Below are 54,929 nucleotides of genomic sequence, written 5' to 3'. Positions count from 1 at the left end.
TGGGACGACGCAGGTCGGTGGCGTGTGGGTTTCTGGCTCGCAACCGCGCAGTCAGGTGCCGATCATCAACGCGACGATGAAGGCATGGTGCCAGCAGCAGGGTATCCCGTTCCCGGAACTCTCGCCGACTATCACGATGACCCAAACCAACGGGTCCAACACGGATCGTGTGCCCGTTCCGGCTTACGTCCGCGCTGACAGCACGCACTGGTCTACGCGCGGTGCAGCGGTGATCGGCGGCATCTACGATGCGCTGTTCGCCTCGCTGGGCTGGGCTACGCAGGTGCCAGATAGCACAGCGGCTGGAAACCTGTTCACCAATCCGACGCTGACCGCGTCGGGTGGTGCCGTAGGCAGCGGCTTCGCGGCCGGTTCAACGGCTCCTGCCGGACTCAGCACTGCCCGCAGCGGCACCACGTCGACCGTTTCCAGCGCCAGCATCATTAAGGGCGGCAAGACTTGGCTGGAGTTCACGGTCGATCCGGCCGCGATGGCCGATGGCGTTCAGGAAGCCGTCACCATCACGGTGGCGGTGCCGGCTGTTACTGTGGGCAACTGGTATGCCGGTCGCGCGCGTTTCGAGATCGACGCATTCGACGCCGGTTATGGAACGCCGCAGCCAACTCTATCCACCGGGGCGAACAGCAGCTGGGCGTTGATGGCGATCGATGAAGGCGGGTCCGGTGTGACCGACCCTACCAGCACCCGCATGGGACAGGGGCCGGCTGCGGCCTACGCTGTTGAGGTCGAAGGTATGCCGGTCAAGGCATCGTCTACGTCCCTGTCTTTCCTGATTCGTCTGCCGTCGTGGCGCAAGTCGCCGGGCGGTCAGACCATGAAGGTGCGCGTCACTGACATCGAGGCGCGTCAGGTCACCGATCCGTCACTGCTGATGTACGACGAAACCAACACGACCGCGCCGACGCTCACCAGCTCGGCCACGCTCACAGCACCGGAAGAGCAGGCGTTCTCCACACAGCTGACCGCTTCCAAGCCGGTACGGTGGTCGTTGACCGGCGACGACGCGGGCCTGTTCACCGTCACGACCAATGGTGTGCTGGCACTCACCCCGACGCCGGATTACGAGGCACCGGCAGACGCCAATGGCGACAACGTCTACAGCCTGAACGTCGTCATGACCGACTTCAATCCGAACGTGCCGGCTGTGGTGAAGCCGATGACGCTGACGATCAGCGACATCGCTGACGGCACACTCTACACCTTCAACGGCATTGCCGACGGCACAGACCTAGCTGACGCCTATCCAGGCTGGACGCGCGATGGAGCATCTGGCGGCCTGGTCATCTCGGGCAACGCTCTGAAAAATGCATCTACATCGAACGGAAACGTCGCCTATCTCGCGCCGCAACAGGCCGACAGCGTGGACATGCAAATCCGCTGGCGGGCCACATCGGCATCCGCGACCGTCAAAAAGCTGCTGCGCGCCATAGACAGTGCCAACAGCATCGTAATTGTGGAAAACTCCGGAGCGATGGCCGTTCGGCAGCGTATTGGCGGAACGGAGACGACCCTCGCCACGATCGCAACTACTGGCGTGACGGGGGCAGGCGTGTCAGGCAACGCCGCCCCGAGCGGTGACGGTCTGTGGACCGGGCTGGCAAACAACCGGCGCTACATCGCCGACATCACGGCGGGCGTGCTGCGCGTCTTTCAGGATCAGGCGTTGGTTTGCACCATGGGTGTTTCGGGCCTGTTCGACGGCAACGGGGCACTGGGCACCGGCGGCGCTGCGCTGCCCGCGTCCAAGCGCACGGGCTTGATGACCAACACGTCGAGCGGCTCCGCTAACACCATGGAAGACTTCAACGCCCGTCCTGCGAGCACGATCGCGGCGAAGGTGGCGCTCAAGGCGCTGACCCTCACCAATCAGACGTTGGTGGCGGGACAAGCCTATGCAGGCACGGTCAACAATTACACCGGCTCACCCAACATGACGGTGACCACGGACGCCAGTGGCCTGTTCACCATGGACGGCTTCAACCTGCGCTCCACCGGCCCGCTGGGCGCGAGCGGCACGTCCTACAGCGTGACCGTGACGGAGCCGAACGACAACGCCGCCAATGCGCCACGTTCGACCACCTTCACCATTGTCGTCCCGTAAGGAGTAGCCGCTGATGAAACATGCAATCCGCGCTCTTTGCGCGCTCGTCCTAACCTGCCTCGCCGTGCCAGCGGCCGGACAGGTCGTCACCGTCGCCGCTCCGCTCCCTGACAAGAGCGGCGATGGCCGGGTGACCGTCACCAGCCAGGCCAAGGCCCTCGGCGTCGCCAGGGGCACGGTCCTGACCCGATGCGGTTCGACGCTGGTCTATGTCGGGCCGAAGAGTGTGTGCCCGCCACAGCCGCAGGCGCTGGCCGTGGCTGCCGCGCCGGCTGCTCCCCGGCTGGCGAACCCCGGCACCTTCACCACCACCCGCAACTTCAAGGCGGCGGGTGGCGGCATCGCCAACATGCGCTTTACCGGGCTGGGCACGATCAGCCGGCCGCGTGGTGTGGTCCCCGACCTGACCCTGCGCGACATCCAGGCGGACGGTGCCAGCTTCATCCTGCGCAATTTCGAGGGCAGCGACGCCACCCCGCGCGTGACGATCGCCCGGGTCACCAGCCTGAATGCTGGGCCTGGCGGGTTCTACTTCCGCGGTTCGTCATCGGGCACGATCACCGACGTGCGGATCGAGGCGACCAAGCCGAACACGCAATCGTCGAAGGTCCCGGCCGGGATCGGGTTGGCGGGCAAGAACGCGGACGACAATGGCGGGCCGTGGACGATCAGCCGGTTCTACATTCGCGGCATGCAGTCGACGGACGGCATCTTCAACGGCGACGGGATCGCGACGGAGAAGGGCTATCACGATATCACGATCACGGACGGCTATAGCGGGTGGAACCGGGATGCAGGCTACGACATCAAGAGCGTCCGCACGACGCTGAACCGCGTGGCTGCCGAGGGGAACCGGCGCAACTTCAAGGTCTGGGGCGACAGCGACTGGGGCATGATCACCAGCATCGACCCCTGTCAGCCGGGTCGCGGCGAGTGCGCGCATGTCCAGGTGCAGGGCTCCATCCGCCTCCACGTCGCGCGGCTGATCGCCCGCAGTGGCAACCCCACGCCACTGTTCCAGACAGAGGGCGGTATCCCGACGATCACCGTCGACGCGTGCGACCTGAAGCTGCCGGTCGGGACGCCCCTGCTGAAGGGGAAGGCAGTGCTGCATCTGGGGCCGGGCTGCGCGGCCGAGTGAAGCAATCCCCGCCCACTCGCGGTCAGTGGGCGGGGCGAAAAGACGCCGTTCACCCCCGCAAACGACGGTGCAGCCGCTTCCACTCCACCTCGGTACGCGGGAACGGATCGGCCGGTGTGGGCGGCTCCGGTGTAGCCTTCAGGCGCACTCCCCTGCCCTGACATTCCGCGCACCTCACCCGGTAGCGCAGCGCCTCCAGCTGCGTGTTCCAGCTTCGCAGCAGCGCATAGCGGTTGAGGCGCGCGGCGTCGAAGATGTGCACCCGCCCACACGGGCAGATCAGCTTCACGTTGGCCTTGTGCTTGATCAGGTCCGACAGGCTGTCGAGCCGGGTGTTTGCACCCACGGCTTAGGCCCGCGCGGCGCGGATGAAGATCGCTGCATGGTCGCGGTACTTCTCCTGCCAGAACTCGCCGGCTTCCGCCCATGCCGGGAGGTCCATCACCCGCGTTCCCTCCCACAGCCGCTCTGCCATATGCTCGATCAAGCCGTCTTCGTCGTTGGCGGTGCAGATGCGGCAGCGGCCGTCAGTGCAGTCGGCCATGGGAAGCGGCTTCTACCGCGCTGATCACGTAGGTGAGATACAAGGCCTCGTGCTGGTCGTCGCACTCGGCGAGCAGATCCTCCAGCCAGTCCAAGGCATCGAGGTGGCCGACGTCGGCTATCAGTTCTTGTGCGAGCATGTGCGCTTCGATCTCGCGCTGTTCGTTGGGCCGCGCCATGCTCAGTACGCCAGCCAGTCGACCTCGGCGTCATCCAGCGCCGAGTGCATGTCGCCGTCCGCCTGGAGCGCGACCAGGCGCTTGCGGACCGCGTCAGGGTCGCCGTGCTTTGGAAAGCCGCGATCGGCAGCGGCACCTGCCGCAAGCTGGCCGAGCAGCCCTCCCCTATCCTTTTGTGCGATCAGCCACGCTCCGAACGCGGGCTTGGCTGGTGTGTAGCGGTCCATGTCCATGGCAGGTCCTGTGCGAATCGGGGTCGCCCCGGATGTACCATGTTCCGCGTTTGTTCTTCTAGCTGTCAGCTGCTCCGGGTCGGGAACACGGGGCCACGCACGGTCATCTTGTCGGCCGGGAACGGCTCCTGAAGAGCGATTACGTCATCCGGCGTTCCCGTCAGCCACCTGTCCCAATCCGCCTCGTGCAAGATGGTGATCATGGCTTTGGGGTGGATCGGTGCCACGAGCTCGTTCGGGTCACAGGTGACCATCGTGAACCCCTGCCCCTTCACCGTCATCTGCCAGAAACCAGCGACGGCGAAGATCGGCTGATCCGGGACCGCGAACCACATCTCACCCTTGATCGGCTTGCCCTCGCCCACCTGGTGCTTGTCAGGCGTCCATTCGCAGAACTCGGTGAGCGGCACGAGGCAGCGTTGCGCCGGGTCTGCGGCGAGCGCCTTCCACTGCGGCAGCGTCAGGTTGCGGACGTTGGTCATCGGCCAGGGCGCCTGCCCGCCCAGCACGTCCCATGCCATCACGTCCAGTGTGCGCCGGCCGCGCTCCTCCCGCACCACATAGGCCTTACTCTTCGGGTAGAGCTCGACGGGATCGCTATTCGGCCGCACCACGTCTTGCGCCCAGCTGGCGTTGAAGCGGGTGAACAGCGTCTCGGGTTCGCTGGATAGTCGCGCGCGATTGCACATCAACCGAACCCGAACAGCGCCGCAGTGCCTGTCAGGGCCAATATAGCGAACCAGAAGGCGTCGCGACCAACTGCGTTCCACACGGCCAACATCATTGCACCGACCCCGGGCGGATCAGCTGATCCAGTTTCGCCGCGATCTGGCGAAAGCGCTCCACGCCCGCACTGTCCCCCGCGAGGGCCAAACTCGCCACGCGCGCGGCGATCCATACAGCCGCCCGGTCGCCATGCATCCGGTAGATCGCCAAAGCCTCGGCCCATCGCTCCTGCTCCGGAGTAAACATCATGACCTAGACTATCAGATGAAAACGGGTCAGCAAGCAGGCTGAATCACTTGTTCATTTCTGCATTTCGGCGACATATGAGAGCTTATGACGCTCGCACCTCAGCCCCATTCACAAGTACCGCCAAAACCCCCCGCCATACGTGATCGCGGCATATGGGGCCCGCTGGCAGGCGTGATAGCACCAGTGCTCGGAGCCCTGTCGGGCGCATTATATTCGGCCGGCTTTGTCTACAAGCTTTTACTACTGCGAGCTTTCGGAGTGCCAGAGGGTTTAATTAAAGACAGCCTACAAGACACGCTTGCGCGCGGATACCTAGTGATTGTTTATACAGTCTGCTTACTTGCTATACCTATGCTTGTGATAACATTGCTGCGACGCAGGTGGGCTCAAAGGAGGCACTCTACTCGTCACCACCTTGCAAAAACGGGAGCAACGGGCGTGTCGAGGTTTTACTTTCTTCTAGCCTGCGCTGTTTCAGCGCTGACTTTCGGCATTGGAACTGGCGGCGCGCAAGGCCTTCTAGACTATTACACGGTTGTGCGCAGGGTGTCCGCCGGCTGCGCTTCCGGCTGTAGCGCCTACCATGTCAAGGGACGTCCGCTTATCGTGGGGGTTGCGATCATGGGGGATGCTGACCGAACACTGATCGTTGCCGAGGATGGTGCCTCCATAGTCGCAAACGCAGACCTGCTAAAAGTCGGACAGATGCAAGTTGGCAGATTTCCAATCCGCGGATTGGGCCTAATTCCTTGAAGGTGCTAAGCGTCGACCGGCAAGGTAACGTTAAAAGACGGCATTTGGCGGTGGAGGTATCTGCTTCCAGCGCTGAGCGATCCCTGCGCAAGCAGCCTTGACCTCCTTGAAACGATACACTGAGTTACTCGGTGCAGTGTAACACTGCCCAGCCCACACGTCGATCACTGCGGTCAAGTCGCGGTCGGGATCTATTTCAGCCAACCCCTGTTGAAGCTTGGTTGTGAGGTAACCTACGGCTATTGCGCCCTGCCAACATGCTGTCTCCGGCGGAAGTGCCTTCCCCTTTGAATAGCGGAGAAAGCCCATTCCCATCTTTGCCACGTTCCGTTGGTTGACACGCTTGAAAACCAAATCCGGTGCGCACCGGATTGCAAAGCCCTCGACATGGAGCGGTGGCATGCGGTTGCCAATCAGCACCTCATGCGCCTTCGCTGGGATCGGTGGAAGCGTTTCCAAGTAGCGCTCCAGATAGTCGGCGTTGTTTTCCGCCTTGTCGATCTCAAACTGGCTTCCTTGCAATCCACTCTTCAGGATTTCAATCCGCTGCTTGATATCGTCGGTTGCGCCTGCGCCGCTTGACAGATGGGTGGTGATTGATTCACGGGCGGCGTCGTGCTGGATGGTCGGAGCAATTGGGACATATTTGGCTCTGGTGAGCAGGGTTCGCTTCGCCTGTTCGGACGCCGTCATATAATCCGCGAGCATCCTGATGGACATGCCCGGGTCGACGCGCAAAGAGTGTGTCTTCTTGATCTCGGGCATACGGTATCCTGAAATGGCGGCGCTCTACTTTAGTGGCATGTCCACCACCGGCAAGTGCCTGACCTTAGCTCCAATGACGTCGCGGCGGGCACAAACCCTTGATCCGCCTCCCGTCGATTGGGCAGGCTATTTTCTGTTCGAGTCTTGCGATGACGACAATCGCGTTATCGCACGTGTAGAGGATGACGAAGCTGCCCTGAGCTTGGCGAGCCTTCTAGGAATTCGGTAGATGGGCCGCGCCATATGCGCGTAGCGCCCGGCCTTGGGAACATGGAAGAATAGCTTAAAAACAGGCCCGCTTTTTCATTCCCTCTCCATTGCGAACGGGATGGAAGGCACGGGCTTCGACGCAGCCGCCCAAGCCTCAAAGGCCTCCTTGTCGCCGTTGCAGCAACTCCATTCCGGCTTGCCGCCTCGGTAGGTTGATCGATGGTCCCAGCGCAGCGATGCCGGGCCGTACGCCATGCCTGGGAAGCGGAACGCAACGACGACCTGCCGGGGAGCCAGGCGGCCCATCCTGTTTCGCGTGACGTAGACATGAGGCCGCTGCCAGCGGTCATCGTCCTCGACGATGTCAGCGTCTGGGAAGCGGCGGAGCACGATGGCTTTGAACCGCTCGACCGTGCGATCCCCAATCCTGCGGATTTCCGCCTGTTCAACGCCCCAAGCGGCCTCGCAGATCGCATCGCAGAACACCCGCGTGTGCTGACTTCCCACGACCATAGTCGGTTTCCACCGACGCCAGCGGCGGGCCTCCCGGAGCATGTCCGCAAAGCTGTCGTGACGCCGCTCGCGCCAGCGGTCGCGCAAATCCTCGTCGATCCGGCTCCCGCAGTGGACGCACTCGAAGTGCTAGCCATGCTCAACCATGACAGCGGCGGGAACCGCGCCAGTATCAGCGAAGCGATCCGCCCACGGGGCGCGATTGCAGGTGACGTAGGACAACTCGCCGTCGCCATACTCCGCCGCTCCCGCCTTTCGGGCGACGATCGCATGGCGCGCGAAATAGATCGCTCCGGTGCGCTCGTCATGCTCAAGGACCGTGTACGCCTTCAGCGGCTTCGGAGCGCGGATCTCAGCCATGCTCCACCTCCATGAACAAGGAGGGAACAGCGCCGGCAAGCGGCCGAGAAGGTGCGGAACGGAGTGCGGAACGGGCTGTGGATAACCCGCTAAGTACTGGCTGGGGCGGCAGGATTCGAACCTGCGTATGACGGTACCAAAAACCGTTGCCTTACCGCTTGGCGACGCCCCAACGAGGCACGCGCCTTAGGTCAGGTGCGCGCGCCGGGAAAGCCCTTTCGTTACGCGATAGGTTGCATCCAGCCATCCGGCCCGACGGCAGTGCCGCGCTGGATAGCCACGAGGGCGTCGCGAAGGCGCGTGGTGACAGGACCGGGTACGCCGCCGCCGATCGTGAAGCGGCCTTGCGCCTCTGCCACGGTGCCGATCGGGGTGACCACCGCCGCGGTTCCGCAGGCAAAGGTTTCGGTCAGGCGGCCGCTTTCCGCATCCGCGCGCCATTGATCGATTGCGTATAGTTCTTCGCGCACAGTCAGGCCCATGCCGCGCGCCAGCGTGATCAACGAGTCCCGCGTGATGCCCGGCAGAATCGTACCGGTCAGCGGCGGCGTCTGGATGGACCCATCATCGAACACGAAGAAGATGTTCATCCCGCCGAGTTCCTCCACCCACCGGCGCTCCGCTGCGTCAAGGAACACGACCTGATCGCAGCCCTGGCGGATCGCCTCCGCTTGCGCGACCAGACTGGCGGCATAGTTGCCGCCGCACTTCGCCGCGCCGGTGCCGCCTGCGGCCGCACGGGCGTACTCGCGGGACGCCCAGATCGACACGGCGCGTGCCGGTCCCCTCCAATACGCGCCGACCGACGATGCGATCACCATGTAGAGGTACTCGGCCGACGGCTTGACGCCAAGGAACGCCTCGCTGGCGATCATGAAGGGGCGCAGGTACAGCGATCCACCCTCCACCGTCGGCATCCATTCGCGATCCACCGTCGCCAGCGCACGGCAGGATTCGATGAACAACTCCTCCGGCAGTTCAGGCATGGCCAGCCGCCGCGCGGATTCGCGGAACCGCCTGGCATTCGCGTCGGCACGGAACAGCGCCAGCTTCCCGTCGGGCAGGCGATACGCCTTCAAACCCTCGAAAATCTCCTGCGCATAATGGAGCACGGCGGCCGACGGATCCATCGTCAGCGGTTCGCGCGCGGTGATGCTGGGGTCGTGCCACCCCTGCCCCTCCGACCAGCGCACCACCGCCATGTGATCGGTGAAGACTCGGCCGAAACCCGGATCGATCAACCGTTCCGCACGCTCGACATCCGACACGGCGCGGCTGTTCGGCTGGTGACGAAAGGGGCTGGCGAGGACGTTCAGCATCGTTTTCCCATCTGTGCGGCTTGCGGCGGCGTAGGGCGGATGGCTAAACCGGTCAACATGCCTGCCCTAGCGTCACCCGCCTCCCCCCTGTTCCTGCGCGAGCCCGAAGTGCGCCGCGGAATGGAACTGCTCTACTTCGGCTACAGCCATTATGTGCGATCGGTCGATCAGGACCTGGCCCGTTACGAATTGGGCCGCGCGCATCATCGCGCGATCTACTTCATCGCGCGGCGTCCGGGCCTGACCGTCAGCGAACTGCTCAACCTCCTTGCCATCACGAAGCAGTCGTTGGGCCGCGTGCTGAACGACCTGACCGAACGCGGCTATGTCGAGGCGCGGCCGGGTGAGCGGGATCGGCGACAACGGCTGCTGTTCCTGACCGAAGCCGGCACCCGGATCGAGGTCGAGTTGTTCGAAGCAGGCCGCAAGCGGGTCAGCCATGCCTATGCGAAGGCGGGGCAGAACGCAGTGTCGGGATTCTGGGCCGTTTTGGAGGGCCTGATGTCGGACGAGATCCGTGAACAGTTCGACGCCATGCGGGACTGATGCGCGGTTGGCTTGCAGTGCCCGCGATCTTTCCGGCGAGTTGCAACGGCGCGCCTGACGCTGATGAAAACTAAGCCCGCGCCGCAGCCGCCATTTCGCGATTGCGGTTTTCAGAGGCCTGCAACGTCCGTGTCAGCAACGAGACGAGCGCGGCATCGTTGTCGAGGACGTTCAGGCCGGCACGCGTCGAGCCGCCCGGGCTGGCGACCTGATCGGCCAGAACAGCCGGCGTTTCCGCCGCCTCGGCTGCCAGCAAGCCCGCGCCCTCAACGGTTGCAGTGGCCAGCCGCGCCGATTGGTCGGACGGCAGGCCCAACGCCGTGCCGGCTGCGGCCAATGCTTCGATGAAACGATAGGTGAAGCTCGGGCCGCTGCCGGCCAGCGCGGTGACCAGATCGAACAGACCCTCGCTCTCGATCCATTCCACCAGGCCCAGCGGTTGCATCCATGCCGCAACCCTGCGCGCACGGTCGTCGATTTCGGCCGGGCTGTGCAAAGCCACCACACCCTTGCCAATCGCGACGGGCAGGTTCGGCATCGCGCGTATTACGGTGGCACCGGGCCAGAGCGAAGACAGCGTGGCGCTGTCCACGCCCGCCAGGATCGAGACCAGCAACTCCGCGCGGACCGACGCCAGCCCGGCGGCATGGACCGCGGACAGCTGTTGCGGCTTCATCGCGAGCAACAGGGTCGACACGGTACCAACCGCTGCCGGATCATAGGCGTTGATGACGGCGACCCCGCCCGGGACGGCACGACCGCTCGGACTGATGACGGTCACCTGTGCTGGGTCCAAGCCCTGATCGAGCCAGCGACGCAGCATCGCGCCGCCCATGTTGCCGCATCCCACCATCAGGATGCGGCCGAGATCGGCGAACGGCCCGCTCAAACCCTCAGGCCTCGCCCTGCGTTTCGATCAGTGCCGCCGCCAGCGCTTCCCGAGGCGATTTGCCACCCCACAACACGAACTGGAAAACCGGATAGAAGCGCTCGCACTCGTCGATCGCGCTTTCCACCAGCGTCTCCGCGGCCGACAGAGACAGCGTCGCCTCATCCCCGTCGATCAACGCGGCGTGTCGGTACAACAGGGTCCCGGATGAAGACCATAGCTCGAAATGGCCGACCCAGAGCTGCTCGTTCACCAGGGCAAGCGTCTCGTACATGCCAGCCCGGCGATCATCCGTGACCTTTATGTCTGGCAGGGCGAGGAACTGGAGAACGCCGTCCTCCTCCCGCCACAAGGCGCGCAGCTCGTAACTGGCCCAGCTGCCCTTGACCGTGGCGACGATCTCCTCGTCCCCACGCTCATGCTCCCATCCATGCGCGGCGAAATACGCCTCGAGCATGTCGAGCGGCGCGGAGTCGTCGGTGTCGTGGTCGGCCTGATCAAGCATCGACGGCGCTTATCGCACGAAACGCCGTCGAAGCGAAGGCACCGCACGGTGGGGCGAGATCACAGGTCAGGCGGTCGGGACCGGCGCATCAACCGGCGCGCCGTGGCGTGCCTCGAGCGCTTCGAGCCGGGCGCGCAGCACATCCGCCTCGTCACGGGCGGCGATCGCCATCGCCTTCACCGTTTCGAATTCGTCGCGGCTGACGAAATCCAGGCCGCCGATCCACTCGCGCGCACGGGCACGCATGCCCGCCTCCGCCTCGCGGCCCATGCCGGCGAACGTGCCGGCCGCGCCGTTCATGAGCTTGGCGAGATCGTCGAATACGCGGTTGTCGGACTGCATGGCGGAAAGCCTTGATGAGGATGGATCGTCACAGCATCTGGGACGTATGCGCCGGCCGCGCAAGCCCATCCGCATCCGGGTTCAACTGACCGATCCGCCAGGTCAGCACACCGGAGAAACTGATCCAGACCAGATACGGCACCATCAGCCAGCCTGCCACCGGCCTGATACGGGCGAACAAGATCGTCATGGCGATCGCCAGGACCAGCATCGTGGCGATCACCCACAAGGCGGCCTCTATCCGGTGCGCGCCGAAGAACAACGGCTGCCAGGACAGGTTGACCAGCAGTTGCCCGACAAAGGCCGCGATCGCCAGGCCCCGGCCACGCGCCCCGCGTGCGTGCAGGATCATCGCCAGCGCTACGCCGAGCAACACGTACAACAGGCTCCACGCGACCGGAAACGCCCAGCCCGGCGGGGTTAGCTCCGGTTTCCGAAGCGCAACGTACCAGGGATTATGCTCGCCCGCCGGCACCGAGCGACCGGACGCGAAGCCGAGCAGCAGAACCGCCGGCACCGTCACCGCTGCCCAGCGCAGAAAGGACATTCGCAATTGCCCCCTGGAAGCGATGCCACCCACGCCTGTCTCCCCAACCATCCGGATTGCCGTTCGATGTCGGCCGTCCACCAAGAATCCCGACCGGCGCCTCCTTGGCCTGCCGCCACGCACTGGGCAATCGCTTGCTCAAGCGGGTGGGTTCAATTCCGGGACGCCGCGATCAGATATTCGACATTGCCCTCAGGCCCGGTGATCGGGCTTTCCACGACACCCAGCACCATCCACCCAGCCGTGGTCAACCATGCGGCTACCTCCGCGCATACGCGGTCCCGGACGCCCTGATCGCGGACCACGCCGCCCTTTCCCACTTCCTCGCGCCCCGCCTCGAACTGCGGCTTGATCAACGCCATCAGTCGCGCGTCCGGTGCCGCGAAGGACATCGGCCGCTCCAGCACCTTGTCGAGCGAAATGAAGCTCGCGTCGCAAACGATCAGGTCGATGGGCTCGGGCACGTGTTCGGCGGTCAGGATGCGCGCGCTGGTCTGTTCGTAGACCAGGACCCGCGCGTCCTGGCGAAGCTTCCAGGCAAGCTGGTTGGTGCCGCTGTCGATCGCATAGACGCGGGTTGCGCCGTTTTGCAGCAGCACATCCGTGAATCCGCCGGTCGAGGATCCGACGTCCATCGCGACGACGCCCGTCACGTCCCAGCCGAAATGCGAGAGACCATGCGCCAGCTTGATACCGCCGCGCGACACCCATGGGTGATCGCGTCCGCGCACGTCCAGCACCACGTCGTCCGCCAGTGGCTGACCGGGCTTGTCCACCTTGCGCGTGCCGGCGAACACCAGACCCGCCATGATGAGCGCCTGGGCGCGGGTACGCGACTCCGCCAGCCCCCGATCCACCAGCATCTGATCCGCACGCTGCTTCGCCATCGGCGCGCCTTGCCGGGGCTCGCGCCCTATCGCAAGCCTCCACCATCTGGCCGCCCGCCCGATTGTCCCCTCAGCTGCTGGGGATTACATGGGTGCCGGGACGTGGCCGATCGCGTTTCGCGATTGGCGATGCCCACCCGCAGGGGAGATGGCAGATGGGTAGCTTTGCACCAGTCGACGCACACCGCCCGACGATCCTGACCGTGCCGGGTTTGGGCGGGTCGGGTCCCGCCCATTGGCAGACGCTTTGGGAACATGCCCGCCCGGACACCTTGCGCGCCGACCTGGGCATGTGGAACACGCCGCACCGAAATAGCTGGGTCACCCGGCTAGACCAGGCGATCGCTGCCGCACAGGCGCCGGTGATCCTCGCGGGACACAGCCTTGGCTGCATCGCGATCGCTTGGTGGGCACAGCTTTCGCCACAGCCCTATGGCTGGCCCGTGGCCGGCGCCTTGCTGGTCGCGCCCGCCGATGTGGACCGGGCGACCGCGCCCGCGGAGATCGCCGGGTTCGCCCCTGTCCCGCGCCTGGCGCTGCCATTCCCCTCCATCCTTGTCGCCTCCGCCGACGATCCGTGGTGCACGCCCGAACGGGCCCATGACATGGCCGCCGACTGGGGCAGCCACTTCGTCGATGTGGGTCCGCTCGGCCATCTGAACGCCGCCAGTGGCCTGGGCGCCTGGCACGACGGGCAGGAGCTTTTGGAGCGGGTGATCGCGGCGAGCGGCGATGGTCACGGTCGTCCGCGACAGCCCGGCGATGCCCGTTCGATCCTGTCGCGCCCGAGTGGCAATGATTGCGCCTGGGCCAGCGGCTCGACCTGCGCCTGATCCGGCGGTGATGGACGCGCGTGGCCGGGACGCCTAGGAGCTGCCCGCATCCCCAAGGCACCCTGCAAAGAGGAAGGCGCCATGACCGACCCGTCCGACCTGCCCTATCGCCCCTGTGCGGGCGTGATGCTGATCGATGCGCAGGGCCGCGCCTTTGTCGGGCAGCGTCTGGATACCACGCTGGAGGCATGGCAGATGCCGCAGGGCGGGATCGATCCGGGCGAGGATGCGCTGGCCGCCGCCCTGCGCGAGTTGGGCGAAGAAACGGGCGTCAGGCCCGAGCATGTCGAGTTGATCGCCGAGGCACCGACCGAGCTGTTCTACGACCTGCCGCCCGAACTCGTCGGAAAGGTCTGGAAGGGCAAGTGGCGCGGCCAGCGCCAGCGGTGGTTCCTGTTCCGCTTCACCGGCACGGACGCGGACATCGACATCGCCACCCCGCATCCCGAGTTCCGCGCGTGGCGCTGGAGCGACCCCGCCGACCTGCCGGCGATGATCGTCCCGTTCAAGAAGGCGCTGTACGAACAGGTGCTGACCGCGTTCGCGCCGCATCTCGGCTGAACGCCCTGCCGATTCGGTTCGTCAAACAGACCTTCCGCTGGGGTAACAAGGACAATAGAACATACCCATGCCCGTGATGCTTGCCACCATCCTGCTCGCTGCGCCCGCGCCCGATGCACCGTCGGGACAGAGTGGCGGTGCCGACAGCTGGGCGGGACAGGCGATCCCGGAATCGATCCGCGCGATGCTGGACGCGGCGATCGCCAGCGGTAACGACGGCGACATCAACACCATCGTCAAATATGCCCGATCCGCCGACCCGGCGAGCGGCGACGCGGTGCTGCGCATCGCGGAGGCATGGCGTTCCGAACGCGACAAGCAGCGCCGGGCGGAGATCATGGAGGCGGGGTTCCTGCACCTGTGGCGCGGCCGGGTGGAGGTCGGCGGGTTCCTGACCACCGGCAATTCCGACACCGCCGGCGTCAGCGCCACGGCCGACCTGTCGCGCGAGGGGCTGCAATGGCGGCACAAGCTGCGCGGGCAGATCGATTATCAGGAAAGCCTGGGCACCACCACGCGCGAGCATTACCTGTTCAGCTACGAACCCAACTACAAGGTCAACGACCGCGCCTATATCTACGGTCAGCTGCAATATGAGGGCGATCGGTTCCTGGGTTTCTACGACCGTGCATCGGCCTCGACCGGCGCCGGGTACAGCGCGATCCGGTCCCGCGCGATCACGCTGGACCTGGAGATCGGACCGGCGTTCCGATACACCAACTTCACCGATGGTCAGCGCACCAGCCAGATGGCGACCCGCGGCTCCATGGACATGAACTGGAAACTGACGCCCGGCCTGTCGGTCCGTCAGACCGCCTCCGCCTATGTGCAGCGGATGAATTCCACCGTCAGCAGCAAAACGGCGCTGAACGCACGGCTGCTCGGCCCCCTGTCCGCCCAGCTGTCGTACAACGTGCAATATGAAAGCACGCCGCCCTCCGGTTCGGTATCCACCGACACGACCACGCGCGCGTCTCTCGTCTACGCCTTCTGATCGCGCTACACGGGCCCGATGGGGCTGTTGAAGCAGGAAGAGGATGCCGTCGCGCGCATCGACGCGACCGCGATGCGCGAACAGGTGGAACGCTGGGCTTCGGTCAACAGCGGCACGGGCAACCTGATCGGGTTGGCAATAACGGCGGATCTGATGGCGGAGGCGTTCGGCACCCTGCCCGGCACCGTCAGTCGCGTCGCACCCGCGCCGGTCAGCCGGGTGGGTGCGGATGGCCAGCCGAATACGGTACCGCATGGCGATCACCTGCTCGTGTCGGTACGGCCGGAGGCACCGGTTCGCCTGCTGCTGACCGGGCACATGGACACGGTCTACGCAGCCGACCACCCCTTCCAACAGGTACGGGAGATCGCGCCCGGGGTGCTGAATGGCCCCGGCGTTGCGGACATGAAGGGTGGGTTGACCGTGATGCTGGCCGCGCTGCATGCGGTGGAAGCGGTCGGCGTGCCCGGGCTGGGATATGACATCCTGCTCAATTCGGACGAGGAAACCGGATCGCTGTCGTCGGCCGACCTGATCGCGCGATCGGCACGCGGTAAGGTCGCCGCGCTGACCTACGAACCCGCGCTGGCGGACGGGACGTTGGCGGGTGCGCGGGGCGGCACGGGCAACTTCGCCGTGGTCGTGCGCGGACGCAGCGCCCACGCCGGCCGCAATCCGGAGGAAGGGCGCAACGCTTTGGTCGCCGCCGCCCGGGTCGCGGTACTGCTGGCCCAATCGGCCGGCCCCGCGCTGACCGTCAACCCGGCGCGGATCGACGGGGGAGCGCCAAACAACGTCGTGCCCGACCTCGCCATCCTGCACGTCAATTTCCGCCCCGGCGACCAGGCGGCGATCGACCATGCGCGCCGAACGCTGGACCGGGTCGCGGCAGAGGTGGCCGCCGAAGCGGACGTGGTCGTCGAGGTGCACGGCCAGTTCAACCGGCCCCCGAAGCCCGTCGACGGGAGCGCGGAACGCTTGTTCGGCCTCGTCCGAGACGTCGGCGCGGACCTGGGCATCCCGATCCGCTGGCGCGCGACTGGCGGCGTGTGCGACGGCAACAACATCGCCGCGGCGGGCGTGCCGGTGGTCGACACCATGGGCGTCCGCGGCGGGGCCATCCACTCCCCGGACGAGTTCGTCCTGCTCGACAGCCTCGCCGAACGTGCGGCCTTGTCGGCGGTGACGATGCTGCGCCTGGCCGAAAAGGGACAAGCATGACCCATGTGATCCGCGCCGCGACCGAGCGCGACCTGCCTCATCTCTACGAAATGGCGAAGCTGACCGGCGGTGGCTTCACCAACCTGCCGCCCGATCGCCGCGCGCTACGCGCGAAGCTGGAGCGCAGCGACGCCGCCTTTTTGCACAAGGATGCGCAACCGCAGGACGAGTTGTTCGTCCTGATCCTGGAGAATGTGAAGACGGGCGAGGTCCGCGGCACCTGCCAGATTTTCACCAGCGTCGGCCAGCGACACCCATTCTACAGCTATCGGCTGGGCACGCTGACCCAGCACAGCCGCGAACTCGACCGCACCTTTCGGGCCGAGATGCTGACGCTGGCGACCGATCTGGAGGGGGCGAGCGAGGTCGGCGGCCTGTTCCTGCATCCGGGTGAGCGGGCAAGCGGCCTGGGCCTGCTTCTGGCGCGAAGCCGGTACCTGTTCATCCGCGCGCACCGTGCGCGCTTCGCCGATCGCATCCTAGCCGAATTGCGCGGGGTCATGGATGAAGCGGGCGGATCGCCATTCTGGGACGGGCTGGCCGGCCGCTTCTTCGCGATGAGCTTTCAGGAGGCGGACAGCTTCAATGCGGTCAACGGGCACCAGTTCATCGCCGACCTGATGCCGAAGCATCCGATCTACACCGCCATGCTGACCGAGCACGCGCGGAGCGTCATCGGCATGCCCCATCCGTCCGGCCGCGCCGCGATGCGCATGCTGGAGAATGAGGGCTTCGCGTTCGAGAACTATGTCGACATCTTCGATGGCGGCCCGACGATGATCGCACGGACAGACCAGCTCCGCTCGATTCAGGACGCGAAGGACGCACGCTTCGTCGGCGTGGCGGAGGGCGGCACGGAGTCGCTGATCGCGGCGGGCGAGCTGGCGGATTTTCGCTGCACGCTTGGCTGTGTCCAGGAAAGCGAGAATGGCGTGATGTTGCCGGAAGCGTGCGCACAGGCGCTACGCGTCGCGGCCGGCGACCGGCTGACCCATGTCGCTCGGGTGTGACGTACCGCCTTTCCCGTGTCGGAAAATCTGACAGTTGGATGGTTATCCAGCGTTTAACGTAAGCGAATCCGGGCTTGGCGCACGCCTTGCTTCTGACACGGCATGAACCGCATCGGCCGCCTGTTCGTCATCAAGACCAAGTTCGAGGCGTTCCTCGTCATCTATGGCCTGGGCCTGGGCGCTGTGGAACGGGGCATCCATTATCTGGGACAGTATCCTGGCTGGGGCGGCAAGCTGCTGTTCGCCGCCTGCCCGATCGCGGTGTTCATGGCCGGCGCGCGCATCCTCGATTCGCTGGAGCGCGAGGCACGCGACCGCGACGGCTATTGAGCCCAACAGGATAAGTTGCACCAAACGGGCGGCGGGCCGCACTACATGCTACGCCCATGGTCGGTCTCACCCATCTTCAGCGGCTGGAAGCCGAGAGCATCCACATCATGCGCGAGGTGGTCGCGGAGGCGGAGCGGCCGGTTATGCTGTATTCCGTCGGCAAGGATTCGGCGGTGATGCTGCATCTGGCGCGCAAGGCCTTCTATCCCGCCACGCCGCCCTTTCCCCTGCTCCATGTCGATACGACCTGGAAGTTCCGGGACATGTACGCGTTGCGCGACCGTGCGGCAGCGGATGCCGGCATGACGCTGATCGTGCACCGCAACCCGGAGGCGGAGGCGCTGGGCATCAACCCGTTCGATCACGGTTCCCGCCATACCGACATGTGGAAGACCGAGGGGCTGAAACAGGCGCTGACCGCCGGCGGGTTCGACGCGGCGTTCGGCGGTGCCCGGCGCGACGAGGAGAAGAGCCGGGCGAAGGAGCGCATCTTCTCCTTCCGCACAGCCAGCCATGGCTGGGACCCAAAGTCGCAGCGACCGGAATTGTGGCGGCTCTACAATACGCGGCACGCGAAGGGAGAGAGCATTCGCGTCTTTCCCCTGTCTAACTGGACCGAGCTGGACATCTGGCAATACATCATGGCCGAGGGGATCGAGATCGTCCCGCTCTACTTCGCCGCGCCCCGTCCGACCGTCCGGCGGGATGACATGTTGCTGATGGTCGATGACGACCGCTTTCCGCTCCGCCCCGGCGAGGTGCCGGTCGAGCGCCACATCCGCTTCCGCACGCTCGGCTGCTACCCGCTGACCGGCGCGGTCGAGAGCCACGCCGCCACGCTGGCCGATGTGGTGCAGGAGATGCTGCTCACCACCACATCCGAGCGCCAGGGCCGGGCGATCGACCATGACTCCGCAGCCAGCATGGAGCAGAAGAAACGCGAGGGGTATTTCTGATGAGCGCCTATCAACCCGACGCGCTCGTCGCCGCCGACATCTCTGCTTATCTCGATGCTCATGCCGGCAAGTCGATGCTGCGCTTCATCACGTGCGGTTCGGTGGATGACGGCAAGTCGACGCTGATCGGCCGCCTGCTGCACGATACGCGCGCGGTCTTCGCCGATCAACTGGACGCGCTGGCCCGCGACTCCCGCCGCATGGGGACGCAGGGTGATGCGATCGACTTCGCGCTGCTGGTCGACGGACTGGCGGCGGAACGCGAACAGGGCATCACCATTGATGTCGCGTACCGCTTCTTCGCGACCGCCAACCGCAAGTTCATCGTCGCGGATACGCCGGGGCACGAGCAATATACCCGCAACATGGTGACGGGCGCATCGACCGCCGACGCCGCCGTGATCCTGATCGATGCGCGCAAGGGCGTGCTGACACAGACGCGGCGGCACAGCCGGCTGGTCCATCTGGTCGGCATCCGCAACCTGGTGCTGGCGGTCAACAAGATGGATCTGGTCGACAACGACGCCGCCGTGTTCAATGCCATCGTCGCCGATTACCGCACCTTTGCCGAAAGCATCGGCATCGAGGCGTTCACGGCGATCCCCGTGTCCGGGCTGACGGGCGCGAACATCGTCGAACCCGGCGCGGACATGCCTTGGTATGACGGACCGACGCTGCTCGGGCATCTGGAGCGGTTGCCGGTGGAGGCGGATCGTGCCGCGACCCGCCCGCTCCGGCTGCCGGTGCAATGGGTCAACCGCCCCAACCTGGATTTCCGGGGCTTTGCCGGCATGATCGCGGCGGGCACCGTGCGTCCGGGCGATCCCGTCCGCATCGTTCCCTCCGGCCGCACCAGTCGCGTCGCGCGCATCGTCGCCTACGGCGGTGATCGGCCGCAGGCGGTTGCGGGCGAGTCGGTGACATTGGTGCTGGCGGACGAGGTCGATTGCTCGCGCGGCGACGTCATCGCTGCGGCGGACGATCCGCCGGAGGTCACGGATCGGCTGGAGGCGACGCTGGTATGGATGGCGGACCGGCCGATGGTGCCGGGTCGCGGCTACCTGCTGAAGCTCGGTGCCCAGCTGGTCGGTGCAACGCTGTCCGCCCCCGACCATGTGATTGATGTCGACACCCAGCGCGAGGAGGCCGCCGCGACCCTGTCGCTCAACGACATCGGCGTGGTCACCGTGCACCTGGATCGGCGGATCGTGTTCGAGGCCTTTCACCTGGGCGCGGAACTGGGCGGTTTCGTCCTGATCGACCGCGCCGACAACGCCACCGTCGCCGCCGGCCTGGTCCGCCGGGTCGTGCGCGCCGTTGAGCACGTCCACTGGCAGGACGCGCATGTGACGCGGGAGGCGCATGCGGCGCAGAAAGGGCAATCGCCCCGCATCCTGTGGTTCACCGGCCTGTCCGGCGCGGGCAAGTCCACGATCGCCGCCCTTGTCGAAAGGCGGCTGCATGCGCTTGGCCGTCACACCTTCCTGCTCGACGGGGACAATATCCGCCACGGCCTGAACAAGGATTTGAGCTTTACCGATGCCGACCGGACGGAGAATATCCGCCGGATTGGGGAGGTCGCGCGCCTGATGGCCGATGCCGGTCTGATCGTGCTGACCGCCTTTATCTCGCCCTTTCGCGCAGAACGCGACATGGTGCGCCGGATGATGCCGGAGGGCGAGTTCGTGGAGATCTTCGTTGACACCGCATTGGCGGAGGCGGAGCGGCGCGATGCGAAGGGCCTGTACGCCAAGGCGCGTGCCGGAGAGATCGCACACTTCACCGGCATCACCAGCCCCTATGAACCACCGTTCGCCGCGGAGATCCGCGTCGATACCGCGACCGAGGATGCCGACGCCGCCGCCGCGCGGATCGTCGAGCATGTGATGGGCGTCTGGACCCACGACCTGTGAGCGACGCGGCACTCGCCCGGCATCTGGCCATGCAGGCCGGCCGGCTGCTCCTCGACCTGCGTAGTGCGGGGAACTGTACCGGCAAATCGTTGGGCGATCTGGGCGATCGAGAGGCCAACAGCCTGATCCTGGCCGGGCTCCGCGAGGAACGGCCGGCGGATTTCGTGTTGTCTGAGGAATCGCGCGACGATCCGCGCCGATGCGGCGGTTCGCGCGTGTGGATCGTCGATCCCCTCGACGGCACGCGCGAGTATGCCTCCGGACGGGACGATTGGGCGGTGCACGTTGCGCTAGCCGTCGATGGTCGCCCCTTCGAAGGGGCCGTGGCGGTGCCGGCACGCGACCGTGTCTATTCGACCGATCTTGCGATGCCAGTGCCGGTCAAGCGCTCCACGCGCCCGCGCCTGATCGTCAGCCGCAGCCGGTGCCCGGACCTGGCTCTGCATGTGGCGGAGCGGATCGGGGCTGACACGCTCACCATGGGTTCAGCCGGCGCAAAGGCGATGGCGGTCGTGGACGGCGACGCCGACATCTACTTGCATGAGGGCGGGCAGTATGAATGGGACAATTGCGCCCCGGCCGCTGTCGCCATGGCGGCGGGCCTTCATGCGTCTCGGGTCGACGGCTCGCCGTTGATCTACAATTGTGCGGACCCGTTGCTGCCCGACCTGCTGATCTGCCGCCGCGAACTGGCGGCGTCTGTCCTGCAAACGATCGCGAGCCTGCGCTGACAGTCTCGTTCCGCTCGGACGCTGGGTTGGCGTAGAACGGTAACAGGCCGTTCCGCTAAGGTCTTTGCGGTCGCAGGCTCTAGGTCAGCCAGCGGCGTTCAGAATCTCGTTCAAAGATGCAGACCGCACGCCAAGTCTGACCAGCCGCTCTGCCATCGCGTCCCACCACCGCCAAAAGGCCGCAAGATCGGCTGCATCCCGAACATAGGGTGTATGGCCGGGCGCCAGCGAGGGCGAATGGAAGGAAAATGTGAGCAGGCGCGTGCCCTCGCCCACTGCGACCGTGACGGCCTCCAACGCCGCGCGAAGCGGCATGTCCTCCGGCGTCAGCGATACGCGTTGCACGAGGCCCAGGCGAACCAAGACGCCCGGGCCGTGTGGGAACCCTGCGGCCCGTCGGTACAAGGACGCACCGCGACCGCGAAGCATGCCGGTGTGCACGGTCGTGAACGGGAGTTCGATCACACGATCGCGGCGATAGGCGGACGATCCGATCGCCCGGAAATCGGGACCGCCATCGGCACGATAGTCATAGGCGGCGCGCACCGACGTATCGAGGCGATAGCCCAGGGCCGCCAGCACGCTCAGGGTGTCGGGCCCGATACCGTACCGCCCGGCGCGATAGGCGACAGGTGGCCGTCCAAACCTGGTGGCTATGGTGTCGGTCAGCGTCGCGATCTTTGCGGCTTCCAGCGAGGGGGGCAGATTGCCCGCATAGCTGTTGAACGGGGTTACCGCTTCCTCGAACGGCGGCGTGACCCAGGGGTGAAGCTGTGCCCCAATCGCGCAACGGGGATCGTCTCTGACGCTCGCCAGATAGTCGGCGGCAGTTGGATCGGCAGCGACCGCGTAATCCACCATGCAGGCAAGCGGCATGTCCAGCCCGGCGAAGCGTCGGTGCGCGTCCGGGAAGGCCGACATTGCCGTCGTCGACCAGCCGTCCCGCGACAGGGATGCGCGCCAGTCGAACTCCTCCTCGACGTCGCAGAACAGGGTAAAGCGGGTGCCGAAATCCGCTGGCCAGCACACCAGCTCGTCCGGATCGGGCGCGGGCGGCCGGTATGGGAGCGACGCGCGCGCCTGTGTCACGTCAGATGGTCGTCGTCTGCCCCATGACGTGATCTACGGCGGCGGGAAGGCGCAATGTCAAGCGATCTGGGCCGACCGTCAGGGCGCCGCCCAGTTCGCGCGCCAGATTGTGCGCCAGGCGCAGCGCGAATGTGGCGCCGAGCAATGGGACGCCGTGCACCCCCTCCATCAATTCTCCGACCGGCGTCACGTCATCCAGGGTCAGCAGTGCATCCTCCCCGTCGGGCACGCCGCTCAGTCCGCGCGGTCGATCGATGGCGATACTCACGCCGCCGATGGCCCCCGCGACGTCGACGCCGATCCGTTCGCCGGATGCGCCGCTGGAGATCGCGGTCGCGAGCAGGCGGGCGATGACGCGTTCCACGGCACGCGCGTCACCGCTGGCCGCTGGCAGATCGGGCGCGACCGAAAGCAGGGGCACCGTACCGCGCAACGCGGCGAGCGGTTGCAGGTCGGCGAGGATGTCGCGGACGATCGGCTCGATCGCGACTGCGGCTGGGCGAAGTTCCAGCGCGTCGCCTTCGATCCTGGCGGCGGTGTCCAGATCCTCAATCGTGGCGAGCAGGTCGGCGGCATGCGCGCGGATCGTGCCTGCACGCGCGCGGTAAGTGGGAGAGATTGGCCCGAGCAACTCGCTCTCGATCAACTCGGCGAAGCCGGCGATGGCATGCGTCGGTGTGCGCAATTCGTGCATGAGCTGGCGAAGCGACTCGCCGCCTGGACGGCGGCGGTCGGCGCGATCCGCGGATTCGTCGGCGCGCGGCCGGCGCGCACTGCACACAAAGCCGATGAAACGGCCCGAGGATTCCTCGAACGCCGGCGCTCCTCCGATCCGCCACGATCCTGCAAGCGGCGACGAACCCTCGACCTCCAGGCGGGCATCGCAAAAGCGGGTCCGCCTGCGGAAAGCGCCCAGGACCGCGCCATCGACCTGCACGATCCCTTCTTCCGCTGCCGCGATCGACAGCCCGATCAGTACCGGCCGTGCGGTCGGATCGGTCCAGCGGATGATCCCCTTCGCATCGGTTTCGAACCGGAACGACGTCGCGGCGGGCACGGATGGCGCGGCCTCCGGTGCGTCGGACGGCCGTCCGTCCTCGCGCTGACGGGTGAACGCGTCGATCCGCGCGACCAGATCGGAAATCGCGTAGCCTGTGGGCTCCGTCGGAACCGGCGGCACCGGCATCAGGTCGGGCGTCGCCTGCCGGAACGCTTCGGCGACCAGCGGCAGCCCGCGCGCTACATCGCCAAGCGCCACGAACGGCGTCTCGGTCAACGGCGCATTCGGCACGCTGGGCATTTCTGGGGCAGCAGGCACGGCGAGAGGAATGGGTGCCCGCGGCTGCGGCGTCCCGTCCTCCAGTACGAAATCGACGCTGCCGAACGCGCTCAGCGCCCGCACCGTCTCCGGGGGCAGGTCGCGACGGTGACGGAGGACCGCGCGCTGTTGCGGGGTCAAGGCCGGCAGGATCGAGAGCCACGCATCCGCGTCCAGATCGGCAGTCCGCAGCACCGGCGCGGCGATCGCCAGATCATCTTCCGCGAAGAAGGCGACCAGCCGTTCGTCGGGTCGTGCATAAGCCAGTCCGCGCGCACTCGCCGACCTCACCGCCGTCGGCACAGACTGCCGAAGCACACGCAGGCGCGCAATCGCGGCATCGTCCGAGGTGACACGCCCCCGTCCCACCAGATCGACCAACTGTCGCCATGCGGCCGTCGCGCCGAAGCCGGTCGACATGTCCGACGACAAAACGGTCTTCAGGCTGTCGTCGAAGCGCACGTGCGGACATGATCCCGTAGCGGAGAGCGGGATGATCCCGTTCGCCGTCGCTTCTTACGCGGCAGATCGGCGGAGAGGAACCGGCGATTTTCCCGGCGTCGCAATGTGGGACAATTGCGTATTCCTGCAATTATCTGATAGTGCCAGCGGCTATCCACGCACGCATCTTCGCCGGACTTAAAATCATGTCACTCGACCACATCGACCGCCACATCCTCTCCCTGTTGCAGGAGGACGGGCGCATGACCAATGTGGAACTGTCCGAACGTGTCGGACTGACGGCGCCGCCCTGCTTGCGGCGCGTGCGCTCGCTTGAAGAAGCCGGTGCGATCCGGGGCTATCATGCCGAACTCGATCCGGGGAAGCTCGGATACCCGATCACGGTGTTCGCGATGGTATCGCTGCGCAGTCAGGCCGAACACGATCTGGCCGCGTTCGAGACGCATGTGGCTTCCATCGCCGAGATCCGCGAATGTCACATGCTGAATGGTGAGATCGACTTCATCCTGAAGATCGTCGCCCCGGACCTGAAAAGCTTTCAGGAAATCCTGACCACGCACCTGACGCCCGCCCCCAATGTAGCGAGCGTCAAGACGTCCCTGACCATCCGCACTGCCAAGTCGATCCCCGGCATCCCGGTGCAGGTGGATTGACGGCAAAGGGAGCGGGCAAGGAAGACCCTGCCCGCTCCGTGTTCAGTTACGCTGCCGACTGGTTGAGATAGGCAGTCCACAGTGCCGCGATGTCGGCACGCGGCTGCGTCTTCACCGCTGCGAACGCCGCCTGCGCACCGGCCTTGTCACCGGCATGGGTCAGCGCGATGCCCAGATGCGTGTTCACCGCGTCCGCGTTCGCCGCACCCTTGGACAGGGCAAGCCGGTACAGCTCCGCGGCCTTGGTCCAGTTGCCCTGCCCCAGATATCCGTCACCGGTCTGCGATGCCAGCTTGCCGTCCGCCGCGGACTTGGCCTTCGCCTCCAGGCCGGAAAGCGAACCCTCCGCCTTGGCGGCGGCGGTGGCGGTGGCGAGGAATGCCTTGGTGTTGGCGTCGTTCGGCACCTTGCCCTTGGCGATACCTTCCTGCACCACGGCCACCGTCTCACCCGGCAGGCCACGATCGCGCGTGGTCTGCGCATAGTCCAGATAGTGCGCCTGGTCGGCCAGCGCATTCGCCATGCGGAGCAGGCGGTACACGTCCAGCTTCTGATCCTTGTCCAGCGTCGCGATCGAGCCCTGCTGCAGTCCGAACATGATCGCCACGTCGCGCCAGTTCTTGGCGGTCGGATACGCCTGGACGTAGCGGGTCAGCCAGGTCATCGTCTCCGGGTTCAGCTTCGCGGCATTGGCGCGGCTGATGCCGTAGCGATAATAATCCTCCGGCGCCTTCTGGCCGCTGGCGTTGGTCTGCTCGATGACGGTCGACAGGTCGGCCAGGCCACCCTTCACGTCACCGCCCTCGATCTTCGACTTGACGAGCAACAGGGGCAGGTTCGGGTCCTTGTATCCCAGCTGCTGCGCCTGCTGCAGATACTGGTTGGCTGCCGCATACTTCTTGCTGTTGTAGTTCAGCGCGCCGAGGCGATAGGCGTAGCGAGCCTTGGCATCGGGCGCGGTGTTGGGGCTGGCGTACAGCGTCGCCAGCGGGCCGGCCAGCTTCGTCTCGTCGAGCGCGGCATTCGGGTTCGCCTGCTGCGCGGCGGCGAGCTTGCGCTGTTCCAGGTCGTAACGCAGCGCGGCGGCGACATACTTGTCGTCGTCGGTGCTCGCGCCGGCCTCGACCGCGGCGATGTTGGTCTCCGCGGTGGCGAGGTCGTTGGCCTGCAACGCGTCCTGCGCGGGCTTCGCCACCTTCAGCACGGCGGGGCTCAGCTTGTAACCGGGCTTGGCTTCTTCCTTCTTGGCGGCCGCGGCAGGCGCGAACAGCGCGGGCGCTGCGATACCGGCCGACAGGGCCGCGGCGAGCGCGAGCTTGGACATGGATGCCATCGGGGACTTCATAAGGATTTCTCTCCTGGGCGGCGCCATGGCCGAAAGGGGGTGCGGCCGGCATCTATAACCGGGTCGATCCGTGTTCAAGCGACCAGCCGCCATCCGGTTCCTCGGGCAAGTGGCTTGAACGTCGATTGATCGGCGATCGGCATCCGTCTAGTCGCCGCGACGATGATCGCGCTGCTTTCCCCCGCAAAGACCCTGGACTACGACACGCCGTTGCCGCCGCTGACACCCACCCGACCCCGTTTCGAGGAAGAGGCGGCGACACTGGCGAAGGCGGCGTCGCACCTGACGCAGAAGCGCCTGTCCGAACTGATGAAGATCAGTCCGGCGCTGGCCAAGCTCAACGCGGACCGTTTCCGCGATTTCCCGGACGCGCCGGAGCGGGCCGCGATGTTCGCCTTTGCCGGGGACGTGTACAGCGGCCTGGACGCCTGGTCGCTGGACGAGCCGGCCGTGACCTTCGCGCAGGATCACCTGCGCCTGCTGTCAGGGCTGTACGGCCTGCTGCGCCCGCTGGATGCGATAAGGCCGTATCGGCTAGAGATGGGCACCCACTGGGCGCCGCGTCGTACCAAGCTGACCGACTGGTGGGACGATCGGGTTGCCGATCTGCTGCGCCGGGATCTGGAGGAGGAAGGGTCCGGCATCGTCCTGAACCTGGCCAGCCAGGAATATTGGGCCGCCGTGGACGGCCGGCTCCCCGCGACGGTGCGGATCATCGGGATCGATTTCCGCGAGGGGCCACAGGCGAAGTTCGTGTCCTTCCACGCCAAGCGCGCACGCGGCGCGATGGCCCGGTGGCTGGTCGAGCACCGGATCACGCAGATCGACGACATGCGCGGGTTCGATGCGGACGGCTATCGCTTCGACGCCGATGGCAGCGACGACGATCGCTGGCGGTTCGTGCGGCCATGAACGCGGTCGTGATCGGATCGGGCGGCGGCATCGGCGGCGCGCTGGTCAGGGCGCTGGAGGAAGAGGGAACGGCGGTGCGCGGCTTCTCCCGCGCCGACCTCGACATCACGGACGAGGGGAGCATTGCCGCCGCCGCTGCCGGACTGCGCGCCACGCCGGACCTGGTGGTGGTGGCGACCGGCCTGCTGCACGACGGGGATCGTGGTCCCGAAAAGGCGATGCGCGAACTGGACGCGGACTGGCTGGCACGCGTGTACGCCGTCAACGCGATCGGACCCGCGCTGGTCGCCAAGCACTTCCTGCCGCTCATGCCGAGATCGGGTCGCTGCGTCTTCGCTGTGCTGTCCGCCCGCATCGGGTCGATCGGGGACAACCGTTTGGGCGGCTGGTACGGTTACCGCGCGGCAAAGGCGGCGTTGAACCAGTTCGTCCGCACGCTGGCCGTCGAGGAGAAACGGCGCAACGATCGGTCGATCGTGGTCGGCCTGCATCCGGGCACCGTCGACACGCGCCTGTCCCGCCCCTTCCAATCGAACGTGCACGGCGACCAGCTGTTCGACGCGGACCGCGCGGCCGTGCAGCTGCTGGATGTGATCGACGGGTTGAAGGCCCCCGACAGCGGCCGCTTGTTCGCCTGGGACGGCAGCGAGATCACGCCCTAGCGCCACCCCTCCCCGCGCCAGACCATCTTCGCTGCCCGCGCGCACGCGTACGCGCGCGTGACATCCGGGTTCCGTGGGCCTACACCGGTCCCGATCCCCCTATCTTGAAAGTTCAGTTTTGGCCGACGAGACGACCACCCTCGCCGATACTCCCGATATCGCACCCATCTCCATCGTCGACGAGATGAAGTCGAGCTATCTCGACTATGCCATGAGCGTGATCGTCGCGCGCGCACTCCCCGACGTGCGTGACGGATTGAAGCCGGTGCACCGGCGCATCCTGTTCTCCGCCGCCGAAAGCGGTTTTGTCGCCGGACGGCCCTATCGCAAGTCCGCCCGCATCGTCGGTGACGTGATGGGTAAATATCACCCGCACGGCGACAGCGCGATCTACGACGCCTTGGCCCGCATGGCGCAGGACTGGTCGATGCGGGTGCCGCTGATCGACGGTCAGGGAAACTTCGGCTCCATGGACCCGGACCCGCCCGCCGCGATGCGCTACACCGAAGCGCGCCTAGCAAAGGCGGCGAACTACCTGCTCGACGATCTCGACAAGGATACCGTCGACTTCCAGCCGAACTACGATGCGTCGGAACGTGAGCCGCAGGTCCTGCCTGCGCAGTTTCCCAACCTGCTGGTCAATGGCGCCGGCGGCATCGCGGTCGGCATGGCGACCAACATCCCGCCGCACAATCTGGACGAGGTGATCGACGCCTGCTTGGCATACATCGACAACGGCGCGATCACCGCCGACGAACTGATGGAGATCGTGCCGGGTCCCGACTTCCCGACCGGCGCGCTGATCCTCGGCCGCGCCGGCGCGCGCTCCGCCTACAACACGGGCCGTGGGTCGATCATCGTGCGCTCGCGCCACGTGGTCGAGGAAGCACGCGGCGACCGGCGGTCGATCGTGCTGACCGAAATTCCCTACCAGACCGGCAAGAACGGGCTGGTCGAGAAGATCGCCGAAGCGGCCAAGGACAAGCGGATCGAGGGCGTCAGCGACATACGCGACGAGTCGAACCGCGAGGGCGTTCGCATCGTCATCGACCTGAAGCGCGACGCGACGCCGGAGGTGGTGCTGAACCAGCTGTGGCGGCATACCCCGGCGCAGTCGAGCTTTTCGGCCAACATGCTCGCCATCCGTGGCGGCCGGCCGGAACTGCTCAACCTTCGCGACATCATTCAGGCTTTCGTCCAGTTCCGCGAACAGGTCATCACCCGGCGTGCCAAGTTCGAGCTGAACAAGGCGCGCGACCGCGCCCATATCCTGCTTGGCTTGGTCATCGCGGTCACCAACCTGGATGAGGTGGTGCGGATCATCCGCGGGTCCGCCAGCCCCGCCGCCGCCCGCCAGGCCTTGCTGGATCGCGAGTGGCCGATCGATCAGATCGCCAGCTATCTGCGGCTGGTCGAGGCGGTGGAGAGCGAGGCTCTCGGCGACACCTATCGTCTGTCCGAGACGCAGGTCCGCGCGATCCTGGATCTCCGCCTCCATCGCCTGACCGCGTTGGGCCGGGACGAGATCGGCGAGGAGCTGGAACAGCTCGCCGCCTCCATCGCCGAACTGCTCGAGATTCTCGCCAACCGCGCCAAGCTGTACGAGGTGATGCGCGGCGAGTTGCGCGCCATCCGCGATCAGTTCGCGACCCCTCGCCGGTCCCAGATCGCCGCCGCGGCGGAGGGGATCGAGGACGAGGACCTGATCGAGCGCGAGGACATGGTCGTCACCGTAACGGTGCAGGGCTATATCAAGCGTACCCCGCTCGACACGTTCCGCGCGCAACGTCGCGGCGGCAAAGGCCGCGCGGGCATGGCGACCAAGGAAGAGGACGCGATCACCAACCTGTTCGTCACGTCCACCCATACCCCCGTGCTGTTCTTCTCCACGGCGGGCAAGGTGTACCGGATGAAGGTATGGCGCCTGCCGGAGGGCGGGCCGGCGACGCGCGGCCGGCCGATGGTCAACCTGCTGCCCCTCGGCCCCGGAGAGACGATCTCCACGGTGTTGCCGCTGCCCGAGGACGAGGCGCGCTGGGGCGAGCTGCACGTCATGTTCGCGACCGCGAACGGCACCGTGCGCCGCAATTCCATGGACGCATTCGCCAACATCCCGTCGAACGGCAAGCTGGCGATGCGCTTCGACGAGGGCAACGAGGATCGCCTGATCGGCGTCGCGCTGCTGACCGAGGACGATGACGTGCTCCTCGCCAGCAAGTGCGGCAAGGCGATCCGCTTCGCCGCCACCGATGTGCGCGAGTTCCAGAGCCGCACCTCCACCGGCGTGCGCGGCATCAGCCTGGGCAATGGCGACGAGGTGATCTCGCTGTCCACCCTGAAGGGTGTGCCGTTCGACACCGAAACCCGCGACAAGTACCTGCGCGCCGCGCCGTGGAAGGAAGGCGAGCGTGAGGCGACGCTGGACGACGCGACCATGGCCGCGATGCAGGAGGCGGAGGAGTTCATCCTGACCGTCACCGCCAACGGTTATGGCAAGCGCACCTCGGCGTTCGAATATCGCCGCACCGGTCGCGGCGGCCAGGGCATCACCAACATCATGTCCTCCGACCGCAACGGCCCGGTGATCGCCAGCTTCCCCGCCCACAATGGCGAACAGCTGATGCTGGTCACCAATCAGGCGAAGCTGATCCGCATGTCGGTGGGCGACACCCGGGTTACGGGCCGTTCGTCGCAGGGCGTGCGGCTGTTCGACGTTGCCAATGCCGAGCATGTCGTCTCCGCCGCCCGGATCGACGAAGAGGAGGAGCCGGAGAACGAGGCGGAGGCGATCGTCGCGGAGGAACGTGGCGAGGCGCCCGCCATCGCCGCCGAGGACCAGCTGGTGGTCGATGACGGCACCGGTTCGCAGACGATGGACGAAGCCGTGGACGAAACGGGAGATGACGCATGAGCCAGCGCGACACCGACAAGCCCGTCACCGCCTACAAGGTGCTGACCGCCGCCGAGATGCAGGCCTTGGAGCATGAGGGCAGCTTTGCCGGATCGCCCGTGGACGTGAAGGATGGCTTCATCCACCTGTCCACCGCCGACCAGCTGACCGAAACGGTGGACAAGCACTTCTCCGGTCAGGACGAGCTGCATATCGCGGCCGTCGATCTGGAGGCGCAAGGCGAGACGCTGAAATGGGAAGAGTCGCGCGGTGGTGCGCTGTTCCCGCATCTCTACGCGCCGCTGCGGCTGGACACGGTGGTGGCCTATTCGCCGCTGGAGCGGGACGACCAGGGACAGGTGCGGTTGCCGGTCACCGGCTGACACCGGCAGCCGTGCTGGTTGCGCGTCGCGGCGAGAGCGGCCATGGCGCGGGCCATGCATGACATTCACGTGATCGGCGGCGGGCTGGCCGGGTCGGAAGCCGCATGGCAGCTTGCCGAGGCTGGGCTGAAAGTCCGCCTGTCGGAAATGCGCGGCGGCGGCGATGCGACCGCCGCGCATCATGGGGACTCGCTGGCGGAGCTGGTCTGCTCCAACAGCTTCCGCTCCGACGATGCGGAGGCGAACGCCGTCGGCTTGTTGCATCAGGAGATGCGTGCGCTCGGGTCGGTCATCCTGAGCCAGGGCGACCGGCACCGCGTGCCCGCCGGGTCGGCGCTGGCCGTCGATCGCGACGGATTTTCCGAGGGCGTGACCCGGACGCTGACCGCGCATCCCAACATCACCGTGGTGCGCGAGCGGGTCGACGCCCTGCCGGACGGCCCCGCCATCATCGCCACCGGCCCACTCACCGCGCCGGGACTGGCCGGCGCGATCGGCGCGGAGACCGGCCGCGACTCCCTCGCCTTTTTCGACGCTATCGCGCCGATCGTTCATCGCGAGTCGATCGACATGGAAACCGCATGGTTTCAGTCACGCTGGAACAAGGGTGGCGGCAGCGACTATATCAACTGCCCGCTGACCAAGGACCAGTACATCGCCTTTCATCAGGGTTTGATGGACGGGGAGAAGACCGAGTTTCGCGAGTGGGAGCGCGACACCCCCTATTTCGACGGTTGCATGCCGGCGGAGGTCATGGCGGAGCGCGGCGTGGATACGCTACGCTACGGCCCGATGAAGGGTGTCGGGCTGGACGACCCGCGCACGGGACGCTGGCCCTACGCCGTGGTGCAGTTGCGGCAGGACAATGCCAGCGGCACGCTGTGGAATATCGTCGGCTTTCAGACCAAACTGAAACATGCCGAGCAGGTCCGCCTGTTCCGCACCATTCCGGGGCTAGAGAATGCGGAATTCGCCAGGCTGGGCGGGTTGCATCGCAACACCTTTATCCGCTCGCCCGAGTTGCTCGACCGCCAATTGCGGCTGAAGTCGCGCCCCGCGGTCCGCTTCGCCGGACAGATCACCGGGTGCGAGGGCTATGTGGAAAGTGCGGCGATCGGCCTGCTGGCCGGACGCTTCGCCGCCGCGGAGTTGACCGGGCGGCCCCTTACCTCGCCACCGCGCGAAACCGCGCTGGGCGCACTGCTGGCGCATGTCACCGGCGATGCAGAGGCGGAGACGTTCCAGCCGATGAACGTCAATTTCGGCCTGTTCCCACCCATCGAGGGTCGAACGAAAAAGGCGGATCGCAAGCGCATGTACACCGATCGTGGACGCGCGGCGCTGGGCGAGTGGATGGCGGCGCTGGCCTAGCCGCGTCAGCTGTCCTCGTCGCGGGGCGCGGCCGCCGGGGGCGGGCAATTGACCCGCGCTTTTGCCTTGCGCTTCGGTGCGGTGGTGGCGAACTCCTGCCGCGACATCGCGCCAGACTTGTCGGCGTCCGCGGTCGTGAACTTGGTGATCGTCTTGTCCGCCCATTCGTCGAAGGACAGGCGTCCGTCGCCGTTCTTGTCCAGCTTCGCGAACGCCTTGCGCCGCTGAACCAGATATTCCTCGCGCGTCACGCGGCCGTCGCGATCCTTGTCGTACCGGTCGAACCGCTTCTGTTCGCGCGTGCGCGCCGGCGCTTCCGCCACCGTGTCGGGCAAGGCGTCCTGCGCCTCCGCGACGGCTGCCTGCGGGCGCAAGATCGGTTGGGGCGGCAACAGCGGGTCGGGCTTGGCCCGCGCGTTGAACAGGACAAGCCCCGCAGCCACCATCAACAACGCCGCAGCCGCGCCCGCCACATACCGCCACATCACTGAATTCTCCCCCTGCCCCGGCGCCTGCTAACCCCCTCTGCCGCCGGGCGAAAGCCTAGCTTTGCCTGACCAGCGTCACCTGCGCCACGTCGATGCCGCCCCCGCGAAAGCCGCCCTCGCAGTACATCAGGTAAAAGCGCCACATGCGACGGAAGCGCGCATCCAACCGGGTCGGCAGGCGCCCCTCGAGATCCGCCGCATCGAAACGCTCTCGCCAGATCCGCAGCGTCTCGGCGTAGTCAGCGCCGAAGCCGTGCCGATCCGTCCAGCGAAGCCCCCGTACCTCCGCCAGCGCGCGAAATCGGGGTTCGGAGATCAGCATGCCGCCGGGAAATATGTAGCGCTGTATGAAGTCGACATTGCCGGCATAGGCGTCGAAGATGGCGTCATCGATCGAGATGAACTGGATCGCCGCGCGTCCACCCGGTTTCAGGCATCGCGCGATCGCGTCGAGATAGGCCGGCCAGTACGCCTCTCCGACCGCCTCGACCATTTCGACGCTGGCGATCGCGTCGTTGGTTCCGGATGCGTCGCGATAGTCGCGGATCGTGACCGTCGCCCTGGTGGTCAGGCCCGCCGCCGCCAGCCGTTCCTCCGCGATACGCTTCTGCTCCTGCGACAGGGTAAGCGCCTCGACGCGCGCTCCCCGCCGTGCCGCCTGTTCGGCCAAGAAGCCCCAGCCGCATCCGATTTCCAGCAGGCGGTCGCCGTCCGTCAGGTCCAGCCTGTCGAGCAACGCATCCACCTTCCGCCGCTGCGCTGCCTCCAACGGCTCGCCCGGTTCGGCGAAGATCGCGCTGGAATAGCTCATCGTCGGGTCGAGCCATTCGTCGTAGAAGTCGTTGCCCAGGTCGTAATGCGCCTCGATATTGGCGCGCGCCTGGCTCGGGTGGTTGCGGCGCTTCCAATGCCGCAGCCGTGCGATCCACCGGCGTGGGCCGCCCGAGCGACCGACATCGCCCAGCGTCGCGCGGTTGCGCATGAACAGGTCGAAGATCGGAACGGGATCGGGGCTGGACCAGTCGCCATCCTCCCAGCCGCGATACCAGCCGATCGATCCGGCCGTGACCAGACGGGTCAACGCGCGCCAGCGATGCAGCGTGATCCGCGCAACGGGACCGTCGCCTGCACCACCGACCGGTCGAGACGTCCCGTCCGGCAGCACCGCCTCGATAGCGCCCGCCGCCAAGCCGGCGTCGATCCGGTCCAATATGCGCCGCCCCAACCAGGCCGCCGCGCCGTTCATCATCATGCCCACCCCATCATCGCGCGGCCCATGCCCAAGGCCGGCACGGGTGAAAAGGGGCTACCGCCTGCGATTGGCCGCCAGCGCCCGCTCACGCGCTTCGCGATGACCGATGATCTTGGCCGGATAGGCGCTCGGACGTACACCATGCGCGTCCGGATCGTGGATCGCGGGATCGGCGATGCCGGCCAGTTCGGGCACCCAGCGGCGGATATAATCGTCTGCGTCGAACTTCTCCGACTGCGAAAGTGGCGCCATGATGCGGCTGAACATGTTGGCGTCGATGCCGGTCCCCGCGACCCATTGCCAGTTCACGGCGTTGTTTCCGTAATCCGCATCGACCAGCGTGTCCCAGAACCACCGCTCTCCTTCGCGCCAGTCAATCAGCAGGTGCTTCACCAGAAAGCTGGCGGTCAGCATGCGGACGCGGTTGTGCATCCATCCCGTGGTCCAGAGCTGCCGCATGCCGGCGTCGACGATCGGATACCCGGTCATGCCCCGCTGCCAGGCGCGCAGGTCGGCCTGAGCCGACGCGCCGGTCCGCCACGGGAGCGTGTCCATCGCCGGGCGCCCGGCCCTCTCGGCATAGTCGGGCATCGCGGCCACGAGGCCGGACGTGAAGTCGCGCCACGCCAGTTCCTTGTGGAACTTGAGGGCCTCGGGCGCCGGGCCGATCATGTGCCACAGCGTCGCGGGCGATATCTCCCCGAAGTGGAGGTGCGGCGACAGACGTGACGTACCCTGTTCGGCCGGCAGGTTGCGGGCGTTCTCGTACTGGGACACCTTGTCGGTGAAGGCCCGCGCGGCAATGTCCGCCGCATCCTCTCCCGCCTGCCAATCGAACCCGGTGGCCCAGTCTGGAGCGTGGGGCAGCAGGGCCCAATCCTCCAGCGTGTCGCTGACCGGCCACGCGTCCGGTGACGCGATCGTCGCCGGCATCGGCAGTGGTCCGGCCGGGGGCAGCGATTGCTCCAGCGCGCGCCAGAATGCTGAAAACACCCGATACGCCCCGCCGCACCCCGTGGTCACAGAGTCCGGCCGGCGGAGGTGATTGCCCTCATGCAGGCATAGCGCCTCGCCCAGCTTCGCCTCCGCATCGCGCCACCAAGGCTCGTAATGGCGGATCGCATGAACGCGCGACGCCCCAGTTTCGGCAAGCAGGTTCTGCAATACGGACACCGCCGGTCCGCGCCGAAGGATCAGACGACTTCCGCGGGCTTCCAGCGCTTCGGACAACCGGCTCAGGCTGCCATGCAGCCACCAGCGTTGCGCACCACCCATGCGCCACTCGCCGGGCGTCTCGTCGTCAAGAACATAGACCGGGATCACCGGCCCCTGCTCGGCGGCGGCAATCAGGGCGGGTTGGTCGCGAAGGCGCAGGTCCTGGCGTAGCCAGAGCAGGACGGGAGAAGGCATGACTTGCGCTACGCACACGCCACGCGTCCTGTTCCGGCTAAGCGGCTTGCCGCACCTCAGGCGCGGCGCGCAGGCTCAGGCGCGGGCCCCCTCCGTCAGAGAGGCGCTGTTGTGGCGCAGCGCGGTCAGGACGGTGCGGACGATGCCGTCCGCGTCCAGGCCGGCATCCGCATATTGCACCTCCGGCTTGTCCTGATCCTGGAACAGGTCAGGCAGGCGCAGAGTGCGGATCTTCAGCCCGCCATCGGTCAGGCCCTCGTCCGACGCCATGGTCAGGACGTGCGCGCCGAGGCCGCCGATCGCACCCTCCTCGATCGTCACGGCCACCTCGTGGCTGGTCAGCATCCGGCGGATCAACGCCTCGTCCAATGGCTTCACGAAGCGCAGGTCCGCGACGCTGGTCGACAGGCCCTTCGCCTCCAGCTGGTCGGCCGCCTTCAACGCCTCCGCCAGACGGGTGCCGAGCGACAGGATGGCAACCGTCTTGCCCTCTCGCACCAGTCGACCCTTGCCGATCTCCAGCCGCTGCGCCTCCGTCGGCGTCTCGACCCCGACGCCGTTGCCGCGCGGATAGCGTACTGCGATCGGCCCGGAGTCATGCAGGACGCAGGTGTGCACCATGTGCACCAGCTCCGCCTCGTCAGCCGCGGCCATCACCACCATGTTCGGCAGCGTCGCGAGATAGGTAACGTCGAACGACCCGGCATGTGTCGCACCATCGGCACCCACCAGCCCGGCCCGGTCGATCGCGAACCGCACCGGCAGGTTCTGGATGGCGACGTCGTGGACGACCTGGTCGTAGGCGCGCTGAAGAAAGGTCGAATAGATCGCGCAGAACGGGCGCAGGCCCTGCGCCGCCAACCCGGCGGCAAAGGTCACCGCATGCTGTTCGGCGATTCCGACGTCGAAGAACCGATCAGGATACGCCGCAGCGAATCGATCAAGCCCGGTACCGGACGGCATAGCGGCTGTGATCGCGCAGATGCGCGGATCGGACTCCGCCTCCCGCGCCAGCGCTTCACCGAACACGTTCTGATATTGCGGGGGTCCGGGCGGCGCCTTGGCCTGAGCTCCGGTAATGACGTCGAACTTCTGGACACCGTGATACTTGTCGGCCGCCGCCTCGGCCGGGGCGTAGCCCTTGCCCTTCTTGGTGACCACATGGACCAGGATCGGCCCCTCTTCCGCGTCGCGGACATTCTCCAGGACGGGGATCAGGTGGTCGAGATTGTGACCGTCGATCGGGCCCACATAATAGAAGCCCAGTTCCTCGAACAGCGTGCCGCCCATCGTCATGCCGCGCGCGAACTCGTCGGTCTTGCGTGCGGCGTGGTGGAACGGGCGCGGCAGACGCCTGGCCAGCTTCTTCATCAGCTCACGTACCGACAGGAACTCGCGGCTGGACACGATGCGGCTGAGATAGGCCGACAGCCCCCCGACCGGCGGCGCGATCGACATGTCGTTGTCGTTGAGGATGACGACCAGCCGGTTGCCCGCCGCCTCCGCGTTGTTCATCGCCTCGTAGGCCATGCCCGCCGACATGGCGCCGTCGCCGATCACCGCGATTGCCTTGCCCGGCGCATCGGACAGCTTGTTGGCGATCGCGAAGCCGAGCGCGGCGGAGATGGACGTGGACGAATGCGCCGCGCCGAACGGGTCGTATTCGCTTTCCGCCCGCTTGGTGAAGCCGGACAGGCCACCACCCTGGCGCAGCGTCCGGATTCGGTCGCGGCGACCCGTCAGGATCTTGTGCGGATAACATTGGTGGCCGACGTCCCAGATCAGCCGGTCGTCAGGCGTGTTGAAGACGTAGTGGATCGCCGCGGTCAGCTCCACCACGCCCAGGCCGGATCCCAGGTGACCGCCGGTGGTTCCCACGGCCGAAATCGTCTCCGCGCGCAGCTCGTCGACCAGCTGTTGCAGCTGATCCGGCGGAAGCTTGCGCAGGTCGTCGGGGGTTTGGACGGTGTCGAGCAGCGGTGTCGCGGGAACGTCGGACATCACGCCCGTCTAGCTCACACCGGATGCGGTGTCACCCGCAGTCGGCGCACTTGCCGCGAACCTCGATCACCGGCCTTTCCGGAGAAAAGCCAGTCGCTTCGGCAGCGGTACGAACGCCGCGCGTGATGCGATCGTCATCCAGGTGAGTCGTCTGTCCGCACGTGTCGCAGACCAGGAAGATGCAGTCGTGCAGGCAACCCGGATGCGCATTGGCGACATAGGCGTTGGCGCTTTCCACCCGTCGCGCCAGGTTCGCGCCGACGAACAGGTCGAGGATGCGATACACACTGTTCGCCGCCACGCGGCGCCCTTCGCGTCCAGAGACGGCCTCCGCGATGTCATAGGCCGACGCCGGCTTGTCGAAACCCGCCAGCGCCTCGAAGACGCTCGCCCGCATCGTGGTCCATTGCTCGCCCGCCTTTTCCAAGCGCGTCCGTGCAGCGGATGCCAAATCGTCGCCTAGAAGTTCGTGGTGCTGGTGCGAAGGAACAGCCATGGTCATGATCTATGCCTTCCTGCCCCCCGCGACAAGAACCTCGCCGCGCCGGCCCTCTCAGCAGGTCGCCCGGCGGTTGAGGTCATGGCCGAAGGCGAGCAGACCGACGCCGACCACGGTCCACAGCGTCTCGGCCCCGGAGGAGTCATGCGGCAAGCCCAGCGCGCCGGCCATCATGCCCAGGCCAAAGGCACCCATGGCGACGGGCATGATATATCCGTGATGCAGAACGCCGCGCCCCAACGCGATCGCACCGATCGCGATGGCGAGAACCAGCCCGACCTCATGGAACATTGGATCGAGCAGAATGCCACCCGCGGCCGACATCAAGGCCAGCAGCACCGATGTCGCGACGCAATGCACGACGCACAGACCCGACAGTCCGATCGCGAAACGATCGAGGTCCGGTATCCACCTGTGGCGAGTCGCGATCGTCATCCTGAACCGTCATGTAGTCCGACTTAGGGAAGGATACAACATAACAAGACTTGCGCCGACAGGAAGGTCGCCGCCGCACTCGACGGCGATCCCGCGTATGGCTAGGGGCCGGACATGCCCCGCTTCGGTTCAGCCTCCCTTTCGCGCGCGCGGCCTGCCGCGCTGGCCACGTGGCTGATTGTCGTGGTGGCGATGATCGTCGGGATCGTCGTCGTGGGTGGCATCACCCGCCTGACCAACAGCGGCCTGTCGATCACCGAATGGAAGCCGATCACCGGCATCGTCCCCCCGCTGAACGACGCACAATGGCAGGCGGAGTTCGCAAACTATCGGCGTATTCCTGAATTCCGGGAGATCAATTCGGCCATGACCCTGTCGGGCTTCAAGGCGATCTTCTTCTGGGAATATGTCCACCGCGCCCTGGCCCGCACGATCGGGCTGGTCTTTGCGCTGCCCCTGCTCTGGTTCTGGGTCAGGGGCCAAATTCCTCGCGGGTACCTGCCCCGGCTGATCGCCCTGCTGGCGCTCGGCGCGTTGCAGGGTGCCGTCGGATGGTGGATGGTGAAGTCGGGGTTGGCGGTTCGTACCGATGTCAGTCACCTGCGCCTGGCCGCGCATCTGATGACCGCGCTGGTCACGCTTGCCGGGATCACCTGGACTGCGCTCGACCTCCTCGCCCTGTGCCGTGACGGCTATGCGCGCCCGGCGCTCCTGCGTCCGGTTGCGATCGTCGCGCTCGGGCTGCTGGCGGTACAGATCCTCTGGGGTGCGTTCACCGCCGGCCTGGACGCGGGCTATGCCTTTTCCAGCTGGCCGCTGATGGGTGACGCACTGTTCCCCTCCGGCGTGCCCATGCTGTCGCCTGGCTGGCGCAACGGGATCGACAATCCCGTGGTGGTGCAGTTCATCCACCGCTGGTTCGCCTTTGTCGCGGCGGGTGGCCTGGTGGTGCTGGCGCTCTGTGCGCGCCGGGCCGGGTCGAACGCGGGCTATGTCGTGAAGGCCCTTGTGCTGGTGCAGATCGTGTTGGGGATCGCTACGCTGCTGACGGGTGTTAGGATCGAGATCGCGGTGGCGCATCAGGCGAACGCGGCGCTGCTGCTGATCGCCGCCGTCACGGCAGCCCATGCTGTCGGTCGTAGACGCGCCTGAGCCCAACGCCTCAGCCCCAGCTTCGGGTATTTCGTTACCCGTCAGGAAAGTAGCACTTTGCTTGACTTTCCACCGCTGCTTGGCCATTGCCGCCCCGTTCACGCCGCCGCGATCGGGCGGCGCGTTGCGTTTCAAACCGAAAGGTCTCTCGCCCATGAAGGCGCTCATGAAGACCACCAAGGCGGCCAAGCCGCACGAGGTGGAGAAGAAGTGGCATATCGTTGACGCCACCGATCTGGTGGTCGGCCGTGCGGCCGTGGTCATCGCCAACGTCCTGCGCGGCAAGCACAAGACGAGCTTCACCCCGCACGTCGATTGCGGCGACAACGTCGTCGTCATCAACGCGGACAAGATCCGCTTCACCTCCAACAAGGCGGCGAAGAAGATCTATTACAAGCACACCGGCTATGCCGGCGGCATCAAGGGCGTCACCGCCGCCAAGGTGCTGGAGGGTCGTTTCCCCGAGCGCGTTCTGGAAAAGGCTGTCGAGCGCATGATCCCGCGCGGTCCGCTCGGTCGCCAGCAGATGCGCAACCTGCGCATCTTCAAGGGCGCGGAGCATCCTCATGAGGCGCAGAGCCCCGAGGTCCTCGACATCGCCGGCATGAGCCGCAAGAACAAGGTGGGCGCATAATGTCCGACAATCGCCAGTCCCTTTCCGATCTAGGTGCCGCGCTGGGTCAGCAGCGTGAAGCCGCGGTGGCGCAGTCTGACGCGTCGGCCGACGCCTACATGGCGGGCAGCATCGACGCGCCCGTGCAGCGTGCGCCGTTGCGCGAGCAGGAACTCGACAAGCAGGGCCGCGCCTATGCCACCGGTCGCCGCAAGGACGCAGTCGCTCGCGTCTGGCTGAAGCCGGGTTCGGGCAAGATCACCATCAACGGCCGCGACCAGGAAGTGTATTTCGCACGTCCGTCGCTGCGCCTCGTCATCAACCAGGTGTTCGGCGTGACCGAGCGCGAGGGCCAGTATGACGTGGTCGTCACCGTCAAGGGTGGCGGTCTGTCGGGTCAGGCTGGCGCGGTTAAGCATGGCATCAGCCAGGCGATTACCAAGTACGAGCCGATCCTGCGCGCGCCGGTCAAGGCCGCCGGGTTCCTGACCCGCGACAGCCGCGCCGTTGAGCGTAAGAAGTACGGCCGCGCGAAGGCACGCCGCAGCTTCCAGTTCTCGAAGCGCTGATCGAACGCGTCCGCACAGCTCACGCGGCGCGGCATACGAACGATGTGGGGGCGGTCCGGTGACGGGCCGCCCTTTCGCGTTTTGGTGACATCCGATCGCACCACTTGTCGCCCGCCTTGGGGTCTGGCACCCCTTAGGCCATGTTCAAGTTCGTCAGGAAACGGCGTGAGCGCCAGCGGCTGATCGCGTCCCTTCAGGAGGAAGCCAAGCGGACCAGAGCGCATCTGGCATCGCAGGCCCTGTTCGCGATGGAACATCTGCGTCAACCGGCCCAGGCGATCTGGGCCGATCGCTACTCGCATGGCTATATCTATGGCGCCTATGCCCAATTGATCGGCGAAAGCCTCACCGACGACCGGCTGGCGGATGAGATGATCGGGAGCGGCTTCGCGACTTTCGCGGCCAACGCGTTTGCAATCCGCGAGGAGGATGCGCGCGACGCGCTGGCCATGATCCTCGCGCGACCAAACGCCACGCCGACGCGCCATGCCATCGCGGACGGGCGTGCCGACGGCAAGCAGATCCAGCAGGGCTTGCCTGCCACGCTGTGGCTCGCTCACCTGGCCGAGCGGGCTGCGGCGACGACATGACGTCGCTGACCGAGCCAAACCCCGCCATCTAGTCCGGCAGCGGGGTCACGGCTCACATCCGGACGATGCTCGTCGCCAGCCGCTCCGCCTCCTGCGCATCATGCGTGACCATCAGGATAGGTAGGCGCGATTCGTCGCGTATGCGCTCAATGTCCCGCAGAACCTCCTCGCGCCGGGTCGGGTCCAACGACGACATCGGTTCGTCCAGCAACAGAAAGGCGGGGTCGGACAACAACGCCCTGCCGATCGCTACCCGCCGCGCCTCCCCGCCCGACAGGCTGGCCGGCCAGCGCTCCAGCAGATGACCGATGTCGAGCATCGCCGCGGTCGCGGTCAGCGGGGCCGCATCCGGCGCGCCGTAGAGCAGGTTCGCGCGCACCCGCTTGTGCGGAAACAGGCGCGGCTCCTGAAAGACGTAGCCGACATGGCGTCGCTGGGGCGGCAGGTTCACGCCCGTTGCGGCGTGGAACAGCGTCCGCTCCCCGACCCTGACATGACCATCGTCCGGGGTGAGAAGCCCCGCGACCATGTTCAGCACGCTGGATTTGCCGACGCCGGAAGGGCCGACCAGCACGGTTACGCCAGCCCCGGTCGCGAACCGGAGTGCGATCGCCGCCTCTCCGACCTGGCACCGTACATCGACGTCAAAGGACATGCAGCCGCCGCCCCCATCGCCGGCCCAGCCACTCCGACGCGATCAGCGCCACCAGGCTGAGGCTCACCGACACCGCCGCCAGCCGCCACACGCTGTTTTCGCCACCGGGGGTTTGCAGCGCGGCGTAGATGGCGAGCGGCAACGTCTCCGTCTCACCCGGCACGCTGGAGACGAAGGTGATGGTCGCGCCGAACTCCCCGATCGACCGCGCGAAGCCCAGCACCAGGCCGGCCATGATCCCGGGCAGGCTGAGCGGCAGGGTCACGGTACGGAACACGCGCCATGGGTCGGCACCCAGCGTCCTGGCCGCGGATTCCAGCCGCCTATCGACCGCCTCGATCGACAGTCGCATCGCGCGGACCATCAGCGGCAGCGCCATGACGGCGGCCGCGATCGCGGCGCCGGTCCAACGGAACAACACCGTCACCCCGAACCAGTCGAGCAACCAGCGGCCGATCGGGCCACCCGGCGCGAATGCGAGCAGCAGCAGCCAACCGGTCACGACCGGCGGCACAACGAGCGGCAGGTGCACCAGCGCGTCCAGCACCAGCCGTCCGGGAAAGCGCGCCCGCGCTAGCAGCCAGGCGAGGCCGAACGCGACCGGCAGGGCCGCCATGCAGGCCGTACCGCCGACCAGTAACGACAGTCGGACGACCTCCCATTCCGCGTCGGACAGGATCACGCCGCCGCGAAGCCGAACCGCGCGAAGATGGCCCGACCAGCCGGGGACAGCAGGAACCGGCGAAAGCCCTCGGCGTCCGGGCTCACGCCATTCCTCAACCTCGCCACCGGATACAGGATCGGCGGGTGGCTGTCGGCCGGGAACACGCCGACCACCCTCACCTTCCGCGATGCGCGTGCGTCGGTGGCGTAGACGATGCCGTAAGGCGCCGCACCGCGCTCGACCAACGCCAGCGCCGCGCGGACGTCGGCCGCACGCACCACATGCGGTGCAACCGACTGCCACACGCCAAGCCGGGTCAGCGCAGCCTCGCCATAGCGACCTGCCGGAACCGCGCGCGGATCGGCCATGGCCAGCGGCCCGGCCGACAGGATGGTCGCGATCCGCCGAACCGTGATCCGTTCTCCACGGCCGACGGGCGCCACGACCACCAATCGGTTGCGCACCAGGTCGGCGCGCGTGCCGGGTACGATCAGTCCGCCGCGCGCCAGCACGTCCATCCATTGCTCGTCCGCCGACACGAACAGATCGGCCCTGCCGCCCGCCTGCGCCTGCCGCGCCAGGGCGGATGACGCCGCGAAGGCGATGACCGGGCGCACATGGCCCCGGCGCGCCCACTCGTCGGCGGCGGCACTCATCGCCTCCTGCATGCTGGCGGCGGCGAGTACCAGCGGCGCCGATCGTGCCGCAGGTTCCGCGAGCACCGCGGGCGCGACCGCCAGCATCAACAGCGCCAAGGCGAACCGGCGGAAGAGAGAAAGGATCATATTCCGCCTTATATAGCGCGACGCGGCGCAGGCCAGCCTTACCCGGCCGGCGCCTCCACACGCCCGGTCCGCTGAAGCTTGCCCCATCCGACCTTCGGCCCCCGCGCCGCCTGCGCCAACGCCTTCAGCACCACATAGTACATCAGCTGGCGGTACCCGATCCGCTGCGGCACAAGCAGCCACAACAGCCGCCACCGCTCCCGCCGCTCCAGCGCAAAGGCAACCGTCGCTGCCAGAAGGTCGATCGCGGTGAACACGATCCAGAAAGTCAGCATGGTGTATATGTCGCCGCTGGTCTGGGCCCAGCCATGCGCCTGCACCGCGATATAGGTGACGGCGAAGCTGACCAGCAGCGCCAGATCGATGATCGGGGATATGGCGGCAAGCGCCACCTGGAACACGATCGCCTGCGGCAATCCGATCCAGCCCAGCCCGCGCGGGTGGCTGCCGCCGATCGCACGGCGGTGCTTCCACAGGCACTGCAACGTGCCGAACGCCCAGCGGAACCGCTGCTTGGCCAGCGCCCGGAATGTTTCCGGCGCCTCCGTCCATGCGATCGCATATTGGTCGTAGGTGACGTGCCAGCCCGCACGCTGGATCGCGATGGTCAGGTCCTGATCCTCCGCCAGCGTGTCATCGGGATAGCCGCCGACGGCGCGGATCGCCGACAGGCGCCAAGCGCCTACCGCGCCGGGCACCACGGTGATGGCGTTCAGGCGGGCAAGGGCGCGCCGCTCCAAATTTTGCGCGGTGATGTATTCCAGCGCCTGCCACTTCGTGACCAGGTTAACGCGGTTGCCGACCTTTGCATTGCCCGCGACCGCGCCGAGCGACGGATCGGCGAACCAGCGTGCCAGCCGCGCCACCGTTGTCGCCTCGAACTGCGTGTCCGCATCCAGCGCGATGACGATCTCTCCGCGGGCAAGCTCCAGCCCGCGGTTAAGCGCCCGCGCCTTCCCACCATTCTCCAGCGTCAGCAGCCGCACGCGGGGATCGCCGGCGAACGCCTCGGCCACCACGGCGCTCGTCCGATCGTGCGATCCGTCGTCGATCACGATCACTTCCAGTGCCACGTCGGTCGATGCCAGCACGCCGCGGACGGCGCGCTCAATCACCCGCTCCTCGTTAAACGCGGGGATCATCACCGTCACGAACCGGCCCGGATCGATCGCCGGGAACACGGTGCGACTCTCCCGCCGGGCCTGCACCAGCGCAAGCGCGGACAGCGCGAGCGCGCGCAGGATGCCGACACTGATCGCGACGATGAACAGCCACTTCAGCGTAATGACGATCGCACCAAGGACCCAGAACAGCCCAAGGTCCGCCTCCGCCGCCAGACGATCGCTGGACGATATCACCGGCATCGCCTGATCCCGGCTGAGTCCGGCCAGCGTCGAAACGGGCACGAAGCGATATCCCATCGCTCGCAGCCGTTCGATGATGACCGGCAGCGCCGCCACAGTCTGTGCGCGATTGCCGCCGGCGTCGTGGAGCAGGATGATGTTGCGGCTGCAATTCGCCTCCGTCGTCTCGCGGCAATCGGCCGGCGCGGAGGTGACGCGCTCGATCGTCCGGTCGATGATCTGCTGAACGCCGGGGCGCTTCCAGTCGTCGGGATCGATATGGAGCCCGACCGAGATGTAGCCGCGCTCCTGCGCCTCCAGCGCGGGCACGATCTCGTCCGCGGTGGTCGGCTCGGCGTCCCCGAAATAAGGCGCGCGGAACAGCCGCAGCGAACGTCCGGTATAGGCCTGGAACAACCGCTGAGTGGTGTTCAGCTCGAACCGGACCTGACGCTCCGACACGGTCGCCAGGTTCGGGTGGGTATAGGTGTGGCTACCGACCTCATGCCCTTCGTCGACCAGGCGGGTGAGCAAGCTGCGGTTGGTCAGCGCGTTCTCGCCCACGATGAAGAAGGTGCCGGGCACGTGCTCGCGCTTCAGAATGTCCAGGATGCGCGGGGTCCAGGTTGGATCGGGGCCGTCGTCGAACGTCAGAGCCAGATCGCGCCGCCGGTACCCGGTCCGCTGCACGACATAGGGCGACGGCAGCCGGTCGAACCGCACATCCTCGATTCCCAGCGGCCCGACGACCGCCTGACGCTGGCCCTGCACCGGCTGGCTGCCAATCTTCAGGATTTCGCCCGCGCCCTCGATGTCGACGTTGGTGCCGGCCGGGATGACGTTCATGACCGATGCATCGGGCAGCTTGCGCACCCCGCGACCGAACAGGCTCCACAGACCGGGGTCCTCCGATCCCAGACGCCACAACGCGACGCTGTTCACGCCCGCCTTCCGCAGGAACGCGATCTGGTTGTAGGCGGACGCCGCGTCGAGCAGCCATATGACGTGGCGGGTGTCGCCCTCCTGATAGGCGAAGCTGGAATTGCCGCTCGCCTTATCCCAGGTCGGCACCGCGGCCGAATCCCGCGCCGCCTGCCACGCTTCCTCCACGTCCAGCGCGTCGCCGCCGCCATTGTGCCAGTCATAGGCGTAGGAGCCGATCGCCACCACCAGCTTGGCCGGATCGATGCCTCGCGACGCGTCCGCGACCACGCGCGCGAACCAGCGCTGCGACGCGATCGGCCCGGCATCGCCGGACGTCTCGTGCTCGTCATAAGCCATCAGGAAGACCTTGTCGGCCACGCGGCCGAACGCAGGCAGGTCCCAATCCTGATTCGCGACCGGCGCCGCGATCGTCACGATCATGTTGCGCGGATGGAGCAGGCGCGCCGCATCAGCGAGAAAGGCACGGTAGTTGGGCAGCGCGTTCGCGGGCAAGTTCTCGAAGTCGAAGAAGACACCGGCCGCATGGTTCGCGGCCAGATAGTCGCCCAGCCGACCCAGGAAAGCACGCCGACCCGCGACATCGGCGAACAGGGTAGCCGCGCCTGCGCCATCCCACTGCCCGCTCAATGCGTTCTGCACCATCGGCAACACCTTTGGCTGGTGACGCGCATGGTTGAGGATCGACCGCCCCGCCGTGTCGCGGAAGACGGTGACATGATGATCCTTGCCGGTCACGGAAATCCAGCCGGGAATGACCCAGTCCAGCCCCTCGACATGACGACCTAGGCTCGCCGCGCTGCTTTCGTCCCACGGCGCATAGAAACCAATCGCCAGCGCCGGATCGGCCCCCGCAGGACGCTTCGACTTCGTGCCGAACAGATGCCGGGCATAATAGTTGACGTCACGCCGCGTCCGATTGAGCGCGCCCTGCGGTGCGGGCAACGCATGAAGCGCGGGATGTTCCGGGTCGACGGGCAGCAGCGGAGCCGCGGGCACGGCACCGATCGACACCGCGAATACGGCCACCGCCAACAGCAGCAGGGCAACAAAGGCGGCCACCGCAACGGCGAACCGCCGTCTGCGTCGTCCGCTGGCATCGTAGAAGATCGGTTGTTCCGCCATGCCCTGCTCCTGCCACGCCCCGAATGGCGGCATCGTATCCGCATAATGACGGAGGCGTCATCTGAACGCATCCCCAAACGCGGTTAACCTGGATTTATCAAGCCGCCGTAATCGTTTGAACCGAGGGAACCGGGCAACGGCCGCGATTGTTGGCGCGGTTCTGTGAGAGGATCCTCAATGGCTACCGTTTTTCGCGACGCGTCCGTGCGTACGTCGCAATTCCTGACCGACAGCTTCCAGCGCGGTCTTGCCCACTGGAACCGCGAGCGCATGGCGCCGGGCTTCCCGGCAGGCGATTGGCAACGCACGCTGGATCGTGATGTTCGCATGCAGCGGCTGGAAGGCGGGTTTTTGGAGGAACTGCGCGCGGAGGTGTCGGCGGAGGCCGCAGCCGCGCCGACCGACGTAGATGGCTTCATCGCATGGTTCGAAGGGTTGAAGCAGACCGGCCCAGGACAGGGCGACCCTTTGTTCCCATGGATCGCCGAGGAGTCGAGTCTGGAGGAACTAAAGTGGTTCTTTGAACAGGAGGCCGCCGGTGAAGCAGGGTTCGACGATCTGGTCGCGATGACCCAGGTCAAGCTGCCGAACCGGCCGAAGCTGGAGCTGGCGCGCAACTATTGGGACGAGATGGGTCGGGGTCAGCTGGCCGGCATGCATGGTTTGCTGCTCGATGCGCTGACCGAGACACTGCAGGTCGACCCCGTCATCGAGAACACCGTGTGGGAAAGTTTGGCCTTGGCCAACGCCATGACGGCGATGGCGACGAACCGCCGCTACGCATGGCAGTCGGTGGGCGCCCTCGGCGTGATCGAACTGACCGCGCCGGATCGGTCGCGCATGACCGCGATGGGGCTGAAGCGGCTGGGCTTCTCCAACAAGGAGCGTCGCTATTTCGACCTTCATGCCGTGCTCGACATCAAGCACTCTGAAGATTGGAACGCGGAGGCAATCCGTCCGGCGGTGGAGGAGGATCCCCGCCGCGCCACGGCGATGGCGGAGGGCGCCCTGATCCGCCTCAAGTGCGGCGAGCGGTGTTTCGACGCGTATCGGACGCACTTCTGGGGCTAAGCCCCGCATTCATCCTATCCGCAAATTGGGAGTTGGGCGGAGGTGTTTGAGAAGCCTCCGCCCTGCCCTTATCCCTCGTCACCCATGCGCAGCGCGGCAATGAACGCCTCTTGCGGAATGCTGACGCTCCCATACTCGCGCATCTTCGCCTTACCCTTTTTCTGCTTTTCCAGCAGCTTGCGCTTACGGGTTGCGTCGCCGCCATAGCATTTCGCGGTCACGTCCTTGCGCATCGCGCTGATCGTCTCACGCGCGATCACCTTGCCGCCGATCGCCGCCTGGATGGGAATCTTGAACAGGTGGCGTGGGATCAGTTCCTTCAGCCGCTCGCACATGCCGCGCCCGCGCGTCTCGGCAGTACCGCGATGCACGATCATGCTCAGCGCATCGACTGGCTCGTCATTGACCAGGATGCTCATCTTGACCAGATCGCCCTCGCGATAGCCGATCTGCTGATAATCGAAGCTGGCATAACCCTTCGACAGCGACTTCAGCCGGTCGTAGAAGTCGAACACGACCTCGTTCAGCGGCAACTCATAGGTCGCCTGAGCGCGACCGCCGACATAGGTCAGGTTCTTCTGGATGCCACGACGGTCCTGGCACAGTTTCAGGATCGAACCCAGATACTCGTCGGGAACGTAGATCGTCGCTTCGATCCAAGGTTCCGAAATCGTCTCGATCTTGTTCGGATCGGGCATGTCCGCAGGATTGTGCAGCTCGATATGGCCGCCGCCGTGCGTCATCTCGATCTCGTACACGACGCTCGGCGCGGTCGTGATCAGGTCCAGATCATATTCGCGGGTCAGTCGCTCCTGGATGATCTCCAGGTGCAGCAGCCCGAGGAACCCGCAACGAAAGCCGAAGCCCAGCGCCGCCGACGTTTCCATCTCGAAGCTGAACGAGGCATCGTTCAACCGCAGCTTCGAGATACTCTCGCGCAGCTTCTCGAAATCGTTCGCGTCGACCGGGAACAGGCCGCAGAACACCACGGGCTGCACTTCCTTGAACCCCGGCAGCGCCTCCTTCGCCGGACGACGCACATCAGTCAGCGTGTCGCCGACGCGCGCCTGCGCCACGTCCTTGATCTGCGCGGTGATGAAGCCGATCTCGCCTGGACCCAGGTCGGTCAGCTGCTCGATCTTCGGCCGGAAACACCCGACGCGGTCGACCAGATGCTGCGTGCCCGCCTGCATGAACGTGACCTGCTGACCCTTTTTCAGCACGCCGTCCATGACACGGACCAGGATCACCACGCCCAGATACGGATCGTACCAGCTGTCCACCAGCATCGCCTTCAGCGGCGCGTCCGGATCACCCTTCGGCGCCGGAATCTTGCGCACGATCGCCTCCAGCGTCTCCTTGATGCCGATCCCGCTCTTGGCGCTGGCCAGCACCGCCTCCGACGCGTCCAGGCCGATCACGTCCTCGATCTCGGCCTTCACCTTTTCGGGTTCGGCGGCGGGCAGGTCGATCTTGTTGATGACGGGCACGATCTCATGGTCGTGCTCGATCGACTGGTACACGTTCGCCAGCGTCTGCGCTTCCACGCCCTGTGCCGCGTCCACCACCAGCAGCGCGCCCTCGCACGCGGCCAGCGACCGGCTGACCTCATAGGCGAAGTCGACATGCCCCGGCGTGTCCATCAGGTTCAGCGTATAGGTCTCACCATCGTCCGCCTTGTACGACAGGCGCACGGTCTGCGCCTTGATGGTGATGCCGCGCTCCTTCTCGATCTCCATGTTGTCGAGCACCTGCTCGCTCATCTCGCGATCGGACAGGCCGCCCGTCGCCTGGATCAACCGGTCGGCCAGCGTCGACTTGCCGTGATCGATATGCGCGATGATGGAGAAGTTGCGGAGCAGCGAGAGCGGGGTGGCCACGGTTTCTTTTCAATGCACGAGGAACGAAGTGATGCGCCGTTAGCACCCCTGCGCCCCGTTGCCAAAGGAGCAGCGGCCCTGTCGCGAAAACGGTCGCGCGCGGGGTTGTGGGATCGGGAAAGTGCCGCTATTGGCGCTCGCCTGCCGCCAAGAACCACCAGGGGCGGCAGATGATCGGTCGGGGAATAGCTCAGCCTGGTAGAGCACTGCCTTCGGGAGGCAGGGGCCGGAGGTTCGAATCCTCTTTCCCCGACCAGATTCTTCAGACCAAATCCTTCAGCGTCGATTATTGGCTGCCTTGGCTGCGCGCTGAGGTTCCGCCTTGGTCGATTTCACCAGCCATGGCTTCACCAGTCCGGTCGGATGCGGCGTGCCATCAAGGCGCCGCGCGCTGTTCACCCGCACCTCCTTCATCAACAACTGGCCGCCCATGCCGCCCCCGGTCGGCATGGCCAGGATGCGCTTCACCGTGTCCATGCCCGACACGACACGCCCGAACGCGGCATAGCCGGCGTAGCTGCCTTTAGCGTCCATCGCCGGGATCGGGCCCACGGTGATGAAGAAGTTGCCGCCCGCGGAATTCGGATCGCTGCGCCGTGCCATGGAGATGGTCCCATCCAGGTGCAGGATGCCGGTCTTGTCCGTCCGCTCCAGCGGAAAGGGCGGCAGGATGCGGCGCGCGTCGGTGCGGATACCCCCCTGCACGAAGCCATGTTGCGGCGCCTTTCGACTGCGCGACGATCGATAGAAGCTGACGCCGTCGAACCGTCCGTCATCGACATAGGCAAGGAAGTTGGCGCTGGTGGCGGGCGCGTGGCGGGTATCGACCGCAACGACGATCGGACCGGCGGAGGTGTCCAGCCTGACGCGAACCTTTGCCGGCTCGGCAGGACGTGCGAGCGCGGGAGCGCACACGATCAGCGTCGAAAGAAGCAGGGGCAGGTGAAAACGCATGGTCGCTCGGTCCGATATCCAGGTCGAGGCCGGCTAGGCCGCGAAGCCCGGCCGGGCAAGCGATCAGCGCCGCGTTGCCCTCTGCTGACGGACCAGTTCCTTCTCGAAATCGACCCTCGCTTCGCTGACCATGCGCTGCAACAGTGTGGGATCGACAAAGGCATCGCGGCCACCCGCCGCCGCGCGACGTCCCCGCTCCAGGACATCGGCCAATTCGGGATGGGCCGGCAGAACGATGTCGGCATGGACCCGGCCCAGCCGCCGGAACGTCTCGCGATAATCGTTCACGATCCCGGGATAGCGGCGGTTGCCGACCAGCCGGTTGCCGGCGACGCTCAGGCTGCACAGGAATATGACGTCATGCGCCCGCCCCTGATCGACGATGCGTGTCGCCCAGCTGGTGCAACCCGGCGTGTGGCCCGGCGTCGCCACCGCCGTCAGCGTCAGCCCGCCCAGCCGAACCACATCGCCGTCCGACATCGCACGTGCGACGCGTGCCGGTGGAAAGCGGATGACGCCGTAGTCCGTCTCACCCGGCGGAGTGCCCGTCCGCACCGCCTCTGCGTCGCGCGCGCCGACGGCCAGTGGTGCTCCCGTCGCCCTCTCCAGCCCCGCAAGTCCGGCAGCATGATCGAAATGGGCGTGGGTCAACAACAGCTGGCGAACCTGTCGCGGCCGGACGCCGACCCGGTTCAGGTTTGCCAGGATAGCCACCACGTTCTGCGCCAGCGTGCCGTCGATCAGCACCGCACCGGAGGGAGTCTTGATGAGATAGGACGCCAGACCCTTCGTTCCGACGTACCAGATCGGCCCGGCGACATGGAACGCCGGTGTTGGCTGCGCCCAGGCGGGTGGATCGGCCGCCTCCGTACCGGTGGCAACAATTCCGAGGGCCATTAACGCAGCGGCCATGATCCTGCGCATGCCGCGGGTCACTGCGCGAGCCGATCGAGAATGGGACAGGACGGACGATCATCGCCGTGACAGGTATCGGCGAGTGCCATCAGCGTCCCCCTCATCGCCTCCAGAGCGGCAGCCTTGCGGCCCAGTTCGTCGGCGCGCGCCATGGCCAGCGCTTTCACTTCCGCACTCGATCGCTGCCGATCCTGCCACAGGCCGAGCAGCGCGCCGATCTCCTCGATCGGAAAGCCGAGGTCACGCGCATTGGCGATGAAGCGCAGGCGATGAACATCCGCGTCTGCATAGTCGCGATACCCGCTGTCGAGTCGCACGGGCGGCGGGATCAGCCCGATCGCCTCATAATGGCGGATCATCCGCTGAGACACGCCACTGGCCGTCGATGCACCGCCGATGTTCATGCTCGTCCTTCGACTCACCCACTACGACCATGACATGACGTACGGGCATCGGATTTGCCAGCGGAGCGAAGGGCCGCGTAAGCACTCCGGCTTTGTCTCGACCCATGATAGGGTGGCGCCCGTGACTATCGATCCGACCGACTCCGCCCAGCATCCGCTGTCCCGCCGCACGCTCGTCGGGGGTGTCGCCGCCCTGGCCGGGCTGGCGACCCTGCCCGCCTCGGCACAGATCGGGCCGCGCGACGAGGTCGTACCCCTGTGGCCGGGCGCCATACCGGGTGATCGACGCGCGCGCATCGTGCGGTCGATCAAGGACCAGTCGCACAATGCCGGCCACCCAGATCGCTGGGTGATGGGCGTCGACCGCCCCGTCCTGGTGGTCAGGCGCCCTGCGCGGGCGAACGGCTCCGCTGTTCTGCTGCTGCCGGGCGGTGGCTACTCGTTCCTGGCCTATGACAATGAAGGAACCGAGCAGGCGGCTTGGCTGAACGCGCGTGGCATCACCGCCTTCATCCTTCTCTATCGCCTGCCCAGCGAGGGCTGGGACGCCCGCGAACATGTGCCGTTGCAGGATGCGCAACGCGCGATGCGGGTGATCCGCGCCGACTCGCAGAGGTTCGGCGTCGATGCGGCGCGGATCGCCGTCCTCGGCTTTTCCGCCGGCGGTCACCTGGCCGGGTCGCTGGCGACGCGCCACGCGGAGCAGGTCTATACGCCTTCCGATTCAGCGGATCGCCTGCCCGCTCGGCCCGATCTGGCCGGGTTGATCTATCCCGTGGTGTCGATGGAGGCACCCTTCACCCATGGCGGATCGCGCGACATGCTGCTCGGCAACCATGCCACTCCCGCGAAGCGCCACGTGGCCTCGGTAGAGGCGCGCGTGACCGCACAAACGCCGCCGACGTTCCTGGCGCATGCCGGCGACGACGACATCGTGCCCGTCGCCAACAGCCTGGCGCTCTATTCGGCCCTGCACGCAGCGGAGCGGCCGGCCGAGTTGCACGTGTTCGACAAGGGCGGCCATGGCTTCGGCACTCGCCTGCCCGACACGGTGGATGCGAGCCAATGGCCCACGCTGTTCCACCGCTTCGGCATCAGTCGGGGTGTGTTCCCCGCCTGACGATCCCCCGTTCAGCGGTAATGGCCCATCATGACCTTCGGGCACACGGGCCGGTCGATGGAGTTCGGGCCTTGATCGGTCTGACGCAAAATGATGCAGGCGCACACCTGCCGGAGCCCGCCTGTTTGACACTCGTGCAGGACAAGGATTTGGCCACGCGTTGCCCCGCCGATAATAGCTCCGCTCGTGCCACATGCGGGGCCGAATGACCGGCGCACCGGAGAGGATCGCGCTTCCGCTCGCACGGCGGATCGCGCTGGCGGCGCAGGGTTTCGGCGGCCGGCGCGACGGCGCGGTGCGCGCGCAGCAGCTTCGGCGTCTGCTCGACAAGGTACAGTTGCACCAGATCGACAGCGTCAACGTGCTGGTGCGCGCGCATTACCTGCCGGCCTTTTCACGCCTCGGCCCCTATGATCGGGCAGAGCTGGACCGCATCGCATGGGGACCACGACGTCAGCGCGCGGTGTTCGAGTACTGGGCGCATGAGGCGTCGCTGCTGCCGTTCGCGCTGCACCCGCTGTTGCGATGGCGCATGGCACAGGCGGATCGCGGAACGGCGGGCTGGGCCGGCATGCGCGTCTTTGCGGATGAACGCCGCAGCGAGGCGATGGCGGTGCTCGACCGCATCCGCATCGATGGCCCGCTGTCGGCAAGCGACTTCGACAGTCACAAGGGTCAGTCGGGTTGGTGGGAGTGGAGCGATACCAAGCGCGCGCTGGAATGGCTGTTCTGGGCAGGTCACATCACCACCGCGACCCGGCGTGGCAGTTTCGAGCGTGTGTACGATCTGCCGGAACGGGTGCTTCCGGCCGACATCCTCGCGGCAGCCACGCCATCGGATGCCGATGCTCATCGCGCCCTGATCGAGCGGGCGGCCGCCGCGCACGGGATCGCCACCAGCCGCGATCTGCGCGATTACTTCCGCCTGTCCCCCGCTGAGGCCCCCCCTGCGATCGCTACGTTGGCGGAAGAGGGCGTGTTGACGCGCGTCGAGGTGCCGGGGTGGCGCGATGCGTGGCTGCACAGGGACGCGCGGCGGCCACGTCGCATCGAGGCGCAGGCGCTACTCGCCCCGTTCGACCCGCTCGTCTGGGCGCGGGACAGGACCGAGCGCTTGTTCGGGTTCCGGTACCGGATCGAAATCTACGTCCCGGCCGAACACAGGCAGCACGGCTATTACGTCCTGCCGTTCCTGCTCGGTGAGCGACTGGTCGCACGGGTCGACCTGAAGTCGGACCGGCATGCCCGCCAGCTGCTGGTCAGGCGCACGCATCTGGAGCCCGACGCGCCCGCGCACACGGGCGCTGCCTTGTCGGAGGAACTGGAAAGCATGGCACGCTGGTTGAACCTGGACGCGGTCGTCGCGACGGGCTGAGGCCCCTTTCCGCCAGCCGCTAATTGGCCTGCCGACGGCGCAGGTGGCGGTGGATCGTGCTGCGATGGATGCCCAGCTGCCGCGCCGCCTGGCTGACATTGCCGTCGCATGCCAAGACCGCCGCGTCGATCAACTCCGCCTCGCGGTCGGCCAGCGCCGCGGCGGGCTGCGTACCGAGAGCCGTCTCCGACGCGACCGGCGCATGGGCTGTGCGGCCCGCGACG

Annotated in this window: 58 protein-coding genes and 2 tRNA genes (2 of these 60 only partly in view); 26 read left to right on the top strand and 34 right to left on the bottom strand. The window is 66.5% G+C overall.

Annotated elements, in window-relative coordinates; translation table 11 throughout:
- Positions 1-2,122: the 3' portion of a beta strand repeat-containing protein gene (locus BMX37_RS02585; protein ID WP_139197944.1), read on the top strand. The gene continues 1,097 nt to the left of window position 1, outside the view; the window shows 2,122 of its 3,219 coding nt (coding positions 1,098-3,219); its start codon lies beyond the left edge, outside the window; it ends in the stop codon at positions 2,120-2,122.
- A gap of 13 nt (positions 2,123-2,135) precedes the next feature.
- Complete coding sequence (locus BMX37_RS02580) at positions 2,136-3,263, top strand: hypothetical protein (RefSeq protein ID WP_139197942.1); 1,128 nt, start codon at positions 2,136-2,138, stop codon at positions 3,261-3,263.
- A 49-nt stretch (positions 3,264-3,312) separates the two neighbouring features.
- Here BMX37_RS02580 and BMX37_RS02575 read toward each other — a convergent pair whose 3' ends face one another.
- The 11 genes from BMX37_RS02575 to BMX37_RS02530 form a co-directional block, all read right to left on the bottom strand.
- Entirely contained in the window at positions 3,313-3,609 is a 297-nt protein-coding gene (locus BMX37_RS02575; RefSeq protein WP_093663878.1) for a hypothetical protein, read from the bottom strand.
- 3 nt (positions 3,610-3,612) lie between these two features.
- Entirely contained in the window at positions 3,613-3,807 is a 195-nt protein-coding gene (locus BMX37_RS02570; protein WP_093663877.1) for a hypothetical protein, read from the bottom strand.
- The gene (locus BMX37_RS02565) at positions 3,791-3,985 is read right to left on the bottom strand and encodes a hypothetical protein (protein WP_093663876.1); all 195 of its coding nucleotides are present in this window, start codon (positions 3,983-3,985) and stop codon (positions 3,791-3,793) included. The genes BMX37_RS02570 and BMX37_RS02565 overlap by 17 nt, the downstream gene beginning before the upstream one ends.
- Positions 3,986-3,987: 2 nt before the next feature.
- Positions 3,988-4,218: a hypothetical protein gene (locus tag BMX37_RS02560; RefSeq protein WP_093663875.1), complete on the bottom strand. Its 231-nt coding sequence runs from the start codon at positions 4,216-4,218 to the stop codon at positions 3,988-3,990.
- Between the two features lie 65 nt (positions 4,219-4,283).
- Complete coding sequence (locus BMX37_RS02555) at positions 4,284-4,907, bottom strand: SOS response-associated peptidase family protein (RefSeq protein ID WP_093663874.1); 624 nt, start codon at positions 4,905-4,907, stop codon at positions 4,284-4,286.
- Positions 4,908-4,998: 91 nt separating this feature from the next.
- Positions 4,999-5,193, bottom strand: coding sequence for a DUF6961 family protein (locus BMX37_RS02550; RefSeq protein WP_244501348.1), 195 nt, complete (start codon positions 5,191-5,193; stop codon positions 4,999-5,001).
- A 783-nt stretch (positions 5,194-5,976) separates the two neighbouring features.
- On the bottom strand, positions 5,977-6,711 hold the full coding sequence (locus BMX37_RS02545; RefSeq protein WP_093663873.1) for a hypothetical protein: 735 nt from the start codon (positions 6,709-6,711) through the stop codon (positions 5,977-5,979).
- Between the two features lie 303 nt (positions 6,712-7,014).
- A complete protein-coding gene (locus tag BMX37_RS18965; protein WP_212611377.1) occupies positions 7,015-7,434 on the bottom strand; it encodes a hypothetical protein in 420 nt (139 codons plus the stop codon).
- A gap of 129 nt (positions 7,435-7,563) precedes the next feature.
- On the bottom strand, positions 7,564-7,794 hold the full coding sequence (locus BMX37_RS18960) for a hypothetical protein (RefSeq protein WP_212611376.1): 231 nt from the start codon (positions 7,792-7,794) through the stop codon (positions 7,564-7,566).
- A 97-nt stretch (positions 7,795-7,891) separates the two neighbouring features.
- Positions 7,892-7,966: transfer RNA gene (locus tag BMX37_RS02535), tRNA-Gln, on the bottom strand.
- Between the two features lie 49 nt (positions 7,967-8,015).
- Complete coding sequence (locus BMX37_RS02530; RefSeq protein ID WP_093663872.1) at positions 8,016-9,113, bottom strand: branched-chain amino acid aminotransferase; 1,098 nt, start codon at positions 9,111-9,113, stop codon at positions 8,016-8,018.
- Positions 9,114-9,170: 57 nt separating this feature from the next.
- Here BMX37_RS02530 and BMX37_RS02525 point away from each other — a divergent pair, with 57 nt between their 5' ends.
- Positions 9,171-9,659 (top strand): MarR family winged helix-turn-helix transcriptional regulator, encoded by a 489-nt coding sequence (locus tag BMX37_RS02525; RefSeq protein WP_425288424.1) that lies wholly within the window; start codon positions 9,171-9,173, stop codon positions 9,657-9,659.
- 70 nt (positions 9,660-9,729) lie between these two features.
- Here the strand turns inward: BMX37_RS02525 and BMX37_RS02520 are convergent, their stop codons facing one another.
- The 5 genes from BMX37_RS02520 to BMX37_RS02500 all read right to left on the bottom strand — a co-directional run bounded on the left by BMX37_RS02520 (position 9,730) and on the right by BMX37_RS02500 (position 12,829).
- Complete coding sequence (locus BMX37_RS02520; protein ID WP_093664251.1) at positions 9,730-10,512, bottom strand: pyrroline-5-carboxylate reductase family protein; 783 nt, start codon at positions 10,510-10,512, stop codon at positions 9,730-9,732.
- A gap of 40 nt (positions 10,513-10,552) precedes the next feature.
- Entirely contained in the window at positions 10,553-11,053 is a 501-nt protein-coding gene (locus BMX37_RS02515; protein WP_093663870.1) for a type III secretion system chaperone family protein, read from the bottom strand.
- 66 nt (positions 11,054-11,119) lie between these two features.
- Positions 11,120-11,395 (bottom strand): accessory factor UbiK family protein, encoded by a 276-nt coding sequence (locus BMX37_RS02510; protein WP_093663869.1) that lies wholly within the window; start codon positions 11,393-11,395, stop codon positions 11,120-11,122.
- A 28-nt stretch (positions 11,396-11,423) separates the two neighbouring features.
- The gene (locus tag BMX37_RS02505) at positions 11,424-11,942 is read right to left on the bottom strand and encodes a TspO/MBR family protein (RefSeq protein WP_093663868.1); all 519 of its coding nucleotides are present in this window, start codon (positions 11,940-11,942) and stop codon (positions 11,424-11,426) included.
- Positions 11,943-12,094: 152 nt separating this feature from the next.
- Positions 12,095-12,829 (bottom strand): TlyA family RNA methyltransferase, encoded by a 735-nt coding sequence (locus BMX37_RS02500; protein ID WP_170841802.1) that lies wholly within the window; start codon positions 12,827-12,829, stop codon positions 12,095-12,097.
- Between the two features lie 155 nt (positions 12,830-12,984).
- On the opposite strand from BMX37_RS02500, the gene BMX37_RS02495 reads away from it, so the two are divergent.
- The 9 genes from BMX37_RS02495 (at position 12,985) to BMX37_RS02455 (ending at position 21,378) form a co-directional block, all read left to right on the top strand.
- Positions 12,985-13,662 carry an RBBP9/YdeN family alpha/beta hydrolase gene (locus tag BMX37_RS02495; RefSeq protein WP_093663867.1) on the top strand — a complete coding sequence of 226 codons (678 nt, stop codon included), beginning with the start codon at positions 12,985-12,987 and terminating at the stop codon, positions 13,660-13,662.
- A gap of 81 nt (positions 13,663-13,743) precedes the next feature.
- On the top strand, positions 13,744-14,223 hold the full coding sequence (locus BMX37_RS02490; protein WP_093663866.1) for an RNA pyrophosphohydrolase: 480 nt from the start codon (positions 13,744-13,746) through the stop codon (positions 14,221-14,223).
- A gap of 67 nt (positions 14,224-14,290) precedes the next feature.
- The gene (locus tag BMX37_RS02485; protein WP_093663865.1) at positions 14,291-15,217 is read left to right on the top strand and encodes a DUF481 domain-containing protein; all 927 of its coding nucleotides are present in this window, start codon (positions 14,291-14,293) and stop codon (positions 15,215-15,217) included.
- An 18-nt stretch (positions 15,218-15,235) separates the two neighbouring features.
- Positions 15,236-16,438: a hydrolase gene (locus tag BMX37_RS02480; protein WP_093663864.1), complete on the top strand. Its 1,203-nt coding sequence runs from the start codon at positions 15,236-15,238 to the stop codon at positions 16,436-16,438.
- The gene (locus BMX37_RS02475) at positions 16,435-17,448 is read left to right on the top strand and encodes an arginine N-succinyltransferase (protein ID WP_093663863.1); all 1,014 of its coding nucleotides are present in this window, start codon (positions 16,435-16,437) and stop codon (positions 17,446-17,448) included. Before BMX37_RS02480 ends, BMX37_RS02475 begins: the two co-directional genes overlap by 4 nt.
- Positions 17,449-17,550: 102 nt before the next feature.
- On the top strand, positions 17,551-17,778 hold the full coding sequence (locus tag BMX37_RS02470; RefSeq protein WP_093663862.1) for a hypothetical protein: 228 nt from the start codon (positions 17,551-17,553) through the stop codon (positions 17,776-17,778).
- Between the two features lie 56 nt (positions 17,779-17,834).
- Entirely contained in the window at positions 17,835-18,734 is a 900-nt protein-coding gene (cysD, locus tag BMX37_RS02465; protein WP_093663861.1) for a sulfate adenylyltransferase subunit CysD, read from the top strand.
- Positions 18,734-20,647 (top strand): sulfate adenylyltransferase subunit CysN, encoded by a 1,914-nt coding sequence (cysN, locus tag BMX37_RS02460; RefSeq protein WP_093663860.1) that lies wholly within the window; start codon positions 18,734-18,736, stop codon positions 20,645-20,647. The genes cysD and cysN overlap by 1 nt, the downstream gene beginning before the upstream one ends.
- Positions 20,644-21,378, top strand: coding sequence for a 3'(2'),5'-bisphosphate nucleotidase CysQ (locus tag BMX37_RS02455; protein ID WP_280139207.1), 735 nt, complete (start codon positions 20,644-20,646; stop codon positions 21,376-21,378). Before cysN ends, BMX37_RS02455 begins: the two co-directional genes overlap by 4 nt.
- An 84-nt stretch (positions 21,379-21,462) precedes the next feature.
- Here the strand turns inward: BMX37_RS02455 and BMX37_RS02450 are convergent, their stop codons facing one another.
- Positions 21,463-22,467 carry a polysaccharide deacetylase family protein gene (locus tag BMX37_RS02450; protein WP_093663859.1) on the bottom strand — a complete coding sequence of 335 codons (1,005 nt, stop codon included), beginning with the start codon at positions 22,465-22,467 and terminating at the stop codon, positions 21,463-21,465.
- Between the two features lies 1 nt (position 22,468).
- Positions 22,469-24,247, bottom strand: a complete 1,779-nt coding sequence (locus tag BMX37_RS02445; RefSeq protein ID WP_244501347.1) for a sensor histidine kinase — start codon at positions 24,245-24,247, stop codon at positions 22,469-22,471.
- 185 nt (positions 24,248-24,432) lie between these two features.
- Here BMX37_RS02445 and BMX37_RS02440 point away from each other — a divergent pair, with 185 nt between their 5' ends.
- Positions 24,433-24,900, top strand: coding sequence for an Lrp/AsnC family transcriptional regulator (locus BMX37_RS02440; protein WP_093663858.1), 468 nt, complete (start codon positions 24,433-24,435; stop codon positions 24,898-24,900).
- Positions 24,901-24,946: 46 nt separating this feature from the next.
- On the opposite strand, the gene BMX37_RS02435 is transcribed toward BMX37_RS02440, so the two are convergent.
- Positions 24,947-26,233: a hypothetical protein gene (locus BMX37_RS02435; RefSeq protein WP_093664247.1), complete on the bottom strand. Its 1,287-nt coding sequence runs from the start codon at positions 26,231-26,233 to the stop codon at positions 24,947-24,949.
- A gap of 174 nt (positions 26,234-26,407) precedes the next feature.
- Between BMX37_RS02435 and yaaA the strand changes: the two genes are divergently transcribed.
- From yaaA to trmFO, 5 genes are all read left to right on the top strand, one after another.
- Entirely contained in the window at positions 26,408-27,157 is a 750-nt protein-coding gene (gene yaaA, locus BMX37_RS02430; protein WP_093663857.1) for a peroxide stress protein YaaA, read from the top strand.
- Positions 27,154-27,819, top strand: a complete 666-nt coding sequence (locus tag BMX37_RS02425) for an SDR family NAD(P)-dependent oxidoreductase (RefSeq protein WP_093663856.1) — start codon at positions 27,154-27,156, stop codon at positions 27,817-27,819. Before yaaA ends, BMX37_RS02425 begins: the two co-directional genes overlap by 4 nt.
- Positions 27,820-27,937: 118 nt before the next feature.
- Positions 27,938-30,730 carry a DNA gyrase subunit A gene (gene gyrA, locus BMX37_RS02420; RefSeq protein ID WP_093663855.1) on the top strand — a complete coding sequence of 931 codons (2,793 nt, stop codon included), beginning with the start codon at positions 27,938-27,940 and terminating at the stop codon, positions 30,728-30,730.
- Entirely contained in the window at positions 30,727-31,092 is a 366-nt protein-coding gene (locus tag BMX37_RS02415; protein ID WP_093663854.1) for a DUF952 domain-containing protein, read from the top strand. Before gyrA ends, BMX37_RS02415 begins: the two co-directional genes overlap by 4 nt.
- A 54-nt stretch (positions 31,093-31,146) precedes the next feature.
- Complete coding sequence (gene trmFO, locus BMX37_RS02410) at positions 31,147-32,463, top strand: methylenetetrahydrofolate--tRNA-(uracil(54)-C(5))-methyltransferase (FADH(2)-oxidizing) TrmFO (protein ID WP_244501346.1); 1,317 nt, start codon at positions 31,147-31,149, stop codon at positions 32,461-32,463.
- 5 nt (positions 32,464-32,468) lie between these two features.
- Here trmFO and BMX37_RS02405 read toward each other — a convergent pair whose 3' ends face one another.
- The 6 genes from BMX37_RS02405 to BMX37_RS02380 form a co-directional block, all read right to left on the bottom strand.
- On the bottom strand, positions 32,469-32,948 hold the full coding sequence (locus BMX37_RS02405) for an EF-hand domain-containing protein (RefSeq protein ID WP_093663852.1): 480 nt from the start codon (positions 32,946-32,948) through the stop codon (positions 32,469-32,471).
- 58 nt (positions 32,949-33,006) lie between these two features.
- Positions 33,007-34,203: an SAM-dependent methyltransferase gene (locus BMX37_RS02400; RefSeq protein ID WP_093663851.1), complete on the bottom strand. Its 1,197-nt coding sequence runs from the start codon at positions 34,201-34,203 to the stop codon at positions 33,007-33,009.
- 54 nt (positions 34,204-34,257) lie between these two features.
- A complete protein-coding gene (locus BMX37_RS02395) occupies positions 34,258-35,613 on the bottom strand; it encodes a cryptochrome/photolyase family protein (protein ID WP_093663850.1) in 1,356 nt (451 codons plus the stop codon).
- 75 nt (positions 35,614-35,688) lie between these two features.
- Positions 35,689-37,614, bottom strand: a complete 1,926-nt coding sequence (gene dxs, locus BMX37_RS02390) for a 1-deoxy-D-xylulose-5-phosphate synthase (protein ID WP_093663849.1) — start codon at positions 37,612-37,614, stop codon at positions 35,689-35,691.
- A gap of 31 nt (positions 37,615-37,645) precedes the next feature.
- Positions 37,646-38,116, bottom strand: coding sequence for a Fur family transcriptional regulator (locus BMX37_RS02385; RefSeq protein ID WP_425288423.1), 471 nt, complete (start codon positions 38,114-38,116; stop codon positions 37,646-37,648).
- Positions 38,117-38,167: 51 nt separating this feature from the next.
- The gene (locus tag BMX37_RS02380; RefSeq protein WP_093663848.1) at positions 38,168-38,548 is read right to left on the bottom strand and encodes a MerC domain-containing protein; all 381 of its coding nucleotides are present in this window, start codon (positions 38,546-38,548) and stop codon (positions 38,168-38,170) included.
- A 114-nt stretch (positions 38,549-38,662) separates the two neighbouring features.
- On the opposite strand from BMX37_RS02380, the gene BMX37_RS02375 reads away from it, so the two are divergent.
- From BMX37_RS02375 to BMX37_RS02360, 4 genes are all read left to right on the top strand, one after another.
- The gene (locus tag BMX37_RS02375) at positions 38,663-39,700 is read left to right on the top strand and encodes a COX15/CtaA family protein (RefSeq protein ID WP_170841801.1); all 1,038 of its coding nucleotides are present in this window, start codon (positions 38,663-38,665) and stop codon (positions 39,698-39,700) included.
- Between the two features lie 154 nt (positions 39,701-39,854).
- Positions 39,855-40,334, top strand: coding sequence for a 50S ribosomal protein L13 (rplM, locus tag BMX37_RS02370; RefSeq protein WP_093663847.1), 480 nt, complete (start codon positions 39,855-39,857; stop codon positions 40,332-40,334).
- Complete coding sequence (gene rpsI / locus BMX37_RS02365) at positions 40,334-40,882, top strand: 30S ribosomal protein S9 (protein WP_093663846.1); 549 nt, start codon at positions 40,334-40,336, stop codon at positions 40,880-40,882. The genes rplM and rpsI overlap by 1 nt, the downstream gene beginning before the upstream one ends.
- A 140-nt stretch (positions 40,883-41,022) precedes the next feature.
- Positions 41,023-41,472, top strand: coding sequence for a hypothetical protein (locus BMX37_RS02360; RefSeq protein ID WP_093663845.1), 450 nt, complete (start codon positions 41,023-41,025; stop codon positions 41,470-41,472).
- Positions 41,473-41,524: 52 nt separating this feature from the next.
- Here the strand turns inward: BMX37_RS02360 and BMX37_RS02355 are convergent, their stop codons facing one another.
- Genes BMX37_RS02355 through BMX37_RS02340 form a run of 4 tightly spaced genes read right to left on the bottom strand, consistent with a single transcriptional unit; the run spans position 41,525 to position 46,986 of the window.
- Positions 41,525-42,127, bottom strand: a complete 603-nt coding sequence (locus BMX37_RS02355; RefSeq protein ID WP_093663844.1) for an ATP-binding cassette domain-containing protein — start codon at positions 42,125-42,127, stop codon at positions 41,525-41,527.
- A complete protein-coding gene (gene modB / locus BMX37_RS02350) occupies positions 42,117-42,806 on the bottom strand; it encodes a molybdate ABC transporter permease subunit (RefSeq protein WP_093664244.1) in 690 nt (229 codons plus the stop codon). Before modB ends, BMX37_RS02355 begins: the two co-directional genes overlap by 11 nt.
- On the bottom strand, positions 42,806-43,576 hold the full coding sequence (modA, locus tag BMX37_RS02345; protein WP_093663843.1) for a molybdate ABC transporter substrate-binding protein: 771 nt from the start codon (positions 43,574-43,576) through the stop codon (positions 42,806-42,808). The genes modB and modA overlap by 1 nt, the downstream gene beginning before the upstream one ends.
- A 38-nt stretch (positions 43,577-43,614) precedes the next feature.
- On the bottom strand, positions 43,615-46,986 hold the full coding sequence (locus tag BMX37_RS02340; RefSeq protein WP_093664243.1) for a polysaccharide deacetylase family protein: 3,372 nt from the start codon (positions 46,984-46,986) through the stop codon (positions 43,615-43,617).
- A 177-nt stretch (positions 46,987-47,163) separates the two neighbouring features.
- Here BMX37_RS02340 and BMX37_RS02335 point away from each other — a divergent pair, with 177 nt between their 5' ends.
- Positions 47,164-48,057 (top strand): iron-containing redox enzyme family protein, encoded by an 894-nt coding sequence (locus tag BMX37_RS02335; RefSeq protein WP_093663842.1) that lies wholly within the window; start codon positions 47,164-47,166, stop codon positions 48,055-48,057.
- A gap of 68 nt (positions 48,058-48,125) precedes the next feature.
- Here the strand turns inward: BMX37_RS02335 and lepA are convergent, their stop codons facing one another.
- Positions 48,126-49,937: a translation elongation factor 4 gene (lepA, locus tag BMX37_RS02330; RefSeq protein ID WP_093663841.1), complete on the bottom strand. Its 1,812-nt coding sequence runs from the start codon at positions 49,935-49,937 to the stop codon at positions 48,126-48,128.
- Between the two features lie 179 nt (positions 49,938-50,116).
- Between lepA and BMX37_RS02325 the strand changes: the two genes are divergently transcribed.
- Positions 50,117-50,193: transfer RNA gene (locus BMX37_RS02325), tRNA-Pro, on the top strand.
- Positions 50,194-50,213: 20 nt separating this feature from the next.
- On the opposite strand, the gene BMX37_RS02320 is transcribed toward BMX37_RS02325, so the two are convergent.
- The 3 genes from BMX37_RS02320 to cueR all read right to left on the bottom strand — a co-directional run bounded on the left by BMX37_RS02320 (position 50,214) and on the right by cueR (position 52,210).
- Positions 50,214-50,891 carry a peptidylprolyl isomerase gene (locus BMX37_RS02320; RefSeq protein ID WP_093663840.1) on the bottom strand — a complete coding sequence of 226 codons (678 nt, stop codon included), beginning with the start codon at positions 50,889-50,891 and terminating at the stop codon, positions 50,214-50,216.
- Positions 50,892-50,954: 63 nt separating this feature from the next.
- Positions 50,955-51,788, bottom strand: a complete 834-nt coding sequence (bla, locus tag BMX37_RS02315) for a subclass B3 metallo-beta-lactamase (RefSeq protein WP_244501345.1) — start codon at positions 51,786-51,788, stop codon at positions 50,955-50,957.
- A gap of 35 nt (positions 51,789-51,823) precedes the next feature.
- Positions 51,824-52,210, bottom strand: a complete 387-nt coding sequence (cueR, locus tag BMX37_RS02310) for a Cu(I)-responsive transcriptional regulator (RefSeq protein WP_093663839.1) — start codon at positions 52,208-52,210, stop codon at positions 51,824-51,826.
- A gap of 121 nt (positions 52,211-52,331) precedes the next feature.
- Here cueR and BMX37_RS02305 point away from each other — a divergent pair, with 121 nt between their 5' ends.
- Both BMX37_RS02305 and BMX37_RS02300 read left to right on the top strand, forming a co-directional pair.
- The gene (locus BMX37_RS02305) at positions 52,332-53,330 is read left to right on the top strand and encodes an alpha/beta hydrolase (protein WP_425288422.1); all 999 of its coding nucleotides are present in this window, start codon (positions 52,332-52,334) and stop codon (positions 53,328-53,330) included.
- Positions 53,331-53,535: 205 nt separating this feature from the next.
- Positions 53,536-54,705 carry a winged helix-turn-helix domain-containing protein gene (locus BMX37_RS02300; RefSeq protein ID WP_093663838.1) on the top strand — a complete coding sequence of 390 codons (1,170 nt, stop codon included), beginning with the start codon at positions 53,536-53,538 and terminating at the stop codon, positions 54,703-54,705.
- A gap of 19 nt (positions 54,706-54,724) precedes the next feature.
- On the opposite strand, the gene BMX37_RS02295 is transcribed toward BMX37_RS02300, so the two are convergent.
- Positions 54,725-54,929 carry the 3' portion of a GAF domain-containing protein gene (locus tag BMX37_RS02295; protein WP_244501344.1) on the bottom strand. Its footprint extends 947 nt past the window's final position, so only the last 205 of its 1,152 coding nucleotides appear in the window; the start codon falls outside the window, past its right edge — the gene reads right to left on this strand; the stop codon is at positions 54,725-54,727.

The organism is Sphingomonas gellani, from assembly GCF_900110035.1.
GTDB lineage: Bacteria > Pseudomonadota > Alphaproteobacteria > Sphingomonadales > Sphingomonadaceae > Sphingomonas > Sphingomonas gellani.
The sequence above is the reverse complement of the archived record's forward strand: the minus strand, read 5'-3'. Positions and strand labels throughout refer to the sequence as shown.

Bases quoted from the DNA above. Each gene is read 5' to 3' on its own strand.
- BMX37_RS02580 (WP_139197942.1), top strand. From the start codon at position 2,136: ATGAAACATGCAATCCGCGCTCTTTGCGCGCTCGTCCTAACCTGCCTC.
- BMX37_RS02570 (WP_093663877.1), bottom strand. From the start codon at position 3,807: ATGGCCGACTGCACTGACGGCCGCTGCCGCATCTGCACCGCCAACGAC.
- BMX37_RS02565 (WP_093663876.1), bottom strand. From the start codon at position 3,985: ATGGCGCGGCCCAACGAACAGCGCGAGATCGAAGCGCACATGCTCGCA.
- BMX37_RS02560 (WP_093663875.1), bottom strand. From the start codon at position 4,218: ATGGACATGGACCGCTACACACCAGCCAAGCCCGCGTTCGGAGCGTGG.
- BMX37_RS02555 (WP_093663874.1), bottom strand. From the start codon at position 4,907: ATGTGCAATCGCGCGCGACTATCCAGCGAACCCGAGACGCTGTTCACC.
- BMX37_RS02550 (WP_244501348.1), bottom strand. From the start codon at position 5,193: ATGATGTTTACTCCGGAGCAGGAGCGATGGGCCGAGGCTTTGGCGATC.
- BMX37_RS02545 (WP_093663873.1), bottom strand. From the start codon at position 6,711: ATGCCCGAGATCAAGAAGACACACTCTTTGCGCGTCGACCCGGGCATG.
- BMX37_RS18965 (WP_212611377.1), bottom strand. From the start codon at position 7,434: ATGGTCGTGGGAAGTCAGCACACGCGGGTGTTCTGCGATGCGATCTGC.
- BMX37_RS18960 (WP_212611376.1), bottom strand. From the start codon at position 7,794: ATGGCTGAGATCCGCGCTCCGAAGCCGCTGAAGGCGTACACGGTCCTT.
- BMX37_RS02530 (WP_093663872.1), bottom strand. From the start codon at position 9,113: ATGCTGAACGTCCTCGCCAGCCCCTTTCGTCACCAGCCGAACAGCCGC.
- BMX37_RS02525 (WP_425288424.1), top strand. From the start codon at position 9,171: ATGCCTGCCCTAGCGTCACCCGCCTCCCCCCTGTTCCTGCGCGAGCCC.
- BMX37_RS02520 (WP_093664251.1), bottom strand. From the start codon at position 10,512: ATGGTGGGATGCGGCAACATGGGCGGCGCGATGCTGCGTCGCTGGCTC.
- BMX37_RS02515 (WP_093663870.1), bottom strand. From the start codon at position 11,053: ATGCTTGATCAGGCCGACCACGACACCGACGACTCCGCGCCGCTCGAC.
- BMX37_RS02510 (WP_093663869.1), bottom strand. From the start codon at position 11,395: ATGCAGTCCGACAACCGCGTATTCGACGATCTCGCCAAGCTCATGAAC.
- BMX37_RS02505 (WP_093663868.1), bottom strand. From the start codon at position 11,942: ATGTCCTTTCTGCGCTGGGCAGCGGTGACGGTGCCGGCGGTTCTGCTG.
- BMX37_RS02500 (WP_170841802.1), bottom strand. From the start codon at position 12,829: ATGGCGAAGCAGCGTGCGGATCAGATGCTGGTGGATCGGGGGCTGGCG.
- BMX37_RS02495 (WP_093663867.1), top strand. From the start codon at position 12,985: ATGGGTAGCTTTGCACCAGTCGACGCACACCGCCCGACGATCCTGACC.
- BMX37_RS02490 (WP_093663866.1), top strand. From the start codon at position 13,744: ATGACCGACCCGTCCGACCTGCCCTATCGCCCCTGTGCGGGCGTGATG.
- BMX37_RS02485 (WP_093663865.1), top strand. From the start codon at position 14,291: ATGCCCGTGATGCTTGCCACCATCCTGCTCGCTGCGCCCGCGCCCGAT.
- BMX37_RS02480 (WP_093663864.1), top strand. From the start codon at position 15,236: ATGGGGCTGTTGAAGCAGGAAGAGGATGCCGTCGCGCGCATCGACGCG.
- BMX37_RS02475 (WP_093663863.1), top strand. From the start codon at position 16,435: ATGACCCATGTGATCCGCGCCGCGACCGAGCGCGACCTGCCTCATCTC.
- BMX37_RS02470 (WP_093663862.1), top strand. From the start codon at position 17,551: ATGAACCGCATCGGCCGCCTGTTCGTCATCAAGACCAAGTTCGAGGCG.
- cysD (WP_093663861.1), top strand. From the start codon at position 17,835: ATGGTCGGTCTCACCCATCTTCAGCGGCTGGAAGCCGAGAGCATCCAC.
- cysN (WP_093663860.1), top strand. From the start codon at position 18,734: ATGAGCGCCTATCAACCCGACGCGCTCGTCGCCGCCGACATCTCTGCT.
- BMX37_RS02440 (WP_093663858.1), top strand. From the start codon at position 24,433: ATGTCACTCGACCACATCGACCGCCACATCCTCTCCCTGTTGCAGGAG.
- BMX37_RS02435 (WP_093664247.1), bottom strand. From the start codon at position 26,233: ATGGCATCCATGTCCAAGCTCGCGCTCGCCGCGGCCCTGTCGGCCGGT.
- yaaA (WP_093663857.1), top strand. From the start codon at position 26,408: ATGATCGCGCTGCTTTCCCCCGCAAAGACCCTGGACTACGACACGCCG.
- BMX37_RS02425 (WP_093663856.1), top strand. From the start codon at position 27,154: ATGAACGCGGTCGTGATCGGATCGGGCGGCGGCATCGGCGGCGCGCTG.
- BMX37_RS02415 (WP_093663854.1), top strand. From the start codon at position 30,727: ATGAGCCAGCGCGACACCGACAAGCCCGTCACCGCCTACAAGGTGCTG.
- trmFO (WP_244501346.1), top strand. From the start codon at position 31,147: ATGCATGACATTCACGTGATCGGCGGCGGGCTGGCCGGGTCGGAAGCC.
- BMX37_RS02405 (WP_093663852.1), bottom strand. From the start codon at position 32,948: ATGTGGCGGTATGTGGCGGGCGCGGCTGCGGCGTTGTTGATGGTGGCT.
- BMX37_RS02400 (WP_093663851.1), bottom strand. From the start codon at position 34,203: ATGATGATGAACGGCGCGGCGGCCTGGTTGGGGCGGCGCATATTGGAC.
- BMX37_RS02395 (WP_093663850.1), bottom strand. From the start codon at position 35,613: ATGCCTTCTCCCGTCCTGCTCTGGCTACGCCAGGACCTGCGCCTTCGC.
- dxs (WP_093663849.1), bottom strand. From the start codon at position 37,614: ATGTCCGACGTTCCCGCGACACCGCTGCTCGACACCGTCCAAACCCCC.
- BMX37_RS02385 (WP_425288423.1), bottom strand. From the start codon at position 38,116: ATGACCATGGCTGTTCCTTCGCACCAGCACCACGAACTTCTAGGCGAC.
- BMX37_RS02380 (WP_093663848.1), bottom strand. From the start codon at position 38,548: ATGACGATCGCGACTCGCCACAGGTGGATACCGGACCTCGATCGTTTC.
- BMX37_RS02375 (WP_170841801.1), top strand. From the start codon at position 38,663: ATGCCCCGCTTCGGTTCAGCCTCCCTTTCGCGCGCGCGGCCTGCCGCG.
- rplM (WP_093663847.1), top strand. From the start codon at position 39,855: ATGAAGGCGCTCATGAAGACCACCAAGGCGGCCAAGCCGCACGAGGTG.
- rpsI (WP_093663846.1), top strand. From the start codon at position 40,334: ATGTCCGACAATCGCCAGTCCCTTTCCGATCTAGGTGCCGCGCTGGGT.
- BMX37_RS02360 (WP_093663845.1), top strand. From the start codon at position 41,023: ATGTTCAAGTTCGTCAGGAAACGGCGTGAGCGCCAGCGGCTGATCGCG.
- BMX37_RS02355 (WP_093663844.1), bottom strand. From the start codon at position 42,127: ATGTCCTTTGACGTCGATGTACGGTGCCAGGTCGGAGAGGCGGCGATC.
- modA (WP_093663843.1), bottom strand. From the start codon at position 43,576: ATGATCCTTTCTCTCTTCCGCCGGTTCGCCTTGGCGCTGTTGATGCTG.
- BMX37_RS02340 (WP_093664243.1), bottom strand. From the start codon at position 46,986: ATGGCGGAACAACCGATCTTCTACGATGCCAGCGGACGACGCAGACGG.
- BMX37_RS02335 (WP_093663842.1), top strand. From the start codon at position 47,164: ATGGCTACCGTTTTTCGCGACGCGTCCGTGCGTACGTCGCAATTCCTG.
- BMX37_RS02320 (WP_093663840.1), bottom strand. From the start codon at position 50,891: ATGCGTTTTCACCTGCCCCTGCTTCTTTCGACGCTGATCGTGTGCGCT.
- bla (WP_244501345.1), bottom strand. From the start codon at position 51,788: ATGGCCCTCGGAATTGTTGCCACCGGTACGGAGGCGGCCGATCCACCC.
- cueR (WP_093663839.1), bottom strand. From the start codon at position 52,210: ATGAACATCGGCGGTGCATCGACGGCCAGTGGCGTGTCTCAGCGGATG.
- BMX37_RS02300 (WP_093663838.1), top strand. From the start codon at position 53,536: ATGACCGGCGCACCGGAGAGGATCGCGCTTCCGCTCGCACGGCGGATC.